This is a genomic window from Pseudomonas sp. JL2 (assembly GCF_031570495.1).
GTDB lineage: Bacteria > Pseudomonadota > Gammaproteobacteria > Pseudomonadales > Pseudomonadaceae > Aquipseudomonas > Aquipseudomonas rhizophila.
Genome location: NZ_JAKUDH010000013.1, coordinates 110089 through 167071, shown reverse-complemented (window position 1 = coordinate 167071; position 56983 = coordinate 110089). Strand labels below are relative to the sequence as shown.

General features: G+C 60.3%; 52 protein-coding genes and 2 pseudogenes (2 of these 54 running past the window's edge). 28 read left to right on the top strand and 26 right to left on the bottom strand.

Features of this window, described 5'->3' with window-relative positions; genetic code table 11:
• Positions 1–129: part of a retention module-containing protein coding region (locus MKS85_RS17910; protein WP_310663046.1), annotated on the bottom strand (this coding region is incomplete at its 3' end). The annotated region extends 4010 nt beyond the left edge of the window; the window shows 129 of its 4139 annotated nt.
• Positions 130–581: 452 nt separating this feature from the next.
• On the opposite strand from MKS85_RS17910, the gene MKS85_RS17905 reads away from it, so the two are divergent.
• From MKS85_RS17905 to MKS85_RS17895, 3 genes are all read left to right on the top strand, one after another.
• Positions 582–1940, top strand: coding sequence for a TolC family outer membrane protein (locus tag MKS85_RS17905; protein WP_047227895.1), 1359 nt, complete (start codon positions 582–584; stop codon positions 1938–1940).
• A gap of 27 nt (positions 1941–1967) precedes the next feature.
• Complete coding sequence (locus tag MKS85_RS17900) at positions 1968–4127, top strand: type I secretion system permease/ATPase (RefSeq protein WP_188252119.1); 2160 nt, start codon at positions 1968–1970, stop codon at positions 4125–4127.
• Positions 4128–4196: 69 nt separating this feature from the next.
• Positions 4197–5561 (top strand): HlyD family type I secretion periplasmic adaptor subunit, encoded by a 1365-nt coding sequence (locus MKS85_RS17895; protein WP_047227896.1) that lies wholly within the window; start codon positions 4197–4199, stop codon positions 5559–5561.
• A gap of 152 nt (positions 5562–5713) precedes the next feature.
• On the opposite strand, the gene MKS85_RS17890 is transcribed toward MKS85_RS17895, so the two are convergent.
• Complete coding sequence (locus MKS85_RS17890) at positions 5714–6310, bottom strand: DTW domain-containing protein (RefSeq protein ID WP_310663045.1); 597 nt, start codon at positions 6308–6310, stop codon at positions 5714–5716.
• A gap of 9 nt (positions 6311–6319) precedes the next feature.
• Complete coding sequence (locus MKS85_RS17885) at positions 6320–7213, bottom strand: LysR family transcriptional regulator (RefSeq protein ID WP_047227898.1); 894 nt, start codon at positions 7211–7213, stop codon at positions 6320–6322.
• A gap of 341 nt (positions 7214–7554) precedes the next feature.
• Between MKS85_RS17885 and speB the strand changes: the two genes are divergently transcribed.
• The 4 genes from speB to MKS85_RS17865 all read left to right on the top strand — a co-directional run bounded on the left by speB (position 7555) and on the right by MKS85_RS17865 (position 12090).
• Positions 7555–8505: an agmatinase gene (gene speB, locus MKS85_RS17880; protein ID WP_003198979.1), complete on the top strand. Its 951-nt coding sequence runs from the start codon at positions 7555–7557 to the stop codon at positions 8503–8505.
• Positions 8506–8514: 9 nt separating this feature from the next.
• Entirely contained in the window at positions 8515–8940 is a 426-nt protein-coding gene (locus MKS85_RS17875; protein WP_076385888.1) for a nuclear transport factor 2 family protein, read from the top strand.
• 51 nt (positions 8941–8991) lie between these two features.
• Positions 8992–10506: a cytosine permease gene (locus tag MKS85_RS17870; RefSeq protein ID WP_196304606.1), complete on the top strand. Its 1515-nt coding sequence runs from the start codon at positions 8992–8994 to the stop codon at positions 10504–10506.
• Positions 10507–10701: 195 nt separating this feature from the next.
• Positions 10702–12090, top strand: a complete 1389-nt coding sequence (locus MKS85_RS17865) for a sodium:solute symporter (RefSeq protein WP_310663044.1) — start codon at positions 10702–10704, stop codon at positions 12088–12090.
• Positions 12091–12401: 311 nt separating this feature from the next.
• On the opposite strand, the gene MKS85_RS17860 is transcribed toward MKS85_RS17865, so the two are convergent.
• Together MKS85_RS17860 and ptrR are read right to left on the bottom strand one after the other, a co-directional pair.
• The gene (locus MKS85_RS17860) at positions 12402–12530 is read right to left on the bottom strand and encodes a PA1414 family protein (protein ID WP_256222727.1); all 129 of its coding nucleotides are present in this window, start codon (positions 12528–12530) and stop codon (positions 12402–12404) included.
• Between the two features lie 140 nt (positions 12531–12670).
• Positions 12671–13564 carry a putrescine utilization regulator PtrR gene (gene ptrR / locus MKS85_RS17855; RefSeq protein WP_139050859.1) on the bottom strand — a complete coding sequence of 298 codons (894 nt, stop codon included), beginning with the start codon at positions 13562–13564 and terminating at the stop codon, positions 12671–12673.
• Positions 13565–13667: 103 nt separating this feature from the next.
• Between ptrR and MKS85_RS17850 the strand changes: the two genes are divergently transcribed.
• Positions 13668–14840: an MFS transporter gene (locus MKS85_RS17850; protein WP_188252117.1), complete on the top strand. Its 1173-nt coding sequence runs from the start codon at positions 13668–13670 to the stop codon at positions 14838–14840.
• Here MKS85_RS17850 and MKS85_RS17845 read toward each other — a convergent pair whose 3' ends face one another.
• Together MKS85_RS17845 and MKS85_RS17840 are read right to left on the bottom strand one after the other, a co-directional pair.
• On the bottom strand, positions 14841–16286 hold the full coding sequence (locus MKS85_RS17845) for an NCS1 family nucleobase:cation symporter-1 (RefSeq protein ID WP_076385898.1): 1446 nt from the start codon (positions 16284–16286) through the stop codon (positions 14841–14843).
• 421 nt (positions 16287–16707) lie between these two features.
• Positions 16708–17544, bottom strand: a complete 837-nt coding sequence (locus MKS85_RS17840; protein ID WP_047227905.1) for a S1 RNA-binding domain-containing protein — start codon at positions 17542–17544, stop codon at positions 16708–16710.
• A 352-nt stretch (positions 17545–17896) separates the two neighbouring features.
• On the opposite strand from MKS85_RS17840, the gene MKS85_RS17835 reads away from it, so the two are divergent.
• The 3 genes from MKS85_RS17835 to MKS85_RS17825 all read left to right on the top strand — a co-directional run bounded on the left by MKS85_RS17835 (position 17897) and on the right by MKS85_RS17825 (position 19959).
• Positions 17897–18085: a hypothetical protein gene (locus MKS85_RS17835; protein ID WP_018607615.1), complete on the top strand. Its 189-nt coding sequence runs from the start codon at positions 17897–17899 to the stop codon at positions 18083–18085.
• A 194-nt stretch (positions 18086–18279) separates the two neighbouring features.
• Positions 18280–18996: a TorF family putative porin gene (locus MKS85_RS17830; RefSeq protein WP_076385900.1), complete on the top strand. Its 717-nt coding sequence runs from the start codon at positions 18280–18282 to the stop codon at positions 18994–18996.
• 96 nt (positions 18997–19092) lie between these two features.
• Entirely contained in the window at positions 19093–19959 is an 867-nt protein-coding gene (locus MKS85_RS17825; RefSeq protein ID WP_188252116.1) for a DUF6279 family lipoprotein, read from the top strand.
• A gap of 136 nt (positions 19960–20095) precedes the next feature.
• On the opposite strand, the gene MKS85_RS17820 is transcribed toward MKS85_RS17825, so the two are convergent.
• Complete coding sequence (locus MKS85_RS17820) at positions 20096–20488, bottom strand: transcriptional regulator (protein ID WP_076385904.1); 393 nt, start codon at positions 20486–20488, stop codon at positions 20096–20098.
• A gap of 187 nt (positions 20489–20675) precedes the next feature.
• Between MKS85_RS17820 and MKS85_RS17815 the strand changes: the two genes are divergently transcribed.
• From MKS85_RS17815 to MKS85_RS17800, 4 genes are all read left to right on the top strand, one after another.
• Positions 20676–21407, top strand: coding sequence for a thioredoxin family protein (locus tag MKS85_RS17815; RefSeq protein ID WP_188252115.1), 732 nt, complete (start codon positions 20676–20678; stop codon positions 21405–21407).
• Positions 21408–21816: 409 nt separating this feature from the next.
• On the top strand, positions 21817–22089 hold the full coding sequence (locus MKS85_RS17810; protein WP_003198952.1) for a hypothetical protein: 273 nt from the start codon (positions 21817–21819) through the stop codon (positions 22087–22089).
• A 117-nt stretch (positions 22090–22206) separates the two neighbouring features.
• The gene (locus MKS85_RS17805; protein ID WP_188252114.1) at positions 22207–22509 is read left to right on the top strand and encodes a type II toxin-antitoxin system RelE/ParE family toxin; all 303 of its coding nucleotides are present in this window, start codon (positions 22207–22209) and stop codon (positions 22507–22509) included.
• Positions 22502–22801, top strand: coding sequence for an addiction module antidote protein (locus MKS85_RS17800; RefSeq protein ID WP_188252113.1), 300 nt, complete (start codon positions 22502–22504; stop codon positions 22799–22801). The genes MKS85_RS17805 and MKS85_RS17800 overlap by 8 nt, the downstream gene beginning before the upstream one ends.
• 113 nt (positions 22802–22914) lie before the next feature.
• Here the strand turns inward: MKS85_RS17800 and MKS85_RS17795 are convergent, their stop codons facing one another.
• Positions 22915–23184, bottom strand: a complete 270-nt coding sequence (locus MKS85_RS17795; RefSeq protein WP_054916221.1) for a hypothetical protein — start codon at positions 23182–23184, stop codon at positions 22915–22917.
• 255 nt (positions 23185–23439) lie between these two features.
• On the opposite strand from MKS85_RS17795, the pseudogene MKS85_RS17790 reads away from it, so the two are divergent.
• A pseudogene (locus MKS85_RS17790) lies at positions 23440–24333 on the top strand (IS4 family transposase).
• Positions 24334–24395: 62 nt separating this feature from the next.
• Here MKS85_RS17790 and MKS85_RS17785 read toward each other — a convergent pair.
• Both MKS85_RS17785 and MKS85_RS17780 read right to left on the bottom strand, forming a co-directional pair.
• Positions 24396–24761 carry a hypothetical protein gene (locus tag MKS85_RS17785; RefSeq protein WP_188252112.1) on the bottom strand — a complete coding sequence of 122 codons (366 nt, stop codon included), beginning with the start codon at positions 24759–24761 and terminating at the stop codon, positions 24396–24398.
• A 33-nt stretch (positions 24762–24794) separates the two neighbouring features.
• A pseudogene (locus tag MKS85_RS17780) lies at positions 24795–25712 on the bottom strand (ShlB/FhaC/HecB family hemolysin secretion/activation protein); the annotation flags it as partial.
• Positions 25713–26002: 290 nt separating this feature from the next.
• Between MKS85_RS17780 and MKS85_RS17775 the strand changes: the two are divergent.
• The gene (locus MKS85_RS17775; RefSeq protein WP_139050863.1) at positions 26003–26278 is read left to right on the top strand and encodes a hypothetical protein; all 276 of its coding nucleotides are present in this window, start codon (positions 26003–26005) and stop codon (positions 26276–26278) included.
• 236 nt (positions 26279–26514) lie between these two features.
• Here the strand turns inward: MKS85_RS17775 and MKS85_RS17770 are convergent, their stop codons facing one another.
• Positions 26515–27861, bottom strand: coding sequence for a DEAD/DEAH box helicase (locus tag MKS85_RS17770; RefSeq protein WP_188252111.1), 1347 nt, complete (start codon positions 27859–27861; stop codon positions 26515–26517).
• Between the two features lie 193 nt (positions 27862–28054).
• On the opposite strand from MKS85_RS17770, the gene MKS85_RS17765 reads away from it, so the two are divergent.
• Entirely contained in the window at positions 28055–29353 is a 1299-nt protein-coding gene (locus MKS85_RS17765; protein WP_047227913.1) for a mechanosensitive ion channel family protein, read from the top strand.
• 117 nt (positions 29354–29470) lie between these two features.
• Here MKS85_RS17765 and MKS85_RS17760 read toward each other — a convergent pair whose 3' ends face one another.
• The 3 genes from MKS85_RS17760 to MKS85_RS17750 form a co-directional block, all read right to left on the bottom strand.
• Positions 29471–30337, bottom strand: a complete 867-nt coding sequence (locus tag MKS85_RS17760) for a carboxylate/amino acid/amine transporter (protein WP_139050898.1) — start codon at positions 30335–30337, stop codon at positions 29471–29473.
• Positions 30338–30685: 348 nt separating this feature from the next.
• Positions 30686–31285: an FMN-dependent NADH-azoreductase gene (locus MKS85_RS17755; protein WP_047227915.1), complete on the bottom strand. Its 600-nt coding sequence runs from the start codon at positions 31283–31285 to the stop codon at positions 30686–30688.
• A 151-nt stretch (positions 31286–31436) separates the two neighbouring features.
• Positions 31437–31751: a hypothetical protein gene (locus tag MKS85_RS17750; RefSeq protein WP_047227916.1), complete on the bottom strand. Its 315-nt coding sequence runs from the start codon at positions 31749–31751 to the stop codon at positions 31437–31439.
• 50 nt (positions 31752–31801) lie between these two features.
• Here MKS85_RS17750 and MKS85_RS17745 point away from each other — a divergent pair, with 50 nt between their 5' ends.
• The 5 genes from MKS85_RS17745 to aqpZ all read left to right on the top strand — a co-directional run bounded on the left by MKS85_RS17745 (position 31802) and on the right by aqpZ (position 37030).
• Positions 31802–32725, top strand: coding sequence for a LysR family transcriptional regulator (locus tag MKS85_RS17745; protein WP_107322098.1), 924 nt, complete (start codon positions 31802–31804; stop codon positions 32723–32725).
• A gap of 14 nt (positions 32726–32739) precedes the next feature.
• Complete coding sequence (locus MKS85_RS17740) at positions 32740–33543, top strand: alpha/beta fold hydrolase (RefSeq protein WP_047227918.1); 804 nt, start codon at positions 32740–32742, stop codon at positions 33541–33543.
• Positions 33544–33547: 4 nt separating this feature from the next.
• Positions 33548–34111: a peptidylprolyl isomerase gene (locus tag MKS85_RS17735; RefSeq protein ID WP_047227919.1), complete on the top strand. Its 564-nt coding sequence runs from the start codon at positions 33548–33550 to the stop codon at positions 34109–34111.
• Between the two features lie 84 nt (positions 34112–34195).
• Positions 34196–36028 (top strand): ABC transporter ATP-binding protein, encoded by a 1833-nt coding sequence (locus MKS85_RS17730; protein ID WP_310663043.1) that lies wholly within the window; start codon positions 34196–34198, stop codon positions 36026–36028.
• A 312-nt stretch (positions 36029–36340) separates the two neighbouring features.
• The gene (gene aqpZ / locus MKS85_RS17725; RefSeq protein ID WP_047227921.1) at positions 36341–37030 is read left to right on the top strand and encodes an aquaporin Z; all 690 of its coding nucleotides are present in this window, start codon (positions 36341–36343) and stop codon (positions 37028–37030) included.
• A 16-nt stretch (positions 37031–37046) separates the two neighbouring features.
• On the opposite strand, the gene MKS85_RS17720 is transcribed toward aqpZ, so the two are convergent.
• From MKS85_RS17720 to aceK, 7 genes are all read right to left on the bottom strand, one after another.
• Entirely contained in the window at positions 37047–38171 is a 1125-nt protein-coding gene (locus MKS85_RS17720; protein WP_139050899.1) for a GNAT family N-acetyltransferase, read from the bottom strand.
• 142 nt (positions 38172–38313) lie between these two features.
• Positions 38314–39624, bottom strand: coding sequence for an OprO/OprP family phosphate-selective porin (locus MKS85_RS17715; protein ID WP_139050900.1), 1311 nt, complete (start codon positions 39622–39624; stop codon positions 38314–38316).
• Positions 39625–39908: 284 nt separating this feature from the next.
• Positions 39909–40145 (bottom strand): anti-sigma factor, encoded by a 237-nt coding sequence (locus MKS85_RS17710; protein WP_139050901.1) that lies wholly within the window; start codon positions 40143–40145, stop codon positions 39909–39911.
• A complete protein-coding gene (locus MKS85_RS17705) occupies positions 40139–40750 on the bottom strand; it encodes an RNA polymerase sigma factor (RefSeq protein WP_047227925.1) in 612 nt (203 codons plus the stop codon). Before MKS85_RS17705 ends, MKS85_RS17710 begins: the two co-directional genes overlap by 7 nt.
• Before the next feature lie 163 nt (positions 40751–40913).
• Positions 40914–42035: a beta-ketoacyl-ACP synthase III gene (locus tag MKS85_RS17700; protein ID WP_047227926.1), complete on the bottom strand. Its 1122-nt coding sequence runs from the start codon at positions 42033–42035 to the stop codon at positions 40914–40916.
• 324 nt (positions 42036–42359) lie between these two features.
• A complete protein-coding gene (hrpA, locus tag MKS85_RS17695) occupies positions 42360–46271 on the bottom strand; it encodes an ATP-dependent RNA helicase HrpA (RefSeq protein ID WP_188252109.1) in 3912 nt (1303 codons plus the stop codon).
• Positions 46272–46478: 207 nt separating this feature from the next.
• A complete protein-coding gene (gene aceK, locus MKS85_RS17690; RefSeq protein ID WP_139050903.1) occupies positions 46479–48200 on the bottom strand; it encodes a bifunctional isocitrate dehydrogenase kinase/phosphatase in 1722 nt (573 codons plus the stop codon).
• A 130-nt stretch (positions 48201–48330) separates the two neighbouring features.
• Between aceK and MKS85_RS17685 the strand changes: the two genes are divergently transcribed.
• Positions 48331–49248 carry a DMT family transporter gene (locus MKS85_RS17685; RefSeq protein ID WP_076385920.1) on the top strand — a complete coding sequence of 306 codons (918 nt, stop codon included), beginning with the start codon at positions 48331–48333 and terminating at the stop codon, positions 49246–49248.
• 169 nt (positions 49249–49417) lie between these two features.
• Here the strand turns inward: MKS85_RS17685 and cysK are convergent, their stop codons facing one another.
• Positions 49418–50392, bottom strand: coding sequence for a cysteine synthase A (gene cysK / locus MKS85_RS17680; protein WP_047227929.1), 975 nt, complete (start codon positions 50390–50392; stop codon positions 49418–49420).
• A gap of 129 nt (positions 50393–50521) precedes the next feature.
• Here cysK and MKS85_RS17675 point away from each other — a divergent pair, with 129 nt between their 5' ends.
• The 3 genes from MKS85_RS17675 to MKS85_RS17665 all read left to right on the top strand — a co-directional run bounded on the left by MKS85_RS17675 (position 50522) and on the right by MKS85_RS17665 (position 53800).
• Positions 50522–51598, top strand: a complete 1077-nt coding sequence (locus MKS85_RS17675) for a DUF748 domain-containing protein (protein WP_047227930.1) — start codon at positions 50522–50524, stop codon at positions 51596–51598.
• Positions 51599–51739: 141 nt separating this feature from the next.
• Positions 51740–52585: a MoxR family ATPase gene (locus MKS85_RS17670; RefSeq protein ID WP_003184225.1), complete on the top strand. Its 846-nt coding sequence runs from the start codon at positions 51740–51742 to the stop codon at positions 52583–52585.
• A 36-nt stretch (positions 52586–52621) separates the two neighbouring features.
• Positions 52622–53800, top strand: coding sequence for a VWA domain-containing protein (locus tag MKS85_RS17665; protein WP_076385924.1), 1179 nt, complete (start codon positions 52622–52624; stop codon positions 53798–53800).
• Positions 53801–53909: 109 nt separating this feature from the next.
• Here the strand turns inward: MKS85_RS17665 and MKS85_RS17660 are convergent, their stop codons facing one another.
• From MKS85_RS17660 to MKS85_RS17650, 3 genes are read right to left on the bottom strand one after another with little or no spacing between them, the layout of a single operon-like run.
• Positions 53910–54452, bottom strand: a complete 543-nt coding sequence (locus MKS85_RS17660; protein WP_047227932.1) for a DUF2937 family protein — start codon at positions 54450–54452, stop codon at positions 53910–53912.
• A 13-nt stretch (positions 54453–54465) separates the two neighbouring features.
• Positions 54466–55242 (bottom strand): class II glutamine amidotransferase, encoded by a 777-nt coding sequence (locus MKS85_RS17655; RefSeq protein WP_047227933.1) that lies wholly within the window; start codon positions 55240–55242, stop codon positions 54466–54468.
• Positions 55243–55275: 33 nt separating this feature from the next.
• Positions 55276–55773 carry a hypothetical protein gene (locus tag MKS85_RS17650; protein WP_047227934.1) on the bottom strand — a complete coding sequence of 166 codons (498 nt, stop codon included), beginning with the start codon at positions 55771–55773 and terminating at the stop codon, positions 55276–55278.
• Between the two features lie 179 nt (positions 55774–55952).
• Here MKS85_RS17650 and MKS85_RS17645 point away from each other — a divergent pair, with 179 nt between their 5' ends.
• Positions 55953–56983, top strand: the 5' portion of a protein-coding gene (locus tag MKS85_RS17645; protein ID WP_139050904.1) for a S9 family peptidase. The gene runs 1024 nt beyond the window's last position; the window shows 1031 of its 2055 coding nt (coding positions 1–1031); its start codon is at positions 55953–55955; its stop codon lies beyond the right edge, outside the window.

Here is a 56983-nt window from a genome sequence, read left to right as displayed (position 1 = left end):
GGCCCCGGTAATCAGGTGCTCGCCGGCATAGAGCCGATCACCTTCAACCAGAGGTCGCCGCAGACCGCCGACGGCTTCTGCGAAAACCTGTCCTACCACCTTGCTGACGGTACCGATGAGCGCTGCCATGTGCATTCCTCCGTTGCCAACCGCAGTCGGCACCTGTCTGGGTGAAGAATTGGTGCTCGGGTTGGCAGCCAGGGAATCTGGAAAATCTGCCAGCTTTCGGGGACGTAAAAGGCGCTAGCTATTCGCCACAATGACAAAAAACCGTCACTTAAAATCACCTTTCAAGTCGTCCTTTTCGGCACCTCTTCACATCGCTTCAAAATGATTATGGAACTTTATTGACGCCCAAAATCCGTCAGGACCCGCAGATTCAAAGGCTTTCGCTTTGAACAATGTGCCGCTTTTTTCCAAGCACATAAGTTTTTTTTGGCATAAGTCTTATGAGAAATTCTTCTTAGGTTTTGCGCAGGATGTTCTTAGCTGTGTTGTTACAAGCTTGAAACGGTTTTGATCTTAAATACGTCAATATTTTGGCGACAGCGAAGCACAACAGACCTTAGGAGATGCACCCCATGCGCGTTCTTTCCCCCCTCTGCAGCGCGGTTTTGCTGGCCATGGCCTGCTCTTCTTCAGCGCAGGCCATGTCGTTGACCGAAGCGATCCAGAGCACCATTGCTACTCACCCGGAACTGGCGCAACGGGTCGATAGCCGTCTGTCGGCCAATGAAGACGTCAAGGTCGCCAGAGGGGGGTTCTTCCCGTCGGTGGACCTTAATGCCGGCTACGGGCGCGGCTACAGCGACAACACCAACACCCGGGCGCTGGGCAATCACCACACCAATATCCTGACTTACACCCAGTCGGAGCTGCGCCTGCGGCAGATGCTGTTTGACGGGTTCAACACTGCCAATGAAGTGGAACGCACCAAAGGCGTGGTCAATTCCCGGGCCTACTACGCCCAAGGCACCGCCCAGGACCTGGCGCTGCGCACCATCGAGGTTTACCTGGAAGTGCTCAAGCGTCGCGAGCTGGTGACCCTGGCCAAGAACAACCTGCAGGCTCACCTGCGCGTCAACGACCAGATCGGCCTGCGCACCGAGCGTGGCGTGGGCAGTACCGCCGACTCCGATCAGTCCAATGCTCGCCGGGCCCTGGCGGAAAACAATTACGACACCGCCCAGGTCGACCTGGCCGACGCCGAGGCTAACTTCTACAGCGTGGTCGGACGCATGCCCGATGAGCTGGAAACACCGCCCTCGACCAAAGGCGAGATGCCCGCTGACCTGCGCGAAGCCCAGCAAAGCATGGTGGACAACAACCCGTACCTGAAATCGGCCCAGGCCGACGTGCAGTCCGCCGAAAGCCAGTATGAAGTGGCCAAGTCGCCGTTCTATCCGCGGTTCGACGCCGAGGCGGCGGTGGGCGCCAATAACAACCTCGGCGGCGAAGAAGGCCACGACAACAACTGGCGGGTCGGCGTGGTGATGAACTACAACCTGTTCCGCGGCGGCAGCGACAAGGCGCGGTTGGCGTCCAATGCCCACCAGATCAACCAGGCCATGGACATCCGCAACAACGCCCTGCGCCAGCTCAACGAAGACACCCGCCTGGCCTGGAACGCGATGCTCAACGCCCGCAAGCAGACCCCCACCGCCCGGGAATATGCCGAAACCACTTCCCGTGTACGCGCCGCCTATCAGGATCAGTTCGGTCTCGGCCAACGGACCCTGCTCGATGTGCTCGACAGCGAAAACGAGCTGTACAACGCCAACCGTCGCTACACCGAAGTGCGCTACACCGAGGAATACTCGATGTATCGGGTATTGGCGAACATGGGCCAGCTGTTGAGCAAACAGCGGGTGGTGCTGCCGGCCGACGCGGTCGCTCAAACAGAAGTCAAAAACGAAGCGCGGCTGCCAGAACTGAAGTAGCCCCCCAAAAAAATGGGAGCGATCAATGTGACCAGCATGGAACCCGCAACCCCCAGCACCGATCCGCGGCTGAATGTCGATGATCCCTTGCTGGACGGTCTGTTGATCCTCTGCAAACTCCATGGCGCGACAGTCAGCCGCGCCAGCCTTGGCGCCGGGCTTCCAATGGCGCACCAACGCCTGAGCCTGGACCTGCTGCCGCGCGCAGCGGCCCGGGCCAATTTGCAGGCGCGCTTGCTGCGCCGAGAGCTGGCCGATATTTCGCCACTCAACCTGCCGGTGATGCTGATTCTGGCCGGTGGTCGTTGCGCCGTGTTGCGGCGCTGGAGTGAGGACGGCCAGGCGCTGATCCTGCCCAGCGAAGCCGATGGCGGCGAGCAGTGGGTCAGCCGCGACGAACTGAGCGCCGTCTACAGCGGCCAGGCTTTGTTCGCCCGGCCGCGCCATGAACTCGAAGACCTGCGCGCGCCCTTGGTTCCACGGGTCGAGGCCTGGTTTCGTGACACCTTGAAACTGTCACGCTGGCTGTACAGCGACGCGATCCTGGCAAGTTTGCTGATCAACCTGCTGGGGCTGATGGTGCCGCTGTTCGTCATGCAGACCTACGACCGCGTGGTGCCAAACCAAGCCACATCGACGTTGTGGGTGCTGGCCGTGGGGCTGCTGATCGGCACGGGTTTCGAACTGGTTTTGCGCGTGGTGCGCGCCCATCTGCTGGACACCGCCGGCAAGAAAACCGACGTGATCCTCTCCGCGACCCTGTTCGAACGCATCACCGGCATGGCGATGAAGGCCAAACCGGTGACCATCGGCGGGTTCGCCCAAAGCATCCATGACTTCCAGGGTCTGCGCGAATTCCTGACCGCTGTCACCCTCACCAGCCTGATCGACCTGCCCTTCGCCGTGCTGATGCTGGTGGTGATCGGGTTGCTGGGTGGCTGGCTGGTGGTGATTCCGGTGGTGGCTTTTCCGCTCACCATTATTTTCGCCATGATCATCCAGGCACGCCTGCGTGACACCGTGCAAAAAAGCCTGGCCCTGGGCGCCCAGCGCCAGGCATTGCTGATTGAAACCCTCGGCGGCCTGGAAACCCTCAAGGCTTGCAGCGCCGAAAGCGAGCGCCAGCATCAATGGGAAAGCACCCACGGCGCCCTCACCCGCCTGGACAGCCACGCCCGCAGCCTCTCGGCGCTGGCCACCAACGGCACGCTGTTTTTGCAACAACTGGCCGGCATGGCGACCATCGTCGCCGGGGTCTACAGCATCATCGCCGGTAACCTCAGCGTCGGCGCGCTGGTGGCGACCTACATGCTCGGCAGCCGGGTGCTGGCGCCGCTGGGGCAGATCGCCGGGCTGATCACCCGCTACCAGCAGGCCCAACTGACCATGCGCAGCACCGATGCGCTGATGGCGCTGCCTCAGGAGCGCGATGCCAAACAACGGCCGCTGGATCGCACCCAATTGCAGGGCGCGCTGGACGTCAGCGGCGTGACCTTCCATTACAACGGCCAGAACGCCCCGGCGCTGGCGAATGTGAGTTTCAGCCTCAAGCCCGGCGAACGGGTCGGGATCATCGGTCGCAGTGGCTCGGGCAAGAGCACCCTGGCGCGCCTGGTGATGGGGTTTTATGAGCCCCAGGAAGGCCAGTTGCTGCTCGATGGGCTCGACCTTCGGCAACTGGACGTGGCGGACCTGCGCCAGCAGATCGGCTATGTCGCCCATGACCTGCCGCTGCTGGCCGGCAGCCTGCGGGACAACCTCACCCTCGGCGCCCGCTACATCAGCGATGCACGCATGCTGGAAGTGGCGGAACTGACCGGCGTCACCGAACTGGCCCGCCAGCATCCCCAGGGCTTTGACCGCCCGGTGGGCGAGCGCGGGCAGTTGCTCTCCGGTGGGCAACGCCAGGCCGTGCTACTGGCCCGAGCCCTATTGCTCGACCCGCCGATCCTGCTGCTGGACGAACCCACCAGCGCCATGGACAACAGCAGCGAAGACGTGTTGCGGCAAAAGCTTCACACCCATGTGCAGGGCAAGACGGTGCTGCTGGTGACCCACCGCACGTCGATGCTGAGTCTGGTGGATCGGCTGGTGGTGCTGGACAACGGCCGGATTGTGGCCGATGGGCCGAAGGAAGCGGTGATCGATGCACTGCGTAAAGGACGGGTGGGGTCTGCGGCGGTGTAACAGCCCACACAGTCCCCTCGCCACAAAAGCCGCACCAACCTTAGCTCTTTTAACTGACGGGTATCGCCCATGTCTGCTCAAACACCCGATTCAGCGGCCCGAAGCTACTTCGGCAGTTTCAGCAAAAGCGCCGAAAGCGAGTTCATGCCGGAAACCGCCGGTGCCGCGCTGCAGGATTCGCCCCGTCGCTCGCGGGTCACGGTGTGGCTGGCGGCCGGACTGATCATCACCGCGTTGGTGTGGGCCAAACTGGCAGTCTTGCAGGAAGTCACCACCGGTGAAGGCAAGGCCATTCCCTCGAGCAAGATTCAGGTAATCCAGAACCTGGAGGGCGGCATCGTCACCGAGATTTTCGTGCGCGAAGGGCAGATGGTGAACAAGGGCGACACCCTGCTACGCCTGGACGACACACGGTTTCTGTCGAACAAGGGCGAAAGCGAGGCCGACCGTTATGCTCTGACCGCCCAGGTCGAACGCTTGTCGGCCGAAGCCGAAGGCCGGCCTTTCGAACTGTCCGCTGAAGTCATCAGCAAGGCCCCGCAAGTGGCCGAGGACGAACGCTCGCTGTATGAACAACGACAGCGGCGCCTGGCCAGCGAACAGCGGACGCTGTCCGAACAACTGCGCCAGAAAACCCAGGAGCTGGCGGAGTTTCGCTCCAAGCAGGGCCAGTTCAGTTCCAGCCTGGCCTTGCTGCAAGAAGAGATGAACATGTCGGCACCACTGGTGCGCACCGGGGCGGTGTCGCCGGTGGAAATCCTGCGGCTCAAACGCAGCGCGGTGGAAATCCGTGGTTCGCTCAACGCCACCACCCTGGCGATTCCTCGGGCCGAATCGGCGATCAACGAGATCAAGAGCAAGATCGACGAATCGGAACAATCCTTCCGCTCCGAAGCGGCCAAGGAACTCAATGAGAAACGCACGGAGTTGTCAAAAATCACCGCTTCGAGCATTGCCATCGACGACCGCGTGACCCGCACCACTGTGGTCTCGCCGGTACATGGGGTGATCAAGCAGCTAAAGGTCAACACCATCGGCGGCGTAGTGCAGCCGGGCAGCGACATGGCAGAAATCGTGCCGCTGGAAGACAACCTGCTGATCGAAGCCAAGGTCCGCCCCCAGGACGTGGCCTTCCTGCATCCGGGCCAGAAAGCCATGGTCAAGTTCAGTGCCTATGACTACACGATCTACGGCGGGATGAGCGCCAGGCTCGAACTGATCGGCGCCGACACCATCACCGATGACAAGGGCAACAGCTTCTACCTGATCCAGGTGCGCACAGATAAAAATCACTTGGGCGGCGATGCCAAACCGTTGTTGATCATTCCTGGGATGGTGGCGACGGTGGACATCATTACCGGGGAGAAAAGTGTCCTGGATTACCTGCTCAAGCCGGTGTTGAAGGCGCGGACTGAGGCGATGCGTGAGCGGTAGGCCTTGAGCTGAGACTTTGGTTGATTGTGCTGCCGCGATCGCGAGCAAGCTCGCTCCCACATTGGATCTGTGGTGTTAGCAGATTTTTTGCATGCACTGGAGATCAACTGTGGGAGCGAGCCTGCTCGCGATGAGGCCAGCACAGTCACTACTTATTCCTGCGCATGATTACGCCGAAAAACCTCCTCCCCCATCGCAGCAATCTGCCCCTCGATCAACGCTTCGAACGGCCTCAGCAACGGCTCAAAACGGGCCGGTGTCTCAAGGGTTTGCAGCGCCTGGACAACCGCCTCCACCGTCGACAACGCCCCTGGCCCTGGCGCCTTGCGCAAGCGGTATCGAGACACACTGCCCGCGGCCAGTGTCACCCTCGGCAGCGCCGCCAACAGAGGGTTGAGGTGCAGCAACTTGCGCGCCTTGCGCCAGGTGCCGTCCGGGACGACCAGTAGCAGCGGATCCTCAGACAGAGCATAAGCATGCATGGGCTGCGCCTCTTCGCCGGGAAACAAAAGCCGCGCCTGATAACCCGGTTGATTGAGCAGCCCAGGCAAATCCTCGAACACCTCGCCCACGATCAACTCGGCATTATTGAGCCCCAACGCCGCCAGCCGCGCGGTGTTCAGGGCATGGTTCACCTCGCTGGGATGCTGCAACAACAGCACCCGAGTGCGGCTGTCGAGGCTGGGGATCAGCGGGCACAAACAATGGCTTTGCGGCCTGTGGCAGCGCGGACAATGAATTCTGGACATGACGGCACCTCAGGCCTGGTTGAGCTGCGCCTTGAGCAGATCGCGAAAAGTCTGGATCAGCGGCTCACGGCTGCGGCCACGGCGTACGATCATCGAAAACGGTGCCTGATAACCAAAAGTGGCCGGCAGCAACACGCGCAAATCGCCCTTGTCCACCCAGGCCTGAGCGTAGTGTTCGGGCAGATAGCCGACGTAGGCGCCGGACAATACCAGGATCAACTGCGCCTCCATGCTCTCCACCGTCGCCGCGCTGTGCTTGAAGCCGTGGCGGGCCAGTTCGGCCTGGCTCCAGTAACCCCGCCCGACCATGCGTTGCTGGGTGATGAGTTGCTCAGGGATACGCCGCTCGTTGAACAGCGGGTGACGGTTGCTGCAATACAACCAGTGCTGCTCACGGTACAGCGGCATGTAGACCAGGCCGCTCATGCGCGTGGAAAACGCGCCGATGGCCAGGTCCAGGCGGTTGTCCTGCACGCCCAGTTGCAGTTCGTACGGGCTCATGACCGACAGGTGCAGGTGGACTGCCGGATGCTCCTGGCTGTAGGCGCCGATGGCTTCGGCGAACGGCAGGGCTTTGTCGCTGACGGTGGAATCGATCACCCCCAGGTTCAGCGTGCCGCGCAACTCACCCTTCAGCGCGGCGGCGTATTGCTCGAACCCTTCAAGCTCGCCCAAAAGACGCAGGGTCTCCTGGTGGAACAACTCGCCCTTGCTGGTCAGGCTGAACCCACCCCGCCCACGATGACACAACACCAGGCCCAGGGCCGATTCGAGCTGGCTCATGTAGGTGCTGATGGCCGACGTGGAAAGGTTGAGCTCGTGCTGGGCATTGGCGAATCCCTGGTGCCGCACGACGCTGACGAAAATGCGCAACAGTTTCAGGTCGGGTAGAGCGTTGGCCATGGAGAACTCCAGATTACACGATGCATAGAACTTGCCGTGCCCTTGTGGCGAGGGAGCTTGCTCCCGCTCGACGGCGCAGCCGTCGCAAAACCTGTCGACGCGATTTAACTGATGCGCCGAGGTGAATGATTTTGGGGCTGCTTCGCAACCCAGCGGGAGCAAGCTCCCTCGCCACAGGGGACATCATGTCTCCCAGGACTGCGCTGAAGCGGAGTCTATCGCCCCATCCCGCATTAGTTTAGAAAAATCTGAACTAAGTATTTGCCCCCAGCGATTCTTCCACTCCCAGGCTTTTCGCAGAATCGACCCCTGATAAATAAAACAACGATGAGGCCCTACCCGTGGACAAGATTCTTCACCAACCACTGGGCGGCAACGAAATGCCGCGCTTCGGCGGCATCGCCACCATGATGCGACTCCCCCATTTACAAACCGCTGCCGGCCTGGACGCTGCTTTCGTCGGCGTGCCGCTGGACATCGGCACCTCCCTGCGCGCCGGCACCCGTTTCGGGCCCCGCGAGATCCGCGCTGAATCGGTAATGATCCGTCCCTACAACATGGCCACCGGTGCCGCGCCGTTCGACTCGCTGTCGGTGGCCGATATCGGTGATGTGCCGATCAATACCTTCAATCTGCTGGACGCCGTGCGGATCATCGAAGAGTCGTACCACAAGATTCTGGAACACAACGTCATTCCCCTGACCCTGGGCGGCGATCACACCATCACCCTGCCGATCCTGCGGGCGATCCACAAGAAACACGGCAAGGTCGGCCTGGTGCACATCGACGCCCATGCCGATGTGAACGATCACATGTTCGGTGAGAAAATCGCCCACGGCACCACCTTTCGCCGCGCCGTGGAAGAAGGCCTGCTCGATTGCGACCGCGTGGTGCAGATCGGCCTGCGGGCCCAGGGCTACACCGCCGATGACTTCAACTGGAGCCGCAACCAGGGTTTCCGCGTAGTCCAGGCCGAAGAGTGCTGGCACAAATCCCTCGCCCCACTGATGGCCGAAGTCCGCGAGAAGGTCGGCGGCGGCCCGGTGTACCTGAGCTTCGATATCGACGGCATCGACCCGGCCTGGGCCCCTGGCACCGGCACCCCGGAAATCGGTGGCCTGACCACCATCCAGGCCATCGAAATCGTGCGTGGCTGCCAGGGCCTGGACCTGGTCGGTTGCGATCTGGTAGAAGTCTCGCCGCCCTACGACACCACCGGTAACACCTCGCTGCTGGGCGCCAACCTGCTGTACGAGATGCTCTGCGTACTGCCCGGTGTGGTCCATCGCTGAGGCGCGGTCATGAACGATCAGGCTCAAGTGCTCAAGGCCGCCGCTGAACTGGTGTCGGCCTTCGCCCGCAATGACCGTGACGCCTACTTCGGCGCCTTCACACCCGACGCGAGTTTCGTGTTCTACACCCTCGAACAGCCTCTGCTGTCTCGCGATGCCTACCAGGCGTTGTGGGACCGCTGGCGGTCCGAGGATGGCTTCGAGGTGCTGTCGTGTACCTCGAGCAACGCCTTCGTCAGCCTGCAAGGGGACGTGGCGATTTTCATCCATGACGTGGCCACCGAGTTGCGCATGCAAGGGGAGCGACACTTTAGCCAGGAGCGCGAAACCATTCTGTTCCGCAAGCAGGAAGGACGCACACAAGAACAACAGGGCCTATGGCTGGCCTGCCATGAACATTTGTCCGCTATGCCGGAAGGGCTGCCACCCCCTTAGCCAAACAGACGACGCTCGCACACGATGGGCGCGCCTTTATGATCGGAGCAGATCATGCATAACAATAATGACAAAAGCCTTACGCAAATCGAAACCAACGGGGTCGAACAGATCCCGGACCATGAGCGAACCGCTGGCCCGACGGATCTGTTTCGACTGATCTTCGGCGGCGCCAACACCTTCGCCACCGCCGTGCTCGGCAGTTTCCCGGTGCTGTTCGGCCTCTCGTTCCAGGCCGGGGTCTGGGCGATTGTGCTGGGGGTGGTGCTCGGTTCGATCATCCTCGCGCCCATGGGCCTGTTCGGCCCGCTCAACGGCACCAACAACGCGGTGTCCTCCGGGGCGCATTTCGGCGTACACGGGCGGATCGTCGGCTCGTTCCTGTCGCTGCTGACGGCCATCGCGTTCTTCTCCCTGTCGGTGTGGAGTTCGGGAGATGCGTTGATCGGTGGCGCCAAGCGTTTGATCGGCGTACCGGAAACCGACTTGAGCCTGGGCCTGGCCTACGGCCTGTTCGCCTTGCTGGTATTGACGGTGTGCATCTACGGCTTTCGCTTCATGTTGTGGGTCAACCGCATCGCCGTGTGGGCCGCCAGCCTGCTGTTCCTGCTGGGCATCGTCGCCTTCGCGCCGGCCTTCGACAGCCAGTTCGCCGGCACCGTCGGCCTCGGCCAGCCGGGCTTCTGGGCGGCGTTCATCGGCGCGGCACTGGTCGCCATGAGCAACCCGATTTCCTTCGGCGCGTTCCTGGGTGACTGGTCGCGTTACATCCCGCGCAACACGCCCAAGCGACGCATCATGCTGGCGGTGATCGCCGCTCAACTGGCGACGCTGATCCCGTTCCTGTTCGGCCTTGCCACGGCCACCATCGTGGCGATCAAGGCACCGGACTACATCGCAGCCAATAACTATGTGGGCGGCCTGCTGGCGGTTTCGCCGGGCTGGTTCTTCCTGCCGGTGTGCCTGATCGCGGTGATCGGCGGCATGTCCACCGGCACCACGTCGCTGTATGGCACCGGGCTGGACATGTCCAGCGTGTTCCCACGAGTTCTGTCGCGGGTCAAGGCAACACTGCTGATCGGCGTGCTGTCGATTGCCTTCATCTTCATCGGGCGCTTCGCCGCGAACCTGGTGCAGAGCGTATCGACCTTCGCCGTGCTGATCATCACCTGCACCACGCCATGGATGGTGATCATGATCATCGGCCTGCTGGTGCGCCGCGGCTTCTACTGCCCGGATGATCTGCAAGTGTTCACCCGTGGCGAAACCGGCGGGCGCTACTGGTTCAGCCACGGCTGGAACTGGCGCGGCCTGGGGGCCTGGATTCCCAGCGCGCTGGTGGGGCTGTGCTTCGTCAACCTGCCTGGGCAGTTCGTCGGACCGCTGGGCGAACTGGCCGGTGGCATCGACATCGGCCTGCCGGTGACCCTGGGCCTGGCCTCGGTGATTTACCTGGTGCTGCTTGGGTTGTTTCCCGAGCCGGCGGCGGTGTATGGGCCGGATGATCCGCGTAGCAAGGGTTCTTCGGTGCCAATCGAGAAACCCTCCCTCAGACAGACCGCCTGACCTGAGCAAACGAAATACCCGTGGCGAGGGAGCTTGCTCCCGCTCGACTGCGCAGCAGTCGCCATCAGGGGCAGCTTCGCAGCCCAGCGGGAGCAAGCTCCCTCGCCACAAAAGCGCGTTCACACAGAGGTTGCAGTGCCAGGGCACGGTACCAACCGACTTCACTATAAAAAAGACAATCGGAGACACGCCATCATGGCTTTGGATTTAATCGTCGTTCTCATCTATGCCACCGGCATGATTGCCCTGGGTTGGTACGGCATGCGCCGCGCCAAGACTCGTGACGACTACCTGGTCGCCGGGCGCAACCTTGGCCCGGGTTTTTACCTGGGCACCATGGCCGCCACCGTTCTGGGCGGCGCCTCCACCATCGGCACGGTGCGGCTGGGCTATGTCCATGGGATTTCCGGGTTCTGGCTGTGCGGCGCCATCGGCCTGGGCATCGTCGGCCTGAGCCTGTTCCTCGCCAAGCCGCTGCTCAAACTCAAGATCTACACCGTGACCCAAGTGCTGGAGCGCCGCTACAACCCCGCCGCACGCCACGCCAGTGCACTGATCATGCTGGTTTATGCGTTGATGATCGGCGCCACCTCGACCATCGCCATCGGCACGGTAATGCAGGTGTTGTTCGGCCTGCCGTTCTGGGTGTCGATCCTGGTGGGCGGCGGTGTCGTCGTGCTGTATTCCACCATCGGCGGCATGTGGTCGCTGACCCTCACCGACATCGTGCAATTCTTGATCATGACCGTCGGCCTGGTGTTCCTGCTGATGCCGATGTCCATCAGCGATGCGGGCGGCTGGGACGCGATGGTGGCGGCCTTGCCGGCCAGCTACTTCGATTTCACCGCGATTGGCTGGGACACCATCCTCACCTACTTCCTGATCTACTTCTTCGGCATCTTCATTGGCCAGGACATCTGGCAGCGGGTGTTCACCGCCCGTAGCGAAGGTGTGGCGAAAGTGGCCGGTACCGCCGCAGGCCTGTACTGCGTGCTGTATGGCCTGGCCGGAGCATTGATCGGCATGGCGGCCAAGGTATTGCTGCCGGACCTGGAAAACGTCAACAACGCCTTTGCCAGCGTCGTCCAGACCAGCCTGCCCAACGGCATTCGCGGGTTGGTGATTGCCGCAGCCCTGGCGGCCTTGATGTCCACCGCCGCGGCCGGCCTGCTGGCAGCCTCCACCACCGTGGTCCAGGACCTGCTGCCGCGTCTGCGCCAGGGTCGTGAAAGCGGCAATGGCGACGTTCATGAAAACCGCATCGCGACCCTGCTGCTGGGTGTGGTGGTGTTGGGCATCGCCCTGGTGGTGAGCGATGTGATCAGTGCCCTGACCCTGGCCTACAACCTGTTGGTGGGCGGCATGCTGATTCCGCTGATCGGTGCCATCTACTGGAAACGCGCAACCACAGCCGGCGCGATCACCAGCATGTCACTGGGTTTTCTCACTGCGCTGTTCTTCATGATCAAGGACGGCTTGGACGCCAATACGCCGATCTACTACAGCCTGAGCGTGGCACTGGTGAGTTTTGTGGTGGTGAGTCTGTTGTCGCCTCGGTCGAAGGTGATGGCCAAGGCGGTCTGAAAGCAGTTTTTCTTCGAGGGTGTGGCGTCGATTGCCACACCTTTTTTTTGCTTTTTTACCGAAGCAGCCAGCCCAAACACTGTCCCCGTGGCGAGGGAGCTTGCTCCCGCTGGTGCGCGAAGCGCGCCCAAAGCCAGACACCTCGGGTGTGCCAGATAAGTTGAGCGCCCTGTTTTGGGGCTGCTGCGCAGCCCAGCGGGAGCAAGCTCCCTCGCCACAGGTTTAGCTACAAAACAAAAAAAGATCGCAGTCTCAGGCTGTTTCAACTGAAACAGCCTGAGACTGCGATCTCTCCGATATTCGCGGTGTCTTTACCGACGGCGCGGCTGGCGGCGGCGCTGCTCGTCATCGGTGCGGATAGGGATCGGTTGCATGGGCGGCTCGATCAGGCCGAGCGCGACACCCAAGTCGTGAAGCCAGTTCTGGATTTTCTCTTTCATCGTGGTGCCCCCTTCAGGGTGGTACGAGCGGCAAAATTCTGTGGCCCCTTCGCACTGATAATAGTCCGAAGTCCTACGCAATGCTCGTCACACATTGCAATGATCTGTTACTGAATTGATCCAAATCCACCTCCCGGAGTTCAAGCTGATCGCGTCGTCATCACGGGCGCCCGCGGCCAGGCCTGTTGCTGCAGTTCAATCCAGGCGGTGAGATTGGCCCCCACCATCCCTTTGCGCCACATCAGCCAGGTCGTGGCACTGGCAAACGGCTCGGCCAACGGATGCATCCTCACACGCTCGCGGCCCGGCAGGCTGGCGAGCATCGACTCGGACATCAGCGCCACCCCGGAGCCGGCAATCACACAGGCCAGCATCCCCTGATAAGACTCAATCTCCATCGCCCGGCCCATGGCCGCATGGTCATGGGCAAACCAGGCTTCCAGACGCATGCGGTAGGAACAGCCCTGGCGAAAGGTGAATACCGAGCGGCCCTGGACATCCAGCGCACTGCGCACTGGCGGGTGATCGGCCTCGGTGATCAGCACCAGCCGCTCGTCGCACAACGGCACCCCGTCCAACCCCGCCAGCTCCAGCGGGCCGTCCACCAGCGCCGCGTCAAGGCGCCCGGTGAGCAAGCCTTCGAGCAATTCACCGCTGGGCGCCGACTGCACCTGCAAGTTCACCGCCGGGTACGTGCGGTGATAACCGGCCAGCAGGTCCGGCAAATGAATCGCCGCCGTGCTGTACATCGTACCCAACACAAAATCCCCGGCCGGTTGCCCGCCCTGCACGGCAGCATGGGCTTCGTCGTGCAGAGCAAAAAGCTTGATCGCATAGTCCAACAGGACTTTTCCCGCTGGCGATAGCTGCAAACGCTGACGCTCGCGCAGGAAAAGATCTACGCCCAGTTGCTCCTCAAGCTGCTTGAGCCGGGTCGAGAGGTTCGACGGCACCCTATGCAGCCGCTCGGCGGCGCGGGTAATGGAGCCTTCCTCGGCCACGGCCTGGAAAATCCGCAATTGGCTGAACTCCACGACATTCTCCAAAAATGAACAAGTTACTCACTATTATTCATTTTTAATGAAAGTCAATCAGTCCTAGCCTGACGGTCATTCGCCTCAACGCTGGAGACCCGCCATGTCACCTCTGATTCGCCTGCTCGGCAGTTTCATCGCCCTGATGATGGCCATGGGCATTGGCCGCTTCGCCTTAACACCGCAGTTACCTCATTTAATCGGCGAAGGTCAGATCGACTTGACCGCCGCCGGTCTGATTGCCGCTGCCAACTACCTGGGTTACTTCCTCGGCGCGCTGGACGCCATGTTCGCCCGCCGTCCGGAACAGGTGCGCCGGCGTTTGATCGGGGGCCTGTGGCTGTGCATGCTGCTGACCCTGGCTTCGTTCTGGGCCTGGGGCTTCTGGCCACACTTGGCACTGCGCTTTGGTACCGGAGTGGCAAGCGCCTGGGTGTTGGTGATGATCACCGCCCTGAGCCAACCCTTGGCTGCGGCGGCGGGACGGCCACGGCTCGGCGCCCTGGTGTTTGCCGGCCCAGGGTTGGGGATTTTTCTGACCGGCTTGCTCGCCTTGGGCTCGAACCTGCTCGGCCAGACCTCCGCGACCCTGTGGCTGGTGTATGCCGGCGTGGCATTGGCGATGCTGCTGGTGATTCTGCCCATTCTGCCGCAACCCGCCGCAGCCGCGACCGCTACAGCGCCCGTCAGCGCCTCGCCGAACCGTGGCATCGCTCGACTTGGCGTGGTGTATGCCCTGTACGGCTTGGGCTACATCATTCCCGCCACCTTCCTGTCGCAGATGGCCTCGGCGCAGTTCCACGGGCAATGGCAAGCAGACCTGTTCTGGCCCTGCTTCGGTCTGGCCGCCGCCACTGGCGTGTTGCTGGTCAGCTTGCGTCGTCCCAACCCGAACACCACCGGTCGCTGGCTGATCGGTACACTCTGGCTGCAAGCCGCCGGAGTATTCGCCTGCCTGCTGGGCAGCGGGCCGGGGCTGGCGCTGGGCGTAATCCTGTGTGGAGCACCATTCCTGGCCTGCATGCAACTGGTAATGCTGCGTTCCCGGGAACTGGCACCCCACGCCACCCAGCGCAACGCGGGCCTGTTGACCGCCTGCTTTGCCTTGGGCCAGCTCAGCGGGCCATTGCTGGCGGCGTTGAGCAGCCACTTCAGCGGTGGCTTGCAACCGGCGCTGATCATTGCCGGCAGTGGCCTGCTGCTGGCCGGCGGGCTGTTACTGCGGCCCGCCAGCCGGGGTACGGTGAGCCCTTGCGCCCAGACCGCCCTGCGTTAATCAGGCCTGGCCGAGCGATGGGCTCAGGTGCACGGTTGAGTCACGCCGTGCCAAGGCGAAATACAACACCCCGCCCAGGAAGCAACCGGTGAACCAGGCGAAATTGGCCATCGGTTGCAACATCGGCGTGAAGGTAATCGCCACGCCCATCAACGTCGCCGGCACCAGCGCCTTGACCGCCGTCCAGTTGATGCCGCCGCTGTAGTAATAGCGCCCGCTGGGCCCGTCATTGAACAGCGCGTCGACGTCGATCTGCTGCTTTTTGATCAGGTAGTAATCCACCAGCAAGATTCCGAACAGCGGACCGATGAAGGCTGCCAGCACGTCCAGGGTGTAGTGGATCACTTCGGGGTTGTTGAACAGGTTCCACGGCGTGATGAATATCGATGCAATCGCAGCAATCATGCCGCCGGCACGCCAGCTGATCTTGCTGGGGGCGACGTTGGCGAAGTCGAACGCCGGGGAAACAAAATTGGCGACAATATTGATGCCGATGGTGGCAGTCACAAAGGCAAAGGCGCCCAGCAACACCGCCACGTCGTTGTCAATACGCGCCACGGTGGCGATCGGGTCATGGAGCATTTCGCCGAACACCGGCAACGTCCCGGAAACAATCACCACGGTCACCAGGGAGAATGCCAGGAAATTCACCGGCAGCCCCCAGAAATTGCCACGGCGCACGTCCGACATGCTCCGGCAGTAGCGACTGAAATCACCAAAATTGAGGGTCGGGCCGGAGAAGTACGACACCACCAACGCCGTCGCGACGATCACCTGACCGAACGCTTGCCAGCCGGACAAGGACTTCTCCGCCAGAGTGAAATTGATGTTGCTCCAGCCGGCTTTCCATACGATCCAACCCGCCAACAGGAACATCACGGCGTACACCACCGGTCCGGCCCAGTCGATAAAGCGACGGATCGACTCCATACCGGCCCAGAACACCAGCGCCTGGACGAACCACAAGCTGAGGAAACCGAACCAGCCCAAGTAGGACAATCCGGCAAATTGCGGCGTGGCATAGACTTCCATGGAAGGAAAAAACCGCAGCACCACAATGATCAGCGCGCTGGAAGCCAGGTACGTCTGAATGCCGTACCACGCCACAGCGATCAAGCCGCGGATCACCGCAGGAATATTCGCCCCGAATACCCCAAACGCCAGGCGACAGATCACCGGATACGGCACCGCCGCTTGCTGGCTCGGCTTGGCAACCAGGTTGGCGATCAACTGCACGATGCAGATGCCGCAGAGCAACGCAATCAACACCTGCCAACTCGCCAGCCCCAACGCGAACAGGCTTGCAGCGAACACATAACCGCCGACACTGTGCACATCACTCATCCAAAACGCGAAAATGTTGTACCAGTTCCATTTCTGCGGCAGCGGACCCAGGTCTTCGTTATAGAGACGAGGGCTGTAGCCGTTGGGCAGTTGCTCGGACATTGCGAGGCTCCTTTTGAGGACCGCCGTGCCCCCGTATCAACCTGCTCACCATACTGCGCACGGGAGCCGGCATGGTTTGTATACGGGTTGCTACGCAGAATGCGTGCCAGAGGTGGGGAATATGAGACAAACTGCGGTGTGTGGCGGGGACTAAAGCCGGGCAGGAGCAGGCACGCGCCCACGAACAGGGCGCGGGTGCATGCTAAAGGTGCAGGGTTTTGTATACAGAGGAGAGCCGAACACCGCTCCTGTGGCCAGGAGATTTTGAGGAACGGCGCACCGCTGTGGGAGCAAGGCTTGCTCGCGAAACAGGCGCCTCGGTATCAGAAAGACCGCATCGTCTCCATCGCGAGCAAGCCTTGTTCCCACAGCGGCCTCCCCTGGCCACATGAATCCTTATTTGCCGTGGCTCGACTGAAGATCAGCTCAACTCAATCCGATCAGCATGAATGACAATTTGCCCATTCTTGTAGAGCGCACCAATGGCTTTCTTGAAGTTGCCCTTGCTGACACCAAACAGGCTGCTGATCAGCACCGGGTCGCTCTTGTCGCTGACCGGCAGCGTGCCGTTGTTTTCGCGCAACTTGGCGAGGATCTTGGCATTGAGGCTGGTCGCCGCTTCCTGACCCACGGGTTGCAAACTCAAGCTGATCTTGCCGTCCGGGCGGATTTCCTTGATGAAACCTTTTTCCTGCTTGCCGGCGCGCATGAACTTGAAGATTTCGTTCTTGTGAATCAGGCCCCAGTGCTTGTTATTGATGATCGCCTTGAAGCCCATGTCGGTGGCTTCGGCGACCAGCAAATCGACTTCCTGCCCCGGCGTGTAGTTGGCCGGGGTCTTGTCCAGATAACGGTCCAGACGCGCCGTGGCGGTGATGCGGCGGGTGTGCTTGTCGAGGTAGACGTGCACCACGCAATATTCGCCGGCGGTCATCTGGCGCTTTTCTTCGGAATACGGCAGCAGCAAGTCCTTGGGCAGGCCCCAGTCCAGGAATACACCGATGCTGTTGACTTCAACCACTTTCAGGCTGGCAAACTCACCGACCTGAACCTTGGGTTTTTCCGTGGTAGCGATCAGTTTGTCGTCGCTGTCCAGATAAATAAAAACATTGAGCCAGTCTTCATCTTCGCTGGGAATATCCTTGGGGATATAACGATTGGGCAGCAGAATTTCGCCGTCCGCACCGCCGTCCAGATATAAACCGAAGTGAGTGTGTTTAACCACTTGCAAACTGTTGTAACGCCCGACTAAAGCCATTTCCAATACCCTCATTGCGTGGGCGGCATTCTACCCGGTTTTGCGGCGTGATTCGTGGCCTCTGGCGCGGGCGGCCGGAAGGGCCTTGTGCAGCCGTTGATTTCCCTGGGTTTTCCTCGCGTATGCGGCCATTCGTCAGGCGGACAACGGCCCTCCAGGCCGTTTCGGGCAGCCGTTTTTAAGTTATACAGTCCAAAGGGTTGCTATTTAAAACAGTGGCTTAGGGCAATAATGACGGCATAAACCGCCCCTTATTCCAGCGCCCGGCGTGATAATTGAGGGAGTATATTTGCCAAGCAATTGTCAAGTATTTCCTGTACGATGCCTGGCCCAATTAATTATTTACAGGTTAATGGCCGTCATGCGCGTAAAAGCATCCAACAGCAAAGCAAAGCCCGCTCCAGCCGTGGAAACCAGCGAGTCTATCAACGACCAGATCGCTGCATTCCTCAAGTCCGGCGGTGAAATCCAGCAAATTGCCAAGGGCGTCAGCGGCCAGACATTCGGCCCGTCCAAGCAGATCAGCCTGGGCAAAAAGTAACCCGCGCGTCACCTGGTCCCAAAGCGCTTTGAGCTTCGAAGCGCTTGGACTGGAACCTCCCCGCTTACCCTCATCCTGCAAAAATCGACGAACGGCCCTCGCTGCCGAGCTTTCGCCGGTATGCTTGCACCTCTCTAGCTCAAGTGTTTCAGCTTGATGACCGATCCTGCTCCTCGCTATCCATGGAGTGAAGCATGCGCATTCCCATTGTCTCCCTGACGCTCAGCCTGCTGGCGTGCCCCTTCGCCCATGGGCAGGTGTTTCAGCGCGAGCTCGGCGACTTCGACCTCAAACTCGGCACCACGCCCAGCCGCAGCATGGCCCAGGGCCTAGTCACGCCGTCGAGCACCGGCTCGTTTCATGGCGGCCTGGACCTGAGCCACGACAGCGGCTGGTACGTGGGCCAATGGTCGCCCAGCGTTGGCCTGAGCCCATCGAGCAATCTTGAAGTCGATTCCTACATGGGCTTCAAACAGCCCTTCGACCAGACCCTGGGTTACGAAATCGGTCTGATCCACTACAGCTACCCCACCCTCGACACGCTCGACAGCCAGGAATTCTTCGGTGGCCTGACCGTACTGGGCAGCCGTTTCGGCGCGGCCTTCAGCAACGACCCGGATAAACAGAACAGCACCTTGTTTGCCGACCTGGGCGGCAACGTGCCGTTTGGCATTGGTGTCAGCGCCAAATACACCACCCACCAGTACAACTCACCCGTGTCGGTGGAGGACGGTTATGTAGGCAGTTTCAGTGACTGGTCGTTGAAAATTTCCCGCCCCTGGAGAGGCATCGACCTGGACCTGATCTACAGCGACTCCAGCCTGAGCGGCAGCCGTTGCTCGGCGTACTCCGGCCACAACAGCGAATGCGACGGCCTGCTGACCCTCAAGATGGCCCACCCTTTTTACTAAGCGTTACTTATTCGATCGGCTGAACTGCCGCGCACCTGCCATGCTCAAACAAGACAGTTACGCCTTCGCAACCCATGCCTTCGCAAGGACTCGCTCATGTCGCGCTGGTTCACCCGCATCGCCCTGCTCATGGCCCTGCTGCTCACCGTCACCGCCTGCAGCCGCGTGGGCCTGGCCTACCGCAACCTCGACCTGATCATCCCCTGGACGCTCAACGACTATCTGGACATCAATGGCGAGCAAAAGGACTGGTTCAACGACCGTCTCAATGAACACTTGAACTGGCATTGCACCACACAACTGCCCGGCTACCTTGACTGGCTGGACCGCTTGAAGAACATGGTGCAAACCAACCAGGTGACCGACCAGGCCCTGCAACAGCGTACCCGGGAAGCCAAGGCCGCCATCGCCGAAACCGCCCGGGAAATCACCCCGTCGGCCATCGAGTTATTGCAGGGGTTGAACGACGATCAGGTCGCGGACATGGACGCCGCGTTCGTCAAAGACCAACGCAAACGCCAGCAGCAATACCTCAAGCCGACGTTGCAGCAGCAAATCCAGGAGCGCAGCGAACGCATGGAGAAACGCCTGAACGACTGGCTCGGCCCGCTCAGCGAAACCCAGCGCCAACGCGTGCAGGCCTGGTCCCGCGCCTTGGGCGATCAAAACCAGCAATGGATCGCCAACCGCGCGCACTGGCAAAACCAGTTCAGCGAAGCTGTGGCGCAACGCCACAGCCCCGATTTCCCCAAGCGCATCGAGCAACTGCTGGTCGACCGCGAAAGCCTCTGGACCCCCGCCTACCGCCAGGCCTTCGACAAAACCGAAGCCCAGGCCCGCAGCCTGCTGGTGGAGGTGATGGCCGACAGCACCCCGACGCAACGCGAACACTTGCTGAGGAAGATCGACCGGGTGAAAAAGGATTTCAGTGATTTGAAGTGCCTGAAGGCAGCACGCTCATAACACCACTGAGATGCATGTGGGAGATCGAATGTGGGAGCGAGCTTGCTCGCGATAGCGGCAGAACAGGCAACAGACCTGTTGATGTCAGACCGCTATCGCGAGCAAGCTCGCTCCCACAGGGCTCAGTGCAGGCCTGTCAGGCAATCTGCGCCTTCGAAGCCACCTCATCAAAAGTAAACTCATCCAGCGCATCTTCCTGCTCATCCAGCACCTGGCGCGGATGATCATTGCCCGGGATGCTGCTGTCGATCAGGCTCAACAACCGCGAGCCACGGGGCGTCAGCACAAAGTTCTCGCCGTTACCGCCCTCTTCCTCCGGCCGAGGCTCGATATAGTTACGCTCCAACAGCAGCTTTTCGTACTCCCCGGCGACCGCTTTCAGATGATCGAGGTTCTCGATCGGCTCGCCTGCGGCTGCCTTCTCTGCCGCGTACTGCTCCGCATAAGGCCGAGGGGTAAAGCTGTGGCCGGCGCCGTTTTGCACTTCGTGCAACAACCGTTCGATCAAGTCCCAGTTATAAGTCGTCATCCTGGTCCATCCTCCAAAGAGTGAGATGCCTACTTAAAGTGTGACCCAGGCGCTGCGCTGCCGTTCAGCCGGGCTTACCGGTGGGCTATTGCCCAAGCCGACCAACGGCCTGTCGAATTCACACTGGGCCAAACGACCACTGACAGAAGTGCCGAATCAGCGGCTCTGCCACGCAGGAGAATTCACCATGAACGTAGAAAATCATGCCGTCGTCTCGCGGGAAGAATGGCTCACCGCCCGTCGCCAGCACCTGATCCACGAAAAAGCCTTCACCCGCGAACGCGACAAACTCAGCGCAGAACGCCGCGCCCTGCCCTGGGTAAAAATCGAAAAACCCTACCGTTTCCAGGGCCCCAACGGCGAACTGAGCCTGGCCGACCTGTTCGGCGGCCGCAGCCAACTGATCATCTACCACTTCATGTTCGGCCCCGGCTGGACAGAAGGCTGTGATGGCTGCTCATTCCTGTCCGACCACATCGACGGCGCCAACCAACACCTGGCCCACCACGACGTCGCCGTGGTCGCGGTGTCCCGCGCGCCGTTCGCCGAGTTCCAGCCGTTCAAACGTCGCATGGGCTGGGTCTTCGACTGGGTCTCGTCAGAAGGCTGCGACTTCAACTACGACTTCGGCGTCAGCTTCAACCCCGAAGACACCGCCGCCGGAAAAGCCACCTACAACTACGAAAAAACCGACACCACCGAAGGCGAACTCCCCGGCCTGAGCGTCTTCTATCGCAACAAAGCCGGCGATATCTTCCACACCTACTCCACCTACGCCCGTGGCCTCGACATCCTGGTCGGCACCTACAACTACCTCGATCTCACGCCCAAGGGCCGCAACGAAGACGAAATCATGGACTGGGTGCGGCATCACGATAAATACGAAGAGGCCAAGCCCCATAGCTGCTGCCACAGCTGATGCGCCAACCTGCCCAGTCGAGCGCGAACCCTGTGGCGAGGGAGCTTGCTCCCGCTCGACTGCGCAGCAGTCGCTTGCTTTAAGCCGACAAATGCCATGCCAAACGTCCTACGTAGAGCTCGGAAATCGGTGTCTTGTGGCCTTAAAGCGGGCCAGCCTATAGTCCCTCGTCGCCCAAAAGGCGATTCGGGTTTGGCGACTCGATTACAGAGAATGCGAAAGCTACCGGCTGATTGCAGGTACCGACGCACCCGCAAAGCCGCTATATTCCACGGCGGCTGTGCGCGGGAGATCTTCGGATCTGCCGGTTTTCTCTGTAACCGGTTCGCCAACCTGCGCACAGCCACCACCCAATCGTTTGGCGACGACTGAGTGATGGCTTTCAGCCAATCAAACAGAGATCTTCAAAATGAATCGATACATGCCCATCACTGGCATCGACTGCGTCCCCGCAACATTGCTCATCGATACCGAAGCCCCGCTGGACGTCCTTTTCGAAACCGCCGACTACCGCATCCGCACCGTGACCCAGGTGCTGGAAAACATCGCGTTCCGCTCGGATATCAGCTCCGATACGGTGGTGCTTTCTGATTTCTGCAAGCTGCTGACGATATCGCTTCGCGATGGATGTGATGTGTTGGATGTGATTGGGAGGCGGCTGCGGGCGCAAGCTGCTGAGTAACGAAAACGGGCGACCTCTGGGTCGCCCGTTTCACTTTCTAATTAATGGAATAACAAGGCACACGCTTGACCCTAAATATGCAGCCTTGCTTTTTCTGTATTTTACAGACTACATTTCATGAAGAAGATCGAATCTAGCAAATTCCGATCCTGGCTGAAAAAGCTCAAGGATGGCACCGGCAGAGCTCGTATCACCTCACGGATCAATCGACTGATAGAGGGTTTACCTGGCGATGTCGCCCCAGTCGGTCATGGTATCAGTGAGCTACGAATTCACTACGGGCCTGGCTACAGGGTGTATTTCTACCAGCAGGGCGACGTGCTGGTGATTCTGCTTTGTGGCGGTGACAAGGGCAGTCAGAGCCGCGACATTGAAACCGCCCACCAGATCATGCAGACGTGGAGAGCACAAAATGACTGAGACTTTTACAGAATTCGATCCCGCAGAATACCTCAGCACTCCCGAGGCCATCGCGGAGTTCATGAGCGATGCCCTGGAAACCGGCGATGCAAGTTATATCGCCAAAGCGATGGGGGTAGTCGCACGAGCCAAGGGGATGACCGAATTGGCCAGGGAAACGGGCCTGTCGCGCGAACAGCTATACCGTTCCTTCAGCGAGCATGGTAATCCCACTCTGAAAACACTCCTGGCGGTCATGAAGGCACTTGGCGTCGATATGACGGCTCGGCCACACACGCACACTGCGTCGTAGTCCTAATGGAAAGGTGACTGAAATGGCAAGAAAACTGGAAAAACGGGGCGTAGACCACGGTTAAGGGGCTGCCCCCGCTAGGCCGGTGTCAGATCACATCTAGGCTTCTACAATTAACAAGAGACATTCAAACCGCAAGCAGAGATAAAATCACGTATCGGTATATCAAGAAAGCTACTCTCTCCAGCGGAAAGAACATCTTGCAATGTGACGATACCTTTTTCAAAGTCCAAAGAAACGTCAAAGCAATTAAACTCGAACTCCCTAAGCAGAACGCTCTTTGAGCACATCCGCTCATCAAAGGCATCTTTCAAAATAGAGCGAACGCTGTCGTCCAACTCTTGGGCGACAAATCGTTCTATTAGTGTGCCGCCACTGCTCATAACCATTCCTAACTAGTACGGGAATGCAGTCTGAATCACACCATCCCGAACATTTATTTTGATTGTCGATGTTGGAGCGCCTGAGACGTTTGTTCCAATCACCTTACCTGCGTTGTACTCAATAACGTGGGGAATACGGGGACAGACCCTGAGGGACCCCGAATTTTCTTACGCAAAATCAAGAAGTTGGAATATTGAAGAGACCTGCATGAGTCGGCAGCTTGTGTTGCACCACACAAAACAAGATCCCGCCCCATGCAGGCCATCCGATTCTTACACAGCGCGCTAGCCCAAGCACTTCCTGGTGTTCATTCTCGTCGTCTGAAAACGTTGATGTGTTGTGTCAGCGCATTACTGCGAGGACGTCGGCTCACTCTGACGGGGCTTGGTCGATTCTTGCCAAGCAAAGCCTATCCCAAACACACCATCAAACGAGTGGATCGGTTACTGGGTAATCGGCATCTGCAAACCGAGCGCCCGCTGTTCTACTGGGTCATGCTGCGAGCCTTGTTGGGCTCGCTGAAGCATCCGTTGATCCTGGTTGATTGGTCACCCATTGATGCGGCTGGAGAGTTCTTTTTGTTGCGCGCTGCCATCCCGTTGGCAGGACGCTCGTTCCCGATCTACGAAAGCGTTCATGAGCGCGAGGGTTGTCCCAGATATCAAAAACGATTGCTACAAACGCTTGCCGAAATGCTCCCCAAAGACTGCGTTCCGATCCTTGTGGCTGATGCAGGTTTTCGCCGGCCATGGATCAAAGCCGTCGAGGCGCAAGGCTGGTATTACGTGGGGCGCGTGCGTAACCGGGATCTCTACCGAAATGAGTCAGACACTTGGCTGCCCGTTAAAAACCTCTACGCTCTGGCATCGTCTTCACCGAAGCCACTGTCCACGCCGAATCGAAGTGCTTTTGCTGATCTCGGCTCTGGCTAATTACATTGCTTTTTAACTGGGTTGCAGGCCCGCGAGGCGGGTCATGAGCGTCGCTTTCAAAGCAATAACCTTAAACGCCGACGAGTGCTATCGCTGTGGCGGCTGGGCTTGGAATACTGGCGCTGCGGACGCGGCTCAAATTCTCGAAGCACCTTGGAGAGGCTTGAGCACGCGTTGCGAGCAGAGGTACATCAAGAGGCGCAGGCATTGGAGTAGATTTGTGGGGATCCCTCAGGGTCTGTCCCGGTTTTCCACAGACCAAACATAAACATCCCCACCTACCCCCAATTAAAATCAGGTGAAATGGTGCAGACCAGCCCAACCGAAACAAGAATATTTCGAACTCGCAAAACCTCCTCTGCCTGTCCGACAAACACGAGAGAACGTCCATGCTCCAGTGTCTTTCTAGCTGTTAAAAAATTACAACCCAGCACCTCAGACACAGCTCTAATATGGACCACATTTTTATAGTCACCACTACAGCAGACCTCATACTTCGTCTCATCAACCTTAATATCGGGGATATGTGTCGTCACTACCGACCACCCGCAATTAGTGCACTTTAACCCCTGAGTACTAGCCTCTTCAAAAACCTTCAACTCCCCTCCACATCGTTCACAAGCTATAAATTCTGATTTTTTCATTATGGCCTACCAGGATTAAATACCTTGAAAGTTCCTTGATTTGAAGCGGTACTCGCTCCGACTGTAGGTGTAACTGACGTTCCACCAGCCAAAAGGCAAGTTGTAATAGAGCATGGCGTTGTTGGAGGTGTGTTGGTGGTCGGTCATCGCATCGTGACCACCGCGCAACATCAACTGGTCGGCCAAGCCCAGCGGGCTGTCCCACTCAAAGCTGGTGCCCCACTGCTGCTCGCCTGTGCTGCGCTGGCCGTCGTTGCTACGCGACAGCCCGGCACGCCAGGCCTTTTGTACTTCGTTGGTGACGCGCACTTCACTGCCACCGACGTTCTGGCCGGGGGTCAACTCCATCTTCGCCTGATTCGATGGCAGGCGATTGAGCTGATCGACCATCTGCTCGATCTCTCGCAGGTTGACCAACTCGCCGGTCTTGCCAGGAAAGGCCATCGCCAATTCACGGTCCGAGAGCTTGCTGTTCTCGGCGCCCTTCAAGCCTTCAAGCCGTCCTTCCACCACCAGCACGCTTAAATGCCCACCGGACAAATCCTGCTGCGGTAAATAGGCCCGGCTGGTGACCAGGCCTTTTTCGATGTAGTGATCGGTGATGACTTTGAGCAGCTCATTGAGCTGCGTCACGCCCAGGCATTGGCCGATGTGAGGTTTGAGCAACCGCTCGCGCTCACTGGCCGAAAGACTGTCGGCACCTTTGAGTTCGATGGTCTTGATGGGGAAACATCGGGCATCGGCAGGCGCTGTTGGCTGGGCCGGTTTCTCCGCCTTGCCGGGTAAGTCCTTGAGTTCTTCCAGACGTTGACGCTGCTCTTCGAGCAAGCGGTTCTGACGCTCGCGGATAAGGTCGGTTTCGCCGGGGGTGGGGGCAGCGTGAGCAAGGGGAAGCGGAGAAAGGCACAGCAAAGCTACGCACAACCTCGCCCAAAGTAAGGGGGAGGACATGTTAGATCCCTCTAGCAAAAACGATATCAAAATAGTGGCGCGATACTAATTAGCCATCATTTTGACGTCAACTATTTGTTTGAGTCCGCGGGACTATTACCGAAACCATCCATCTGAAATAAGACGCCTCCCCCACGGAAGTACGAAAGGTCCGATGCGGAACCGGAAACTGCCTGCGAGAGGGACAGAAACAATCGCGGGCGTGCCTCGCAACATCCAGCCAATGAACTTTCCACCCTCGCGTGGCCTCAACCCCTTATCAGCCCAACAAGGAATACGAGGCCCCTGCCATGAAAACCCTCCTCAAACTCACCCTCGCCGCCACCCTCAGCTGCGCCCTGCCTGCCTGGGCCACTTGCACGCCCGAGCAAGCCACCGCCAAGCGTGAACAATTGGCCAAGGAAGTGACCAGGCTCACCGAACAGAACCCGGAGAAGGCTAAGGAAATGAATAAGGAACTGCAGGCCATGGACCTGGAGACCGCCAGCAAAGATGTGCCGGACAAGTGCCAGTTGATTGATGAGCGTCTTCAAGAGCTCAAGAATGCGGAGAAGAAAGCGGGGTGACGCCCGAAGCAGGGCACAGCTTGCTTTGGTGGCGAGGGAGCTTGCTCCCGCTGGGTGCGAAGCGCCCCCTGAAATCGAAGCGTCAACTCGTTAGATGATTGTAAATTCCACTTTGTTGGGGCTGCTGCGCAGCCCAGCGGGAGCAAGCTCCCTCGCCACGGGTTTTGCGTCAGATTCAGTTATCCATAAAAAACCGGACTCAAGGTCCGGTTCTTTTATCAAGCGCTGACGCAGCTTCACTCAGCCGCTGGCGCCTCCGGCTTGCGGCGCTTGAGTGGGGCCATGCCGTCCTTGCTGACCAGCGACAAAGCGTCGGTCTTCGGGCGGTTGGCGATCTTGCGCTTGGTCGGGGCCTTGGCGCCGGTTTTCTTCTTGTCGCCCTTGGCGTCGACCTTTTTCTTCTTCACGCCAACGGCCTTGCCCGAGGCCTTGACCTTTTTCGGTCCGCCGTAGGTGCCTTTGACTTCCTTGATGGTGCGGCGCTCGAAGCTCTGCTTGAGGTAGCGCTCGACGCTCGACATCAGGTTCCAGTCGCCATGGCAGATCAGCGAAATCGCCAGGCCATCGTTGCCGGCGCGTCCGGTACGACCGATGCGGTGCACGTATTCGTCGCCGCTGCGGGGCATGTCGAAGTTGATGACCATGTCCAGGCCTTCCACGTCCAGGCCGCGGGCGGCGACGTCGGTGGCGACGAGGATTTTCACGCCGCCCTGCTTGAGACGGTCGATGGCCAGTTTGCGGTCTTTCTGGTCCTTCTCGCCGTGCAGCACGAACGCCTTGTATTCCTGGGCCACCAGGCGACCGTAGATGCGGTCGGCCATGGCGCGGGTGTTAGTGAACACGATGGCTTTTTCGTAGGTTTCGTTGGCCAGCAGCCAGTTCACGATCTGTTCTTTGTGCTGGTTGTGGTCAGCGGTGATGATCTGCTGACGGGTCGTGGAGTTCAGCTGGCTGACCGCGTTGAGCTGCAAGTGCTCAGGGTTGTTCAGCACCTTGGCGATCATTTCCCGCAGGCCCGAACCGCCGGTGGTGGCGGAGAACAGCATGGTCTGCTGGCGGTTGGTGCATTCGTCCACCAGGCGCTGCACGTCTTCGGAAAAGCCCATATCGAGCATGCGGTCGGCTTCGTCCAGCACCAGTACTTCGACTTCTTTCAGGTCGAGGTTGCCGGCGTTCAGTTGCTCGATCATCCGCCCTGGCGTGCCGATCAGGATGTCCGGTACTTTGCGCAACATGGCGGCCTGGACCTTGAAGTCTTCGCCACCGGTGATCAGGCCAGACTTGATGAAGGTGAACTGCGAGAAGCGTTCCACTTCCTTGAGCGTTTGCTGGGCCAGTTCACGGGTCGGCAGCAGGATCAGGGTCTTGATGCTGACACGAACCTTGGCCGGGCCGATCAGGCGGTTGAGGATCGGCAACACGAACGCCGCGGTCTTGCCGCTGCCGGTCTGCGCCGTCACCCGCAGATCACGCCCCTGGAGCGCGAGCGGAATAGCCGCTGCCTGCACCGGCGTTGGCTCGACAAATTTAAGCTCGGCCACGGCTTTGAGCAGGCGTTCGTGCAGGGCGAATTGGGAAAACACGGGTGCTACCTCGAAGAAATGCAAAAAAACAGCTGCATAGGGTAACGGTTTCGAGCGCGAAGGCCGAGTTTCTTTATACGAACGGCGCTAATCAGTGGCTTTTTTGTGAGCCGATTCGTCATCAAGGGTCACTTAACCTGGCTTAAATGCTCTAATCGCACCGTCGCGTCTTTATAGAAGAACCGTTTCGTCCATGGACATCAAACAGCTCTGGGTCAACATTCAAGACCTTTGGGGTGCTCTCGATAAGCATCCCCTCCTGCATTCCAGCCTTGCACTGATACTGCTGCTGGTGATTGCCCTGGTGCTGGGGCGCGTGGCGCGCTACCTGATCCTGCACGGTGCCAAATTGCTGGGTCGCCAGCCGGCCCTGCACTGGGTCAACGACTTGCGCCAGAACAAAGTTTTCCATCGCCTGGCGCAGATGACGCCCTCGCTGGTCATCCAGTTCGGCCTGCACCTGGTGCCGGAACTGAGCAAGACCAGCATGATTTTCCTGGGCAATGTTGCCCTGGCTTTCACCATCCTGTTCATGGTGCTGGCCATCAGCGCCCTGCTCAGCGCCCTTCTGGATGTCTACGCCCGCACCGAACACGCCCGCACCCGCTCGATCAAAGGCTACGTGCAACTGACGAAAATGGTGCTGTATGTGTTTGGCGCGATCATCATTGTTGCCACCCTGATCGACCGCTCACCGCTATTGCTGCTGTCGGGTTTGGGGGCCATGTCGGCGGTGATTCTGTTGGTCTACAAGGACACCTTGCTGTCGTTCGTCGCCAGCGTGCAGTTGACCAGCAACGACATGCTGCGGGTCGGTGACTGGATCGAGATGCCTCAGGTGGGGGCCGACGGTGATGTGGTGGACATCACGCTGCACACGGTCAAGGTGCAGAACTTCGACAAGACCATCGTCTCGATCCCCACCTGGCGCCTGATGTCCGAGTCGTTCAAGAACTGGCGCGGCATGCAGCAATCCGGCGGGCGGCGGATCAAGCGCAGCCTGTTCATCGATGCCGGCGGCGTGCGGTTTTTGCAGGACGAGGAAGAACAGCGCCTGACCCAGGTTCATCTGCTGACCGATTACATCAGCCGCAAACAGGCCGAACTCAAGGCCTGGAACGAAGCCCAGGGCAACGTCGCAGCGATGTCGGCCAACCGCCGACGCATGACCAACCTGGGCACCTTCCGCGCCTACGCCTTGGCGTATCTGAAAAGCCACCCGGACATCCAGCCAAACATGACCTGCATGGTCCGCCAGATGCAGACCACGGCCCAGGGCATCCCGCTGGAAATCTACTGCTTCACCCGCACCACTGCGTGGGCCGACTATGAGCGTATCCAGGGGGATATTTTTGATTACCTGCTGGCGGTGATGCCGGAGTTCGGCTTGAACCTGTATCAACAGCCCAGTGGCATGGATCTGCGTTCGGGGCTGTTGCCCGCGGCATTGGGGGCCAGTCCTCTGCCGGAGCCGCAGAAGCAGGTGGTTTGACCTTCAAGTCGCAGAGATCCCCTGTGGGAGCGAGCCTGCTCGCGAAAGCGCAGTGTCAGACAACAGATACAGCGACTGATACGACGCCTTCGCGAGCAGGCTCGCTCCCACAGGGGGTCAGTGTGCAGGCAGCGGCTGGCGTACCCCCAACCGACTGATCCACACCGCCGCCAATATCACCGACCCACCCAGCAGCAACCGCCCCAGCGCCTCGTGCTGGTTCCAGATCAGCAGGTTCACCAGCAGCCCCACCGGCACATGCAAGTTGTTCATCACCGCCAGTGTGCCGCCGTTGACCATGCACGCGCCTTTGTTCCACCAGTAAAGCCCCAAAGCGGTGGAGACCAGGCCGAGGAATATCAGTACGCCCCATTGCAGCGGTGCTTCTGGCCAGAAATCCGCCTTGCCGAACATCAGGAAGGCCGGCAACGCCACCGCCAGTGCGCCGAGGTAGAAGTAGCCGAAACGCCGGTAGTGCGGCAGGTCGCTGGGATGGCGAGCGACGAGATGTTTGTACAGCACCTGCCCGGCCGCATAGGTGAAGTTGGCCAGTTGCAGCAGCAAAAAGCCCATGAAGAAATCCGGGTTGATCCGGTCGTAACGAATCACCGCCGCGCCAGCCACCGCCACCAGCGCCGCGATCAAGGCCCAGGGATTGAAGCGACGATTGAGCGCGTCTTCGATCAGGGTCACGTGCAGCGGCGTCAGGATGGTGAAAAGCAGGACCTCAGGCACCGTCAGCACACGAAAGCTCAAGTACAGGCACACGTAGGTCACGCCGAACTGCAAGGCGCCGATCAACAGCATGCCGCGCATGAACGACGGTTCCACCTGACGCCAGCGGGTCAGCGGAATGAACACCAGCCCCGCCAGCACAACCCGCACCAGCACCGCGAAGTAACTGTCGACATGCCCGGCCAGGTATTCGCCAATCAGACTGAAGGAAAACGCCTGAATCAGCGTGACAAAAAGTAGATAGCCCATACGCCCCTCGTTTCGGATGGCGGCGAAGATAGCGGTTTTTGCCGGTTGTCGCTAACCGCAGTAGCCAGCCCAGGCACTGAACCCTGTGGGAGCGAGCCTGCTCGCGATGGCGGAGTGTCAGGTGATTTCTCTTACACAGTCACACTGCAATCGCGAGCAGGCTCGCTCCCACAGGGTTGTGTGGCTGGCCTGGAATTGCAGGCAAAAAAAAGCCCGATCTCGCTAAAGCGTTCAATCGGGCGACTGCACTCAGGAGCAACAAGTGCCAAGGGAGGTTCGATGCGCAAAACAGCTTGAAGGGAGCGCCAGGCCACTAGACCACCTGGCGATTACCTGAGGATTAACGGATCAGGCGACCTGGGACAGCTTGGCGTTGGCCTGATTCAAGCCCTTCTCCTGGAAATCACCGCCCAGGTTCATGCCCTCGGCATGAATGAAGGTCACGTCGTGGATGCCGATGAAGGCCATGACCTGACGCAGGTAGGGTTCCTGGTGGTCGGAGCTGGCGCCAGCGTGAATGCCGCCGCGAGCGGTCAGGACGAAGGCACGTTTGCCGGTCAGCAGGCCCTGGGGACCGGTGGGGGTGTACTTGAAGGTCACACCGGCACGCAGTACGTGGTCCAGCCAGGCTTTCAAGGTACTCGGGATGGCGAAGTTGTACATCGGCGCGGCCATCACCAGCACGTCAGCGGCCAGCAACTCATCGGTCAACTGGTTGGAGCGTTCCAGGGAAGCGTTTTCGATGTCGTTGCGCTGCTCGACGGGCTTCATCCAGCCCCCCAGCAGATTGGCGTCCAGGTGCGGTACCGGATGGATGGCCAGGTCACGAACACTGATTTCATCGGCCGGGTGCGCAGCTTTCCATTGGTTGATGAAGGTCTGGGTCAGTTGACGGGACACCGAGTCTTGCTGGCGGGCACTGCTTTCGATGATCAGAACGCGGGACATGGGATGTAGCCTCCATCGGAGAATGTTGTCAGTCGATGGAGTGAAGCTTAAACATGGTTACATCGATCAAAAAGCGCAAATAATTGCTGCAAAACATCGATAAATTCGTTTATAAGCGGAGCAAGGATTGGCTCGCTCCTGTGTCACCGACTTATTTCGGCTGGCAGGTCAGTGTGATGCGCAGCTTGATGATGTTGCGGTTGAACTTGGCGGTGGCGTTCTTGAACTTGCCGGCGGCGACTTCGATCTTGCGGGTACGTGGTGCTTCAGGGCCGTTGCGAAACACCACAGTGCAGGCCGCGTCGGTGCCGCCGTAGTTGTTGACCTGAATGGAGCCGATGTCGGCGTCGGTATCATAGGCGGTGTAGTCGATGCTCAGGCCGTTGAGGTGTTTTTCCACATCGATTGGGTACGCGAACGCAGTCAGCGGCAACAGGGCCAGCACCACACAACAGATTTTTTTCATTAGGCAGTCTCCACCAAGGGACCGCCAGCTTAGGACAAGAGGAGCTCAATATGAAAGCGCCCCGCGTGACCCTGGATCAATGGCGAACCTTGCAAGCGGTGGTCGACCACGGCGGCTTCGCCCAGGCCGCCGAGGTGCTGCACCGCTCCCAGTCGTCGGTGAGTTACACCGTGGCCCGCATGCAGGACCAGCTCGGCGTGCCGTTGCTGCGTATCGATGGGCGCAAGGCCGTGTTGACCGAAGCCGGCGGCGTATTGCTGCGTCGTTCCCGTCAATTGGTGAAACAGGCCAGCCAACTGGAAGACTTGGCCCATCACATGGAGCAAGGCTGGGAAGCGGAAGTGCGGCTGGTGGTCGATGCCGCCTATCCCAACGCCCGCCTCGTACGTGCCTTGACCGCGTTCATGCCGCAAAGCCGTGGCTGTCGCGTGCGCCTGCGCGAAGAAGTGCTATCGGGTGTCGAGGAAGTGCTGCTCGAAGGCGTGGCGGACCTGGCCATCAGCGGCTTCAGCATTCCCGGTTACCTGGGCGCCGAACTGAGCGATGTTGAATTCGTCGCGGTGGCCCATCCCGAACACGCCCTGCATCGCCTCAACCGCGAACTGAACTTCCAGGACCTGGAAAGCCAATTGCAGGTGGTGATTCGCGACTCCGGTCGCCAGCAACCCCGCGACGTCGGGTGGCTGGGCGCCGAGCAACGCTGGACCGTCGGCAGCCTGGCCACCGCCGCGACGTTCGTCGGCAGCGGCCTGGGCTTCGCCTGGCTGCCGCGGCACATGATCGAGCGGGAACTCAAGGAGGGCTTGCTCAAGCGTCTACCCTTGGAACAGGGCGGCACTCGCAACTCCACCTTCTATCTTTTTTCCAACAAGGAAAAACCCTTGGGCCCGGCCACGCAAATCCTCATCGAACTGCTGCGCACCTTCGACACCGCGCCGCTGGATGCACCGTTCGCCGCCCCCGAACAAGCCTGACAAGGATTTTGCCAATGGCCTATTTCGCCCACGAAGATTGCAACCTGCACTACGAGGAATATGGCCACGGCGCGCCCTTGATTCTGGTCCACGGGCTGGGCTCGAGCACCCGCGACTGGGAAAAACAGATCCCGGTATTGTCCGCCCACTACCGTTTGATCGTGGTGGACGTGCGCGGCCATGGACGTTCCGACAAACCTCGCGGGCCTTACAGCATCGAAGGTTTCAGCGCCGACCTGATCGCCCTGTTCGAACACCTGGACCTGGGCCCGGTGCATCTGGTGGGCTGGTCCATGGGCGGCATGATTTGTTTTCAACTGGCCGTGGATGAGCCAGGGCGGGTCAAGAGCCTGTGCATCGTCAACAGCGCGCCGCAAGTCAAAGTCCGCACGCCTGATGACTGCTGGCAATGGTTCAAGCGCTGGAGCCTGATGCGCCTTCTGAGCCTTGAAACCATTGGCAAGGCCCTGGGCGCCAAGTTGTTCCCCAAACCGCAACAGACCGAGTTACGCCTGGAAATGGCCCGGCGCTGGGCAAAAAACGACAAACGTGCTTATCTCGCCAGCTTCGATGCCATTGTGGGTTGGGGGGTTCAGGAACGACTGTCGCAGGTGGCCTGTCCAACCCTCGTCATTTGCGCCGACCACGACTACACCCCCGTGGCCTTGAAAGAGGCCTATGTGAAACTGCTGCCCGATGCCCGGCTGGTGGTCATTGCCGACTCACGGCACGCGACCCCGCTGGATCAACCCGAGCGCTTCAACCAAACCCTGCTCGAATTTTTGACCGCAATCGACTCAACTACTCAGGATCACTGAACCCATGCTGAAAAAAATCGCCCTCGCCGCCGGCTCCGTCCTGTTTGCCGCCAACCTGATGGCCGCACAGCCGACCACGGCGCCCCACGTATTGCTGGACACCACCAACGGTCAGATCGAAATCGAGCTGGATCCGGTCAAGGCGCCGATCAGTACCAAGAACTTCCTTGAGTACGTGGACAGCGGCTTCTACAACAACACGATTTTCCACCGCGTGATCCCGGGCTTCATGGCCCAGGGCGGCGGTTTCACCCAACAGATGCAACAGAAAGACACCAAGGCACCGATCAAGAACGAAGCCAGCAATGGCCTGCATAACGTTCGTGGCACCTTGTCGATGGCGCGTACTTCCAACCCGAACTCGGCCACCAGCCAGTTCTTCATCAACGTGGCCGACAATGCGTTCCTCGACCCGGGCCGTGACGCCGGTTACGCGGTGTTCGCCAAAGTGGTCAAGGGCATGGACGTGGTGGACATCATCGTCAACTCCCAGACCACCACCAAACAAGGCATGCAAAACGTGCCGATCGATCCTGTGATCATCAAGTCGGCCAAGCGCATCGACTAAACAGCACAGGGCAAGCCTGAGCGGCGGCGGCGATCCCGCGCCGCTCACAGGAAAAAAGGAGAGCCCGGCCCGGGCTATGTACCCATGGTTTATCGCCGTTTCGAAACACTGATCGACATTTTCCGCGACGCCCCTACCTCGGCACCACCGAACCGCGTCCTGCCCTTCTACACCTATTATCTGAAACAAGTCTGGCCCAGCTTCGCCGTGCTGATGGTGGTGGGCCTGATCGGCGCACTGATCGAGGTGGCGCTGTTCAGCTACCTGAGCCGCATCATCGACCTGACCCAGGGCACGCCGAACGTGGACTTCTTCAAGCTCCACGGCCTGGAGCTGGCGTGGATGGCGGTGGTGGCGCTGGTTTTCCGGCCGATCTTCGTGGCCTTGCATGACCTGCTGGTGCACCAGACCTTGAGCCCCGGCATGACCAGCCTGATCCGCTGGCAAAACCATAGCTACGTGCTCAAGCAGAGCCTGAACTTTTTCCAGAACGACTTCGCCGGACGCATCGCCCAGCGCATCATGCAGACCGGCAACTCCTTGCGCGACTCAGCGGTGCAGGCCGTGGACGCGCTGTGGCACGTGCTGATCTACGCCATCAGCTCACTGGTGCTGTTTGCCGAAGCCGACTGGCGCCTGATGATCCCGCTGCTGATCTGGATCGCCGCCTACATCGGTGCACTCTGCTACTTCGTGCCGCGGGTCAAGGAGCGCTCCGTCGTATCGTCCGATGCCCGCTCCAAACTCATGGGCCGGATCGTCGACGGCTACACCAACATCACCACGCTGAAGCTGTTCGCCCACACCAACTTCGAACAGCAATACGCCCGCGAAGCCATCCAGGAGCAGACCGAGAAAGCCCAATTGGCCGGCCGCGTGGTCACCAGCATGGACGTGGTCATCACCAGCATGAACGGGCTGCTGATCGTCGGCACCACGGCGCTGGCCCTGTGGCTCTGGACCCAGTCGCTGATCAGCGTGGGCGCGATTGCCCTGGCGACCGGGTTGGTGATCCGTATCGTCAACATGTCCGGCTGGATCATGTGGGTGGTCAATGGCATCTTCGAAAACATCGGCATGGTCCAGGACGGTTTGCAGACCATCGCCCAGCCCGTCAGCGTTACCGACCGCGACCAGGCCAAGCCTTTGGCGGTGGCCCGTGGCGAAGTGCGCTTCGAGCATGTGGATTTCCACTACGGCAAGAAAAGCGGGGTGATCGGCGACCTCAACCTGGTGATCAAGCCGGGGGAAAAGATCGGCCTGATCGGCCCGTCCGGTGCGGGCAAATCCACGCTGGTGAACCTGCTGCTGCGTCTGTATGACGTGCAAGGCGGGCGCATTCTGATCGACGGGCAGGACATCGCAGAAGTGGGCCAGGAAAGCCTGCGCGAGCGCATCGGCATGATCACCCAGGACACGTCGCTGCTGCACCGTTCCATTCGCGACAACCTGCTCTACGGCAAACCCGACGCCACCGATGCGCAACTCTGGGCGGCGGTGCACAAGGCCCGGGCCGATGAGTTCATCCCGCTGCTGTCGGACGCTGAAGGCCGCAGCGGTTTTGATGCCCATGTGGGTGAACGCGGAGTGAAGCTGTCCGGCGGCCAGCGTCAGCGTATTGCCATCGCACGGGTGCTGCTCAAGGATGCGCCGATCCTGATTATGGACGAAGCGACGTCAGCACTTGACTCGGAAGTCGAAGCGGCGATCCAGGAAAGCCTCGAGACCCTGATGCAAGGCAAGACCGTGATCGCCATCGCCCACCGCCTCTCCACCATCGCGCGAATGGACCGGCTGGTGGTGCTGGAAAACGGCCGCATCGCCGAGACCGGCAGCCATGCCGAACTGCTGGCCCATGGCGGGTTGTATGCGCGGCTGTGGCAGCATCAGACGGGTGGGTTTGTGGGGATTGATTGAATCAACCAGGCTCCACCTAACCCGTGGCGAGGGAGCTTGCTCCTGGCCACAGGACCGGGTTTAAACCGCAAGGTCAGTGCAGTAAGACCTTTCTGAAAAATTCTGTCCAGGATCGATTTGACCCACACCGCAACCGCATACTCCCCACCGTCCAAGGCCGAAACCGCCACAGTCCATGACTCTGGCGGTTTTTTAATGCCGCTGGATTTGTCGCAACGTTCTGCTGTACTCAGCCCAGGTTCTGGAGATGAACCTGTCGTAACTCTGCTGGATGCATAACCGATTATCACGACTGTTCTATCAAGGATGCTTATGTCTTTACTCAAACGATCAACGACTGAGTTGTTGGGTACGTTCTGGCTGGTGTTGGGCGGCTGTGGCAGCGCTGTATTGGCCGCTTCCGGGATTGGCGTGCTGGGGGTTGCCCTGGCATTCGGCCTGACGGTGTTGACCATGGCGTTCGCCATCGGCCATATCTCAGGTTGCCACCTGAACCCGGCCGTGTCGGTGGGCTTGTACGTGGGCGGGCGGTTTCCGGCCAAGGAACTGCCTGCCTACATCATTGCCCAGCTCATTGGTGGGGTGCTCGCCGCCGCGTTGATCTACTTCATCGCCAGCGGCAAGGAAGGCTTCGACCTGGCCGCTTCCGGCCTGGCAGCGAACGGTTACGGCGAACATTCGCCCGGTCAGTACTCCATGGTGGCCGGCTTTGTGACGGAGCTGGTCATGACGGCAATGTTCATTCTGATCATCCTCGGCGCCACCGACAAACGTGCGCCAGCCGGCCTGGCACCGATTGCCATCGGCCTGGCCCTGACGCTCATTCACCTGATCTCGATCCCGGTCACCAACACCTCCGTCAACCCGGCCCGCAGTACCGGTCCGGCACTGATCGTCGGCGGCTGGGCCATCGAGCAATTGTGGCTGTTCTGGGTGGCACCGTTGCTCGGCGCCATCGTTGGCGGTGTTGCTTACCGCTGGCTGGGCAAGGAAAACAGCTGAGTCACGCCGGCGAAGATCAGCACTGTCGATAAGGCAGTGCGGTCTTCGCCTCTTCGGCATACGCCAACACGCCCTCCTGCTCCCGGACCAGAAAGTCTGCAACCGCCGCCTTCAGGCCAGGATGGCGCAAGTAGTGCCAGGAACGGGTGATCACCGGCTCGAAACCACGAATCAGTTTGTGCTCGCCCTGGGCACCGGCATCGAAACGCTGCAAGCCGTGGGCAATGGCGTAATCCATGCCCTGATAAAAACAGGTCTCGAAGTGCAAACGGTCGAATTCCGCCAGGCAACCCCAGTAACGCCCATAAAAACTGTCACCGCCCACCAGGCTGAACGCCATCGCCACCAGCCGTGAACCTTGCTTGGCCAACACCACGCGAATGGCCTCGGGCATGCGCTCGGCCAGCAGACTGAAAAACGTCCGGGTCAGGTACGGCGCTTGCCGACGCACCGCGTAAGTATTGGCGTAACAGGCGTAGACAAAATCCCACTGGGCCTGGTCCAGTTGATGACCTTCCAGCCATTGGAAATCGATGCCCTGCCCCGCCACTTGCTCACGTTCCTTGCGCATCTGCTTGCGTTTGCGGGAACTGAGCGCGTCGAGAAAATCCTGAAAGTCCCGATAACCGCGATTGCGCCAGTGGTACTGGCAACCAATCCGCTGCAGCCAGCCCTCCTGCCCGGCCAGCGCTGCGTCGGTAAAGGCATCGGTGAAGTTGATGTGGGCACTGGAGAGCGATTCGATTTCCAGATAACCCGGCAGGCTGGCAAGCAACTCCAACCCGTCTTCCCCACTTGCCGCCAGCAGTCGTGGGCCACTGACCGGGCTGAACGGCACCGCCGTCAACAGCTTGGGGTAATAGTCGATCCCGGCCCGGGCGCAGGCGTCGGCCCAGGCGTGATCGAACACGTATTCGCCGTAGGAATGCCACTTGCGATAACTGGGCAGAGCCGCCAGCACACGCCCGTCTTCAATATGCAGCAGATGCTCGGCCTGCCAACCGGATTGCGGGCCCAGGCTGCCACTGTCTTGCAGGGCCGTGAGGAAAGCGTGGCGCAGGAAAGGTTGATTGACGGGCACCAGTGCGTCCCACTCTTGCGGCGCGATGGCGGACAGGCTGTCCAGAACGTGTAGCGGCATGCGGCTCCCCGATATCCAGAATGCGGATGGGGCGAGTATCGCCGATCCTGAGCGGACGGACGTAAAAAAAACCCCGCCAGAGGCGGGGTTCAAAGGAGCTATAACGGATGAAACATGAAGCGTTGAATCAAATCAGCACGACTTAGAACACGTACTGGGCGCGCATGACAAAACCGTCACCATCGTCGTCGCCGTTGGCATTGGTCACGTTGTCGGCCTTGGCCTTGACGTAGGCAGCGGAGATTTTCACCGCTTCGTTGGCGTACCAGTTCACACCCAGGTTGTGCACCTTGGCTTCGGCATCGCCCACGTCACGGGTCGCGGAGGCAGTGGTGATGTTGTCGTCTTCGACGGTCATGCTGTCGTAGCGATAGAACACTTCCCAGGCGCCGATGGACTTGTTGGCGGGCTTGATCGCGTCGAACTTGCCGATCTTATAGCCGCGGGATTCACCGGTGAGGGTGTAGGCACCCTGGACATAAAAGCCGTGACCTTTGATGTCTTCGAAGGCGTCGCTGTCAGCCTTGGTTTTACGCGAAATGTATTCACCTTGGATCGACGCAGGCCCCATGGCGAAAGCGGCTTCCAGGCCGAACGCCGTGTCGGTGTCGTACGAACCGGCCGGCGAGTTGTTCGCGCCACCCAGCAACGGACGGTTGCCGTTAGGGCCGGCATCGTTGCCACCCAGCGTTTCGACGCCACGCATGCCCAGGCGGGAACGATAACGTGCATCGAATACGGTGTCGGAGACGTCACGGGAGGCGACGTTCACACCGAAGTGCAGGACGTTGCCGGAGTCATGCATCGGCGCGAATACGAAGCGACCGTTGACCTGCTTGACGCTGTCGCCGTCGGTGTCGTTGTTGTCCTTGGCGAATACGCCAGCGGAGGCATAGAACGAATCGGCGAAGGTGCTGGACGCTTGCAGACCCAGACCGTTCTGGTGGCCGTTGGCCCAGTCGATCAGATCGTAAGCGGCGTTACGCTCCGGCGCGGTCACCCACTTGGAACTGGTGGCTTTTTCCAGGCCGAAATCCGGGTCGAAACGACCGAATTTGATCGAGACCGGCTTGAAGCCGTTGTAGGCCATGGACGCTTCGTCAAAGTAACCGTCGTCTGAACTGCCGGCGTTATGCGAGAAGTCGTAGCTGATGGTGTAGGCCCAGTCCGTGTACAGCACGCCGGACAGTTCCAGGAAAGCGCGACGAAAGTAAGCGGCGTCGGCCGAATTGCCATTATCGGTGTAGAGACCGTCAAACTGGCTGTAGTCAGCCTGCAAACGACCGCCAAGCTTGAAGCTGAACTCTTTGTCGGTGGTAGCGACCTCAAGGCCGCCCTTGGTTTTGACCACGATATCGGCGCCATCGGTGGTGACGGTGCCGGCGAAAGCCTGGGCGGTTACTGCCATTGCCAGTGCGCTGGCGGCAACACCTGCGAAGTGCTTACGGATCATCGAAGAATTCCCCTGTTGGTAGTCTATGCCGTTAGAAAACACGCGGAACTGAGCCCGCTGGTGTTGGAGGGGATCTTGGCGATGGGTTGTGTCAGCGCAGTTGCTGTCAGATAAAGATTTTATGACAGGGGAACTTTTTACTTCGAAAGGGAATAACCGATGCACCAATACCAGTGGGAGCGAGCCTGCTCGCGATAGCGGTCAATCAGCCGGCATTGATGTCGAATGAAACAATGCCATCGCGAGCAGGCTCGCTCCCACAGGGGCGTAGGGGTGTCTGGGACTCAGCGAATATTTTTACGGCGCTCGGCCGCGAGTTTTTCAGCCAACTGATCCAGGTCGGGAACCGGCGATTCAGGCAGCTTTCTGAGCGTGGCCTGCATCAGGCGCATCTGGCGAATGAAACGCCGGCACGTGGCACAGAACATCAGGTGATGGCGCACCATAAGGCGCTCATGAAAACTCAGTTGGCCGTCGAGAAAATCGCTGGAGCGCGCCACTTGTTCCTTGCAGGTCAGCATTCGCCGGTTTCCTCGAAATGTTCCACGGTCGCAAAGACCTTCAGCCGTGCCCGATGCAACAGCACACGTACGTTGGAGAGCGAGATGTCCAGAAGATTACAGATGTCTTCCAGTTCCAGGCCCTGACGTTCGCGCAGGGTCAAGACACTGCTTTGCAGTTGCGACAGACTGAGCAGCGTGTGCTCGAGGCATTCGCGCAGCTCACTCATCGTGAGCAGCGCCTCCGGTGTGTCCTGATGCCAGGCGAACGGTGCCAGCAGCCAATGGCCATCCGCGGCGAAACGATCATCGCCCAGGGTCCCGTGGGGCGACGGCAGATCATCGAGCAACACCTCCCGACGGTTCTGCTTGTAGCGGCCCTTGGCGGCGTTGGCGGTGATGGTCAGCAGCCAGGTCTTGAGACTGGAGCGGCCCTGGAAGCCATTGAGGTTGCGCACCACTGACAACCAGGCGTCCTGCACCACTTCATCGGCATGCCGACTGCCCACGATGGCGTAGGCCACGGCGCGCATCGGGCTCTGGTAGGTGCTGACCAGCTCTTTGAAGGCCTGCTGCTCACCGGCCAGGAGGCGTTGGAGCAGTTGTGTGTCGTCGGTGACGGTCATTCAACGCCCATTGCTGAATAGATTGCGGCTGTGGCGAGGGGGCTGATGTGGGAGCAAGGCTTGCCCGCGATGCGGTCCTTCATAAACCGAGCTGCCTGTTTCGCGAGCAAGCTTTGCTCCCACATGACCTTGCTCCCACAAAAAATTCGTCGCCGCCAGAGGATCAATGCTTACGCAGAATCACGCTGCCAATCGAATAGCCGGCGCCGAACGAGCTGAGTACGGCGACCGAACCGCTGGGCAAATCATCCTGGTAGGAGTGGAACGCAATCACCGAACCCGCCGAGCTGGTGTTGGCGTAGCGGTCGAGGATCACCGGCGCTTCTTCTTCGGTGGCTTCGCGACCCAGCAGCTTGCGCACGATCAGGTGGTTCATGCTCAGGTTGGCCTGGTGCAGCCAGAAACGCTTCACTTCACCGACGCTCAGCTGATTTTCTTCCAGGTGCACGCCAATCAGTTCGGCCACCATCGGGCAGACATCGCGGAAGACTTTACGACCTTCCTGGACAAACAGCTTGTCACGACTGCCGATCCCCTCTTCCCCGGCGCGGTTGAGGAAGCCGAAGTTGTTGCGGATGTTGTTGGAGAATTTGGTGAGCAGCTTGGTGCTGACCACGTCGAACTGATACGGCGAGGTCGCCAGGTCCGCCCGTTCGATGATCACCGCGGTGGCCGCGTCGCCGAAGATGAAGTGGCTGTCGCGGTCGCGGAAATTCAGGTGGCCGGTGCACACCTCAGGGTTGACCATCAGGATCGCCCGGGCCTGGCCCAGTTGTACGCTGTTGGCCGCGGCCTGGATGCCGAACGTCGCCGAGGAACAGGCCACGTTGATGTCGTAACCAAAACCTTCGATGCCCAGCGCTTCCTGGACTTCAATGGCGATGGCCGGGTACGGACGCTGCAGGTTGGAACAGGCGACGATCACGCCATCGATGTCGGCGGCGGTGCGGCCGGCGCGCTCCAGCGCCTGTTTCGCGGCACCGACGGCCATTTCACACAGCACCGACCACTCGTCGTTGGAGCGCTCGGGCAGGCGCGGGGTCATGCGTTGCGGGTCGAGGATGCCATCCTTGTCCATGACAAAGCGGCTCTTGATGCCAGAGGCTTTTTCGATGAACGCCGCGCTGGATTCGGTCAACGCCTCGACTTCTCCCCGCTCGATGGCTTGGGCATTGTCGGCGTTGAATTGCGCGACGTAGGTATTGAAAGACTGCACCAGCTCTTCATTGGAGATGCTGTTGGCCGGGGTGTACAGGCCGGTGCCGCTGATGACGACGTTATGCATGGTCGTGTCTCTGATCTGTTCAGGCAGAAAGCGTTGGCACCGACGTACCAACACACAAGGGGTCTTTTCCCATCCAGGGGAAGCAGACCTGGCAGCGCTTTATTCCGATCCGCCCGTGATTATCGACGCTAAAAACCACGGGACCGGCATTTATAGGCGCGAAGTTTGCCATAAACGCTGGCGTTTGGCCCATTCTCAGTGAATTACAAAACCAAACCCTGTGGGAGCGAGCCTGCTCGCGATAGCGCTGGATCAGCCAGCATCAATGTTGACTGACCCACCGCTATCGCGAGCAGGCTCGCTCCCACAGGTCTTGCGCCGGGGTCAGGGCTCCACCTGCCCCCACTGCTTGCTCAAGCGCTTATCCGAAATCGGCACCTTGGTGCCCAGTTGCTGGGCGAACAGCGACACCCGGTACTCCTCCAGCCACCAGCGGTACAGCTCCAGTTGCGGGTCGCGCTTGCCTTCCTGGGCGTGTTTGCTGGCGCGGGTCTGGTACTGGACCCAGAGGTTCGACAGTTCACCGCTCCAGACCCGGTCCTTCTGCACCTGGCTGCCGAGTTTCTCCAAGCGCTGCTCGATGGCCTTGAGGTAGCGTGGCAGCTCCTTGAGCCACTGATGCGGGGTTTCGCGCACAAATCCCGGGTACACCAGATGGCTGAGTTGCTGCTTGATGTCGTTCAGGGCCACGGCCTGGGCCAGGTCGATCTTGCCCTTGAAGCGTTTTTGCAGGCCGTGCCAGAGTTTGAGGATCTCCAGGGTCAGCTTCGCCAGGCGTTCGGCGTGTTCGGTCCAGCCGCCGCGTTTGCGCTCGGCCAGAGATGCCAGTGCGGCGCCATCACGGGGCAGGCTCGCCTCGCCTTCCAGCACGCAGCTGTCGAGACTGACCAGCAGGATGTCTTCCACCAGGCTGTCGATGCGTCCCAGTTCGCGGTACAGCAGGCCAAGTTCCGTCAACCCGGGCAGTTTGCCGCGCAGGAACTTGGCCGACTCTGCCAATTGCTGCATCAGCAACCGCTGCAAGGCGCGACGGTGCTGGAACTCGGCTTCAGCCGGGGTCGGGAAGCGGCCTTCCTTGACCACACCGCCCTCTTCCACCAGCGCCGGGTACACCGTCATCGACAGCCCGGCGATCTTCTGTTGGGTTTTCTCGGCCACCGGGGCGAAGATTTTCGCTTCCACCGGCGCCTGGCTTTTCGCCGTCTGCGGCACGGCCAAGGCGGCCTGGCTGGCTTCGGCAAAGCGTGCCGTCAACTCGGCCAGGTCGCGGCCTTCGCCGAGAAACTTGCCCTGGCCATCGACGATTTCCAGATTCATGCGCAGATGGCTTTCCACCTGCTGCGCAGCTTCCGTCCAGGCTTCGTCGCTAACCCGCGCGCCGGTCATGCGCAGTAGCTCGCGGCCCAGGGATTGCGGCAACGAGCCCTCGGCAAAGGTGATGCGTTGCAGCGCGGCCTTGACGAAATCCGGCACGGGCACGAAGTTTTTGCGCAGGGCCTTGGGCAGGTTGCGCACCAGGGCGATGCACTTGGCTTCGATCATCCCGGGCACCAGCCATTCCAGACGCTCCGGCGGCAACATGGGCAGCAGCGGTGCCGGCACGCGCAAGGTCACGCCGTCGCGGGGATGGTTGGGTTCGAAATGGTAGCTCAGCGGCAAGGTCAGCTCACCGACGCGCAACGTGTCGGGGTAGTACGCGGCAGTGACTTCACTGGCCTCGCGGGCCAGCACGTCTTCTTCGCGCATGATCAGCAGTTGCGGGTCTTTCTGGCTGTTGATCCGGTACCAGCTGTCGAAGGTCGCGGTCTGGTGGATCTCGGCCGGCAAGCGCGCATCGTAGAAGGCGAACAGGGTTTCCTCGTCCGCCAGGATGTCGCGACGGCGGGCCTTCGCTTCCAGTTCGTCGAGTTGCTCCAGCAGTTGGGTATTGGCACTCAGGCACTTGGCCCGGGACTGGATCTCGCCGCGCACCAGCGCCTCGCGGATGAACAGTTCCCGCGACACCACCGGGTCCACCGGCCCGTAATGCACCGGCCGGCGACCGACCACGATCAGCCCGAACAGGGTGATCTGCTCATACGCCACCACCTGCCCGCGCTTTTTCTCCCAATGGGGTTCGAAGTGGTTTTTCTTGATCAGGTGCCCGGCCAGCGGTTCGATCCAGTCCGGTTCGATCTTGGCCACCATGCGCGCGTAGAGCTTGGTGGTTTCCACCAGTTCGGCGGTCATCAGCCATTGCGGACGCTTCTTGCCCAAGCCTGACGAGGGGTGAACCCAGAACCGTCGTTGACGGGCACCGAGGTAGTCGCCGTCTTCGGTTTTCTGGCCGATCTGGCTCAGCAGGCCGGAAAGCACCGCCTTGTGCAGCTTCGGGAAATCGGCCGGCTCTTTATTGAGGCTCAACTGCATGTCCCGACAGATCAAGCTCAGCTGGCGATGGGAATCGCGCCACTCGCGCAGGCGCAGGTAGTTGAGGAAATTCTTGCGGCACCAGTTGCGCAGCGGGCTGGCGGTCAGGGCCTGGCGCTGCTCTTCGAAACCGCGCCACAGATTGACCAGCCCGGCGAAGTCCGAGTCGGGGTCTTTCCACTGGGCGTGGGCCTGGTCAGCCGCCTGCTGACGCTCCGGTGGACGCTCGCGCGGGTCCTGGATCGACATGGCGCTGGCGACGATCAGCACTTCCTGCAAGCTGCCCAGTTTCGCCGCCTCCAGCAGCATACGGCCCATGCGCGGGTCCACCGGCAAGCGCGCCAACTGGCGGCCCAGCGGGGTCAACTGACTGTTGCGGTCCACCGCCGACAGCTCTTGCAGCAAGTTGAAGCCGTCGCTGATGGCCTTGCCGTCCGGCGGTTCGATGAACGGGAAATCGGTAATCTCCCCCAGGCGCAGGTGCAACATCTGCAGGATGACCGCCGCCAGGTTGGTGCGCAGGATCTCGGGGTCGGTGAATTCCGGCCGGCCGAGGAAATCCTCCTCGCTGTACAACCGCACGCAGATCCCCGGCTCGACCCGCCCGCAGCGGCCCTTGCGCTGATTGGCGCTGGCTTGGGAAATGGCTTCGATGGGCAGGCGCTGGACCTTGGCGCGATAGCTGTAGCGACTGATGCGCGCGGTGCCGCTGTCAATCACGTAGCGGATGCCCGGCACGGTCAGCGACGTTTCAGCGACGTTGGTCGCCAGCACCACGCGACGGCCCGGGTGGGACTGGAAGATTCGCTGCTGTTCGGCCGGTGACAATCGCGCATACAACGGCAGGATTTCGGTGTGCTTGAGCTGGGCCTTGCGCAGCATTTCCGCCGCGTCGCGAATCTCCCGCTCGCCCGGCAGGAACACCAGCACGTCACCGGGGCTGCGGCGTTCGCTACGCTCATAGGCAGCGATTTCATCGAGGGTGGCGAGGATCGCCTGGTCGACGGTCAAGTCGTCCTCGACGCGGTTGCCCTCCTCGTCCTGCTCCAGGGTCAACGGGCGATACCAGGTGTCCACCGGGAAGGTGCGACCCGAGACTTCCACGATCGGCGCGTCATCGAAGTGCTTGGAAAAACGCTCCAGGTCGATGGTCGCCGAGGTGATGATGACTTTGAGGTCCGGGCGACGCGGCAGCAGGGTCTTGAGGTAGCCGAGCAAAAAATCGATGTTCAGGCTGCGCTCGTGGGCTTCGTCGACGATGATCGTGTCGTAGCGTTCCAGGTAACGGTCGTTCTGGGTTTCGGCTAGCAGGATGCCGTCGGTCATCAACTTGATCAGGGTGTTGGCGTCGCTCTGGTCTTCGAACCGCACCTGGTAACCCACCAGCGCCCCCAGCGGCGTGGCCAGCTCCTCGGCGACCCGGCTTGCCACGCTGCGCGCGGCGATCCGGCGCGGCTGGGTATGGCCGATCAAACCGTGCTGGCCGCGACCGATTTCCAGGCAGATTTTCGGCAGTTGCGTGGTTTTGCCCGAGCCGGTTTCGCCGGCGATGATCAGCACCTGGTGCTTGAGCAGTGCGTCCTTGATTTCGTCGCGCTTGGCGGCGATCGGCAAGCTGTCGTCGTAACGAATCACCGGCAGGCTGGCCTTGCGCGCCAACACCTGATCACACGACGCCTGCATGCGCGTCACCCACTGGGCCAGCTTGGCCTCGTCGGGTTTCTTGCGCAGCTCGAGCAACTGACGCCGCAACCGGTGACGGTCGGCGAGCATGGCGTGGTCGAGGTTTTTCAGCAGCTTGTCGATAGCGGGGGCTTGGTCAGTCATCAGGTACGCAAGGGTCGTCGGTTTGTGCAGGGGGCCGATTGTCGCAGATTTGCGCAGGCTGCGCCGACCCATGGCAGCCTGCCCGCTGTTCCCTTGTGGGAGCGAGCCTGCTCGCGATAGCGGTGGGTCAGTCGACATTAATGCTGGCTGATCCACCGCCATCGCGAGCAGGCTCGCTCCCACAGAGGTTTTGCGCTGACTTCGGGGTTATTCGCTGTCCAGATCTTTACGCCGATAGGGGAACACGTCGATCACCTTGCCCGCCCGAATCGCCTCTTGCAGGCCCTTCCAGTAATCGGCGTTGTACAACTCGCCGTGCAGTTGATCGAACAGTTTGCGTTGCCCCGCGTCGGCGAACAGGAAAGGTGGGAACTCTTCGGGAAAAACGTCCAGCGGCCCGATGGAATACCACGGCTCGGAGGCCATTTCGTCTTCCGGGGTCCGCGGCTGGGGAATGTGACGGAAGTTGGCTTCGGTGAGAAAGCAGATTTCGTCGTAGTCGTAGAACACCACGCGGCCGTGGCGGGTCACGCCGAAGTTCTTGAGCAGCATGTCGCCAGGGAAGATGTTGGCCGCCGCCAGTTGCTTGATCGCCAGGCCGTAGTCTTCCAGCGCCTCGCGCACCTGGTCCTGGTTGGCGTTTTCCAGGTAGAGGTTCAGTGGCGTCATGCGCCGTTCGGTCCAGCAGTGACGAATCAATACCGTGTCGCCTTCCACCGACACCGTGGACGGCGCCACGTCCAGCAGTTCCTCCAGGCACGCCGGTTCGAACTTGCTCAGGGGAAAGCGGAAATCGGCGAATTCCTGGGTATCGGCCATGCGCCCGACCCGGTCGACGCTTTTCACCAGCCGGTACTTTTCGATCACGGTCGCGCGGTCGACGTTCTTCGACGGCGAGAAACGATCCTTGATGATCTTGAATACGGTGTTGAAGCCCGGCAGGGTGAATACGCTCATGACCATGCCACGTACACCAGGGGCCATGATGAACTGGTCGTCGGTGTTCGCCAGATGGTTGATCAGCGCGCGGTAGAACTCGGATTTGCCGTGTTTGTAGAAACCGATGGAGGTGTACAGCTCGGCGATGTGCTTGCCCGGCAGGATGCGCTTGAGAAAGCCGATGAATTCCGCCGGGACCGGCACGTCCACCATGAAGTACGAGCGGGTGAACGAGAAAATGATCGACACCTGCGCCTCGTCGGTAATCAGCGCATCGATCTGGATGCCCCGGCCTTCGCGGTGCAGCAGCGGGATCACCAACGGCCATTGGTCGTCCTGCGTATAGATCCGGCCCACCAGGTAGGCGCCCTTGTTGCGATAGAGCACCGACGAAAACAATTCCACCGTCAGTTGCGGGTCCTTGCAGACCCAGTCGGGCAGATTCTCCCGCAATTGGGCTTCAAGGCGCTGCAAATCGCCCGGCAAGTCGGCGTAATCCTCGCTGAAACGGTAATCGGCGAAAATCGCCGCCAGCATCCGGTCCAGCTGGCCCTCGGGTTTGTAGGTACGGGTCTGGGCGGCTCGGGCGCGGCGCAGGCTGGGCCGGGTGGTATGGATGAACATGGTGCCGTCGCTGATCAGGTCATGGCTGAACAGCCCGCAGAAGATCGAGTTGTACCAGGTCTCGGACAGCTCATCGTCGAAACGCAGGTCGATCAGGCTGATGTAGGCGCTTTTGACCAGCGGCCAGCAACTGACGTCCATCAGCGCCTCGGCTTCGAAAGCCTTGCGCAAGCGGGCGACGGTTTCGAAAACCTTTTCTTCATACAAGTTGATCCGCGCCGCAGACGCCTCTTGTGCCTCCTGCCAACGGGCCTGCTCAAACCGGGCGCGGGCGCCATCGGTGATCTGCCGGAAATGCTCACGGTAATCGTCAAAGCCTTCGAGGATCGAACGGGCGATATCGGCGGCGGGCCATGGCTGCGGCATAGGGTAAACCTCGGCGGGTCATGCTTGTTATTGGCGACTGAGCTTAGAGGCCAATCGCGCGGCAACGCAACCATTGCCATCGGTCTTGAGCGAGGCGACACTTGCGACCCGATCAAGGAAGGAATGCGCTGTGAACCCCGTTGATATCCTGCGTTTGCTGTCATTGGCCGCCATCTGGGGAGCCAGTTTCCTGTTCATGCGCATTATCGCCCCTGTCATTGGCACAATCCCCACTGCATTTTTTCGCGTGTCCATCGCTTTTGTCGGCTTGCTGGTGATCCTGGCGTTGATGCGTATCGACTGGAATTTTCGCGGCAAGCTGAAAATCGTGATGGTGCTGGGCCTGATCAACTCGGGCATTCCGGCGACGTTTTATTCGCTGGCGGCCCAGGTGCTGCCGGCCGGTTACTCGGCAATCTTCAACGCCACCACACCCTTGATGGGGGTGTTGATCGGCGCGCTGTTCTTCAGCGAAAAACTCACCATGACCAAGGTCAGCGGTGTGTTCCTGGGATTGTTCGGCGTCGGCATCCTGACCGGCGCGGGGCCGGTGGCCTTCGATCTGCAATTGCTGATGGGCGCCCTCTCCTGCCTGCTCGCCACCACCTGCTACGGTTTCGCCGGGTTCCTTGCCCGCCGCTGGCTTGATCATCAAGGCGGGCTGGACAGCCGTCTCGCGGCCCTGGGCAGCATGTTCGGCGCCACGGTGTTGCTGTTGCCATTGTTTGGCTACAGCGTCATCAGTCACCCTCCGGCCAGCTGGGGTGGCTGGAGCGTCTGGCTGTCGCTGCTGGGGTTGGGCCTGGTGTGTACAGCGCTGGCGTACATTCTTTATTTCCGCCTGCTCAGTTCCATTGGCCCGGTCAAATCCATGACCGTGACCTTCCTGATCCCGCCGTTTGGCGTGTTATGGGGGGCGTTGCTGCTGGATGAGCCGTTGGGGATGGCGCACCTGTATGGCGGGGTGCTGATTGCGGCGGCGCTGTGGCTGGTATTGAAACCAGCGGCGAGCGCGACCAAGGAGCCGCTCCCAGACCAGCGCAACTGAACATCCCCCACCCTTGTGGCGAGGGGATTTATCCCCGCTGGGTTGCGAAGCGCCCCCCATAACTGACACCTCGAGGTGACTGAGCTGTTCTGGGGACTGCTGCGCAGTCCAACGGGGATAAATCCCCTCGCCACAATAACCTTCGCTCACCAGTCGCTGGGGGGCACGATTACTGCTGAGTCTCCTGCTCGGTGAACAGATCACTGAACAACATGCTCGACAGGTAGCGCTCACCCGAATCCGGCAGGATCACGACAATGGTCTTGCCTTGCATTTCCGGCTTTTCCGCCAGGCGCACGGCTACAGCCATCGCCGCGCCACAGGAAATGCCGCACAGGATTCCCTCCTCCTGCATCAGGCGCAGGGCCATGGCCTTGGACTCCTCATCCGTAACCCGCTCGACCTGATCGACGATCGACAGATCGAGGTTTTTCGGCACGAAACCGGCACCGATCCCCTGGATCTTGTGGGGGCTGGGCTTGATCTCGTCCCCCGCCATCGCCTGGGTGATCACCGGCGAAACCACAGGCTCCACCGCCACCGACAGAATCGGTTTGCCGCAGGTGTTCTTGATGTATCGCGAAACCCCGGTAATGGTCCCGCCGGTGCCGACGCCCGCCACCAGCACATCCACAGCGCCGTCGGTGTCGTTCCAGATCTCCGGGCCGGTGGTTTTTTCATGAATGGCCGGGTTGGCCGGGTTATCGAACTGCTGCGGCATGAAGTATTTGGCGGGGTCGCTGGCGAGGATTTCGGCCGCTTTCTCGATGGCACCCTTCATGCCCTTGGCCGGATCGGTGAGCACCAGCTCCGCGCCCAAGGCCTTGAGTACCTTGCGCCGCTCGATGCTCATGGAGGCCGGCATGGTCAACATCAGCTTATAGCCGCGGGCGGCGGCTACGAACGCCAGACCGATCCCGGTGTTGCCGGAAGTCGGCTCGACGATGGTCATGCCGGACTTGAGCTTGCCCGAGCTTTCGGCGTCCCAGATCATGCTGGCGCCGATCCGGCACTTGACCGAGTAACCTGGGTTGCGCCCTTCGATCTTGGCCAGGATGGTCACGCCACGCGGGGCAATGCGATTGATCTGCACCAGTGGCGTATTGCCGATGGAATGGGCGTTGTCAGCGAATATGCGGCTCATGACTGGGTCCTTAATGCAGCGGGGATTTAGCGCTTAAAGGTATGCCTGTTGCCCATGGGCGTCCAGTTGCACCGAACGTTCCAGTTGTTACAACAGTCAATGTTTTAACAACGCGGGAGACTGACTGAAATGAAGCGTCGATACAGCTGGCCACTGTGGACTTTCGCCGCCATCGTTGCGGTGCTGGTGGCCCTGCATTTCACCTTGCCGTTCCTGGTGCGCGACTACCTGAACGACAAACTGGCCGACATGGGTGACTACCGCGGCCAGGTGACCGATGTGGACCTGGCGCTCTGGCGCGGGGCCTACCGGATCAACGGCCTGGAGATCGTCAAGGTCGACGGCAAGGTTCCTGTGCCATTTGTCGAGGCGCCACTGATCGACTTGTCGGTCAGCTGGCATTCGCTGTGGTACGACCATGCGGTGGTGGCCGAGGCGGAGTTCGTCCGTCCCGAAGTGAATTTCGTCGACGGCGGAGCCGACCGGCAGAACTCCCAGACCGGTCGGGGCACCAACTGGCGCGAGCAACTGAGCAAGTTGCTGCCCATTACCTTCAACGAAGTGCGGATCCGGGACGGTAAGGTGACGTTCCGCAACTTCAACTCCAAGCCGCCCGTGAACCTGCGGGCTACCGACGTCAATGCCAGCTTCTATAACCTGACCAACGTGGTCGACACCGAAGGCAAGCGCGACGCCCGTTTCGAGGGCAAGGCCCTGGTGGCCGAACATGCGCCGCTGGAGGTGCAGGCGACCTTCGACCCGTTGAGCGACTTCGAGGATTTCGACTTCCGCTTGCGCGCCAGGGACATCGAACTCAAGCGCCTCAACGATTTCGCCGCGGCCTATGGCAAATTCGATTTCAATGCCGGCCATGGCGATCTGGTGGTGGAGGCAGAAGCCGAGAACGCCCAGCTCAGCGGCTACATCAAACCGCTATTGCGCGACGTTGACGTGTTCGACTGGCAGCAGGATGTGGAAAACGAGAAAAAGAACATCTTCCGTTCGGTCTGGGAGGCCTTGGTGGGCGCGGGCGAAACGGCCCTGAAGAACCAGCGCAAGAACCAGTTTGCCACCCGGGTGGAACTCAGCGGCAATGTCCATCAGCAGGACATCAGCGCCTTCGAAGCCTTCCTGCAGATCCTGCGCAACGGTTTCGTCCAGGCCTTCAATGCCCGGTATGAGCAGCCGCCGCCGTCGGCCGACTGAGTCAACATGTGACGCTCCATTCAGAGACTGAATACAGCGTCTGCGTTCACAGTCGGCGGGGCACCGCGTTATAGTCGGGCACGACATTTATTTCGCGCGCCCCGCCTCGTCAGGCCGGCGTCACGTTCGAGGAAATTACAGATGAAGTTCGAAGGCACCAGCGCCTACGTGGCCACCGATGACCTGAAGCTGGCCGTCAACGCCGCCATCACTCTGGAACGTCCCTTGCTGGTCAAGGGCGAACCGGGCACCGGCAAGACCATGCTGGCCGAACAACTGGCTGAATCCTTCGGCGCGCGCCTGATCACCTGGCACATCAAGTCCACCACCAAGGCCCATCAAGGCCTCTACGAGTACGATGCGGTCAGCCGCCTGCGGGACTCGCAGTTGGGCGTGGACAAGGTGCACGACGTGCGCAACTACCTGAAGAAGGGCAAGCTCTGGGAAGCGTTCGAGTCCGAAGAACGGGTGATTCTGCTGATCGACGAGATCGACAAGGCCGACATTGAATTCCCCAACGACCTGCTGCAAGAACTCGACAAGATGGAGTTCTACGTCTACGAGACCGATGAAACCATCAAGGCCAAACAGCGGCCGATCATCATCATTACCTCCAACAACGAAAAGGAACTGCCGGACGCCTTCCTGCGCCGCTGCTTCTTCCACTACATCGCCTTCCCCGACCGCGTCACCCTGCAGAAAATCGTCGACGTGCATTACCCGGATATCAAGAAAGACCTGGTCAGCGAAGCGCTCGACGTGTTCTTCGACGTGCGCAAGGTGCCGGGCCTGAAGAAAAAACCTTCCACCTCCGAACTGGTGGACTGGCTCAAGCTGCTGATGGCCGACAACATCGGCGAAGCGGTGCTGCGCGAGCGCGACCCAACCAAGGCCATTCCGCCTCTGGCCGGTGCCCTGGTCAAGAATGAACAGGACGTGCAACTGCTCGAGCGCCTGGCGTTCATGAGCCGCCGTGGCACCCGCTGAACCCTCTTCGTTTCAACAAGAGCGAGGGCGATTGCCATGCTGCTTAACCTGTTCAATGAAATGCGCGCCGCCAAGGTGCCGGTGTCGGTGCGTGAACTGCTGGACCTGATCAACGCCCTGAAACAGCGGGTGATCTTCGCCGACATGGACGAGTTCTATTACCTGTCCCGGGCGATCCTGGTGAAGGATGAACGGCATTTCGATAAATTCGACCGGGCGTTCGCCGCCTACTTCAATGGCCTGGAGAAACTCGATGATCATCTCCAGGCGCTGATTCCCGAAGACTGGCTGCGCAAGGAGTTCGAGCGCTCGCTGACCGACGAAGAGCGGGCGCAGATCCAGTCCCTGGGCGGCCTGGACAAGCTGATCGAGGAGTTCAAGAAACGCCTGGAAGAACAGAAGGAACGCCATGCCGGCGGCAACAAATGGATCGGCACCGGCGGCACCAGCCCGTTCGGCTCCGGCGGTTTCAACCCCGAAGGTATCCGCGTCGGTGACGCCGGCAAGCGCCAGGGCAAAGCCGTAAAGGTCTGGGACCAGCGCGAGTACAAGAATCTGGACGACCAGGTGGAACTGGGCACCCGTAATATCAAGGTCGCCCTGCGCCGCCTGCGCAAGTTTGCCCGCCAGGGGGCCGCCGAAGAACTGGACATCGATGGCACTATCGACCACACCGCCCGGGACGCCGGCCTTCTGAATATCCAGATGCGCCCGGAGCGACGCAACACCGTCAAGTTGCTGTTGTTGTTCGACATCGGCGGCTCGATGGATGCCCACGTAAAAATCTGCGAAGAACTGTTCTCGGCCTGCAAGACCGAGTTCAAGCACCTGGAGTACTTCTACTTCCACAACTTCGTCTATGAATCAGTGTGGAAAAACAACCTGCGCCGCACTTCCGAACGCACCTCGACCCAAGACTTGCTGCACAAGTATGGCGCCGATTACAAAGTGATCTTCATCGGCGACGCCGCCATGGCCCCGTATGAAATCACCCAGGCCGGCGGTAGCGTCGAGCACTGGAACGAAGAACCGGGGTATGTCTGGATGCAGCGCTTCATGGAGAAGTACAAGAAACTCATCTGGATCAATCCATACCCGAAGGACACCTGGGGCTACACCGCGTCGACCAACATCGTGCGCGAACTGGTGGAGGACCGCATGTTCCCGCTGACCTTGCGAGGGCTGGAAGAAGGGATGCGGTTTCTTTCCAAGTAAGATTTTTTCTGCCCTTTAGGGCCTCATCGCGAGCAGGCTCGCTCCCACAGGGTCTCGAGTCCAATGTGGGAGCGAGCCTGCTCGCGATGCTTTCAGCCTCCGAGCGATGTTACAGCCCGCGCAAATCGCGCTCTTCAATCGGTCGGCTCTGGCGCAGACGCCTGCCGCCCAGCACCACCCAGTCGATCAGGCGGAACAGGCACTCCAGGCCAAACGACAGCAACATGGCACCACTGAGGCCCCAGATCATCGCTTCGGGGGTCAGGAGAATCTGGTAGCTGTAGCCGTTCCAGGTTTCCTTGCGAATTTCCGGGTCAGCGGCCAGTGCCACTTGCAGCAAACGGATGTACCACGGCCCCTGCATTGCCTGGAATTGCTTGTCCAACGCCTGCTGACGGACGAGCAAGGTGTTCAGGCTGTCAGCATCACTGCGAAAGATCGGGTCTTCGCTGGCACGGTAGTGAGCCACCAGCGCTTGCATGTCGCCCTTGAAAAACTGGTTGGCGGTGCCCTGGAAGCCTTTCAGTCCTGTCTGCGCTTCGATCAGGTGCGCCTCGACCCGCTTGGCGTAATCGCTGATGAAACCGGGCACCTGCACCCCCACCAACAGGCCTACCGCGAACAACACCAGCCGTAGATAACTGAGCAACATAATCGTGAAGTCCTTATTCGGTCTGGCCATGGCTGACGCATTCGCCGCGCCGCCACAGGCTCCATTGGCCCGGTTCGTAGCGGGTCCAGGTTTCGTTTTCAGTCAAGGGTTCGGTGGCAATTACCGTGACCACGTCATTGGGCGTGGTTTCGGCGTGGAAATCCACGATCACGTCCACATCCTTGAGCCGCGCCGGGCCGAACGGCGCGCGACGGGTGATCTGGACCAGTTTGGTCGAGCAAAAGCAGAACAGCCAGTCACCATCGCTGAGCATGCAATTGAACACGCCCTTGCTGCGGTATTCGGTGCAGGCCTGGATCAACGACGGCAACAGTTGCTCCACCTCCACCGGTTCCGGGAACGCCTGGCGCACGCGATTGAGCAAATCGCAGAACGCCGCCTCGCTGTCGGTATCGCCCACCGGACGATAGAAGCTTGCGCCCGGCTGGAAATCGGCGAGTTGGCCATTGTGAGCGAAGCACCAGTTGCGGCCCCACAACTCACGTACGAACGGGTGGGTGTTGGACAGGCAGACCTTGCCGACATTGGCCTGGCGAATGTGCCCGATCACCACTTCGCTCTTGATGGGATAGCGCTGCACCAGGTTCGCCACTTCCGACTCGCTGCTGGCGGCCGGGTCCTGGAACAGGCGCAGGCCACGACCTTCATAGAAGGCAATGCCCCAGCCGTCCCGGTGCGGTCCGGTCTTGCCGCCACGCTGCATCAGCCCGGTGAAGCTGAACACGATATCGGTCGGCACGTTGGCGCTCATGCCCAGTAACTCACACATGCTCGGACCCTCGCTTCAATGGGACAAGCCTGGCTACAGCCGCGGTTCGATGCGCGAACGCTGAGGGTTGCTCGGTACTGGCGGGCGACCGTAACGGTCATCACCCGCCACGCCGAACGGCTGCTCATCCTGTAGTTCATCGGCAGCGGCGGCGGCTTTGGCGGCAGCGGCTTTTTCCTTGCGAGCGCTGGCTGCACGCTCGATGGGGAAGCGGATCAGCACGAAGATCAAATAAAGACCAAAGACGATCATGCCGTACATGAACAGATCGGATACCGCACGCCAGGCGTTGTTGCCGACCTTGAACAGCACGTCCAGGGCAACGATGGCCAGGGCCGGAGCAACCTGTTCCTTCACGGGGTCGACGATAGTGGGGCTGAACAGCAACACCGCCATCAACAGGCGCAGGGGCTCGCGCAACCAGCGCCAGATCCAGCGGGTCATGCGCATCCATACCAGCAGGCAGCCCAGGGCGGCGAAGGCATAGAGGCCCCAGGCGATCAGATAGTCGTTCTCGGTCATGGTGTCCATGGCAAGGCAGGCAAATAGGCGCTTATAGTAACGGCTTTTCGCTCGTCAGGCTGCCCCGGCGTCTGTCGAGTGGTCTGTGCCGCAGTATCTGTCGGTTAATTTCTGCCGCCGCAGGTGGCTGACCGAACTAACCACACCGGCCATCAGTCCCTATTTCGTACAACGTTCGAGAGCCTTTCATGCCCCTATCTGCCCACGTTTGCAACGCCCCGATTGCCCGCAGGGACCCCGGTGTTGATCCCTACGCCTGGCTGCAGGAGCGCGACACCGACGCCGTGCTCGACTACCTCAAGGCTGAAAACAGCTATCAGGACGCGCAACTGGCTGACCAGGCCGAACTGCGCGAAACCCTGTTCCAGGAAATCAAGGGCCGGATCCTGGAGACGGATCTGTCCCTGCCTTCGCCTTGGGGTCCGTACCTGTACTACACCCGCACCACGGCCGGGGACGAATACCCACGTCACTACCGCTGCCCGCGTCCGGTGGACGACAGCCTGACGGTGGATGAAAGCCGCGAGCAATTGTTGCTGGACCCTAACGTGCTGGCTGGCGGCGGTTTCTTTTCCCTGGGTGCCTTCAGCATCAGCCCCGACCACCAGCGTCTGGCTTACAGCCTGGACACCACTGGCGACGAGATTTACACCCTGTTCGTCAAAGAGCTGGCCAATGACAAAGTCAGTGAACTGTCCTTTGAGGATTGCGACGGCAGCATGACCTGGGCCAATGACAGCCTGACGCTGTTCTTTGGTGAGCTGGATGACACCCATCGCCCGCACAAACTGTGGCGCTATCGCCTGGACGGAACGGCGGCCGAAGAAGTGTTCCATGAGCCGGACGGACGTTTTTTCCTGCATTGCTACCGTTCGAGTTCGGAAAAACAGTTGATCCTGTCCCTGGGCAGCAAAACCACCAGTGAAGTCTGGGTCCTGGACGCCGCACAGCCAGACCAGCCTTTCACCTGCCTGGCGCCACGGGTGGAAAACCATGAATACGACGTCGACCATGGTTTGCTCGACGGTCAGTGGAGCTGGTTGATCCGCAGTAACCGCGACGGGATCAACTTCGCGCTGTACCAGGCTGCCGACACGGGCCTGGCGCCGACCGAGGCCGATTGGCAGAACCTGATCCCCCACAGCGACACGGTGATGATCGACGGCCTGAGCCTGAACGCCAGCGCCATGACCCTGAGCCTGCGTGAAGGCGGCCTGCC

What these genes read in the sequence shown, in the direction of transcription:
- MKS85_RS17905 (WP_047227895.1), top strand. Translation starts at nt 582, where the DNA reads ATGCGCGTTCTTTCCCCCCTCTGCAGCGCGGTTTTGCTGGCCATGGCC.
- MKS85_RS17895 (WP_047227896.1), top strand. Translation starts at nt 4,197, where the DNA reads ATGTCTGCTCAAACACCCGATTCAGCGGCCCGAAGCTACTTCGGCAGT.
- MKS85_RS17890 (WP_310663045.1), bottom strand. Translation starts at nt 6,310, where the DNA reads ATGTCCAGAATTCATTGTCCGCGCTGCCACAGGCCGCAAAGCCATTGT.
- MKS85_RS17885 (WP_047227898.1), bottom strand. Translation starts at nt 7,213, where the DNA reads ATGGCCAACGCTCTACCCGACCTGAAACTGTTGCGCATTTTCGTCAGC.
- MKS85_RS17875 (WP_076385888.1), top strand. Translation starts at nt 8,515, where the DNA reads ATGAACGATCAGGCTCAAGTGCTCAAGGCCGCCGCTGAACTGGTGTCG.
- MKS85_RS17865 (WP_310663044.1), top strand. Translation starts at nt 10,702, where the DNA reads ATGGCTTTGGATTTAATCGTCGTTCTCATCTATGCCACCGGCATGATT.
- MKS85_RS17860 (WP_256222727.1), bottom strand. Translation starts at nt 12,530, where the DNA reads ATGAAAGAGAAAATCCAGAACTGGCTTCACGACTTGGGTGTCGCGCTC.
- MKS85_RS17850 (WP_188252117.1), top strand. Translation starts at nt 13,668, where the DNA reads ATGTCACCTCTGATTCGCCTGCTCGGCAGTTTCATCGCCCTGATGATG.
- MKS85_RS17845 (WP_076385898.1), bottom strand. Translation starts at nt 16,286, where the DNA reads ATGTCCGAGCAACTGCCCAACGGCTACAGCCCTCGTCTCTATAACGAA.
- MKS85_RS17840 (WP_047227905.1), bottom strand. Translation starts at nt 17,544, where the DNA reads ATGGCTTTAGTCGGGCGTTACAACAGTTTGCAAGTGGTTAAACACACT.
- MKS85_RS17835 (WP_018607615.1), top strand. Translation starts at nt 17,897, where the DNA reads ATGGCCGTCATGCGCGTAAAAGCATCCAACAGCAAAGCAAAGCCCGCT.
- MKS85_RS17830 (WP_076385900.1), top strand. Translation starts at nt 18,280, where the DNA reads ATGCGCATTCCCATTGTCTCCCTGACGCTCAGCCTGCTGGCGTGCCCC.
- MKS85_RS17825 (WP_188252116.1), top strand. Translation starts at nt 19,093, where the DNA reads ATGTCGCGCTGGTTCACCCGCATCGCCCTGCTCATGGCCCTGCTGCTC.
- MKS85_RS17820 (WP_076385904.1), bottom strand. Translation starts at nt 20,488, where the DNA reads ATGACGACTTATAACTGGGACTTGATCGAACGGTTGTTGCACGAAGTG.
- MKS85_RS17815 (WP_188252115.1), top strand. Translation starts at nt 20,676, where the DNA reads ATGAACGTAGAAAATCATGCCGTCGTCTCGCGGGAAGAATGGCTCACC.
- MKS85_RS17810 (WP_003198952.1), top strand. Translation starts at nt 21,817, where the DNA reads ATGAATCGATACATGCCCATCACTGGCATCGACTGCGTCCCCGCAACA.
- MKS85_RS17805 (WP_188252114.1), top strand. Translation starts at nt 22,207, where the DNA reads ATGAAGAAGATCGAATCTAGCAAATTCCGATCCTGGCTGAAAAAGCTC.
- MKS85_RS17800 (WP_188252113.1), top strand. Translation starts at nt 22,502, where the DNA reads ATGACTGAGACTTTTACAGAATTCGATCCCGCAGAATACCTCAGCACT.
- MKS85_RS17795 (WP_054916221.1), bottom strand. Translation starts at nt 23,184, where the DNA reads ATGAGCAGTGGCGGCACACTAATAGAACGATTTGTCGCCCAAGAGTTG.
- MKS85_RS17785 (WP_188252112.1), bottom strand. Translation starts at nt 24,761, where the DNA reads ATGAAAAAATCAGAATTTATAGCTTGTGAACGATGTGGAGGGGAGTTG.
- MKS85_RS17775 (WP_139050863.1), top strand. Translation starts at nt 26,003, where the DNA reads ATGAAAACCCTCCTCAAACTCACCCTCGCCGCCACCCTCAGCTGCGCC.
- MKS85_RS17765 (WP_047227913.1), top strand. Translation starts at nt 28,055, where the DNA reads ATGGACATCAAACAGCTCTGGGTCAACATTCAAGACCTTTGGGGTGCT.
- MKS85_RS17760 (WP_139050898.1), bottom strand. Translation starts at nt 30,337, where the DNA reads ATGGGCTATCTACTTTTTGTCACGCTGATTCAGGCGTTTTCCTTCAGT.
- MKS85_RS17755 (WP_047227915.1), bottom strand. Translation starts at nt 31,285, where the DNA reads ATGTCCCGCGTTCTGATCATCGAAAGCAGTGCCCGCCAGCAAGACTCG.
- MKS85_RS17750 (WP_047227916.1), bottom strand. Translation starts at nt 31,751, where the DNA reads ATGAAAAAAATCTGTTGTGTGGTGCTGGCCCTGTTGCCGCTGACTGCG.
- MKS85_RS17745 (WP_107322098.1), top strand. Translation starts at nt 31,802, where the DNA reads ATGAAAGCGCCCCGCGTGACCCTGGATCAATGGCGAACCTTGCAAGCG.
- MKS85_RS17740 (WP_047227918.1), top strand. Translation starts at nt 32,740, where the DNA reads ATGGCCTATTTCGCCCACGAAGATTGCAACCTGCACTACGAGGAATAT.
- MKS85_RS17735 (WP_047227919.1), top strand. Translation starts at nt 33,548, where the DNA reads ATGCTGAAAAAAATCGCCCTCGCCGCCGGCTCCGTCCTGTTTGCCGCC.
- MKS85_RS17730 (WP_310663043.1), top strand. Translation starts at nt 34,196, where the DNA reads ATGGTTTATCGCCGTTTCGAAACACTGATCGACATTTTCCGCGACGCC.
- aqpZ (WP_047227921.1), top strand. Translation starts at nt 36,341, where the DNA reads ATGTCTTTACTCAAACGATCAACGACTGAGTTGTTGGGTACGTTCTGG.
- MKS85_RS17720 (WP_139050899.1), bottom strand. Translation starts at nt 38,171, where the DNA reads ATGCCGCTACACGTTCTGGACAGCCTGTCCGCCATCGCGCCGCAAGAG.
- MKS85_RS17715 (WP_139050900.1), bottom strand. Translation starts at nt 39,624, where the DNA reads ATGATCCGTAAGCACTTCGCAGGTGTTGCCGCCAGCGCACTGGCAATG.
- MKS85_RS17710 (WP_139050901.1), bottom strand. Translation starts at nt 40,145, where the DNA reads ATGCTGACCTGCAAGGAACAAGTGGCGCGCTCCAGCGATTTTCTCGAC.
- MKS85_RS17705 (WP_047227925.1), bottom strand. Translation starts at nt 40,750, where the DNA reads ATGACCGTCACCGACGACACACAACTGCTCCAACGCCTCCTGGCCGGT.
- MKS85_RS17700 (WP_047227926.1), bottom strand. Translation starts at nt 42,035, where the DNA reads ATGCATAACGTCGTCATCAGCGGCACCGGCCTGTACACCCCGGCCAAC.
- hrpA (WP_188252109.1), bottom strand. Translation starts at nt 46,271, where the DNA reads ATGACTGACCAAGCCCCCGCTATCGACAAGCTGCTGAAAAACCTCGAC.
- aceK (WP_139050903.1), bottom strand. Translation starts at nt 48,200, where the DNA reads ATGCCGCAGCCATGGCCCGCCGCCGATATCGCCCGTTCGATCCTCGAA.
- cysK (WP_047227929.1), bottom strand. Translation starts at nt 50,392, where the DNA reads ATGAGCCGCATATTCGCTGACAACGCCCATTCCATCGGCAATACGCCA.
- MKS85_RS17675 (WP_047227930.1), top strand. Translation starts at nt 50,522, where the DNA reads ATGAAGCGTCGATACAGCTGGCCACTGTGGACTTTCGCCGCCATCGTT.
- MKS85_RS17670 (WP_003184225.1), top strand. Translation starts at nt 51,740, where the DNA reads ATGAAGTTCGAAGGCACCAGCGCCTACGTGGCCACCGATGACCTGAAG.
- MKS85_RS17665 (WP_076385924.1), top strand. Translation starts at nt 52,622, where the DNA reads ATGCTGCTTAACCTGTTCAATGAAATGCGCGCCGCCAAGGTGCCGGTG.
- MKS85_RS17660 (WP_047227932.1), bottom strand. Translation starts at nt 54,452, where the DNA reads ATGTTGCTCAGTTATCTACGGCTGGTGTTGTTCGCGGTAGGCCTGTTG.
- MKS85_RS17655 (WP_047227933.1), bottom strand. Translation starts at nt 55,242, where the DNA reads ATGTGTGAGTTACTGGGCATGAGCGCCAACGTGCCGACCGATATCGTG.
- MKS85_RS17650 (WP_047227934.1), bottom strand. Translation starts at nt 55,773, where the DNA reads ATGGACACCATGACCGAGAACGACTATCTGATCGCCTGGGGCCTCTAT.